49 protein-coding genes, 1 tRNA gene and 1 pseudogene (2 of these 51 only partly in view) are annotated in these 57,282 nt (G+C 63.8%); 26 read left to right on the top strand and 25 right to left on the bottom strand.

What is annotated here, in order from left to right; translation table 11 throughout:
* The 3 genes from rpsA to aroA form a co-directional block, all read right to left on the bottom strand.
* Positions 1-208, bottom strand: partial view of a 30S ribosomal protein S1 gene (gene rpsA / locus EB233_RS01565; RefSeq protein WP_027052747.1) — the beginning only. It extends 1,490 nt beyond the left edge of the window; only the first 208 of its 1,698 coding nucleotides appear in the window; it begins with the start codon at positions 206-208; its stop codon lies beyond the left edge, outside the window.
* Positions 209-418: 210 nt separating this feature from the next.
* A complete protein-coding gene (cmk, locus tag EB233_RS01560; RefSeq protein WP_064990343.1) occupies positions 419-1,069 on the bottom strand; it encodes a (d)CMP kinase in 651 nt (216 codons plus the stop codon).
* 258 nt (positions 1,070-1,327) lie between these two features.
* A complete protein-coding gene (gene aroA / locus EB233_RS01555; RefSeq protein WP_064990344.1) occupies positions 1,328-2,686 on the bottom strand; it encodes a 3-phosphoshikimate 1-carboxyvinyltransferase in 1,359 nt (452 codons plus the stop codon).
* 206 nt (positions 2,687-2,892) lie between these two features.
* On the opposite strand from aroA, the gene EB233_RS01550 reads away from it, so the two are divergent.
* Both EB233_RS01550 and EB233_RS01545 read left to right on the top strand, forming a co-directional pair.
* A complete protein-coding gene (locus EB233_RS01550; protein WP_027052744.1) occupies positions 2,893-3,288 on the top strand; it encodes a TIGR02300 family protein in 396 nt (131 codons plus the stop codon).
* Between the two features lie 172 nt (positions 3,289-3,460).
* Positions 3,461-3,536 (top strand) — tRNA-Ala (locus EB233_RS01545).
* 248 nt (positions 3,537-3,784) lie between these two features.
* On the opposite strand, the gene EB233_RS01540 is transcribed toward EB233_RS01545, so the two are convergent.
* Positions 3,785-4,459 (bottom strand): GntR family transcriptional regulator, encoded by a 675-nt coding sequence (locus EB233_RS01540; protein ID WP_064990345.1) that lies wholly within the window; start codon positions 4,457-4,459, stop codon positions 3,785-3,787.
* A gap of 318 nt (positions 4,460-4,777) precedes the next feature.
* Between EB233_RS01540 and ssuD the strand changes: the two genes are divergently transcribed.
* The 11 genes and pseudogenes from ssuD to EB233_RS01485 all read left to right on the top strand — a co-directional run bounded on the left by ssuD (position 4,778) and on the right by EB233_RS01485 (position 16,410).
* Complete coding sequence (gene ssuD / locus EB233_RS01535) at positions 4,778-5,950, top strand: FMNH2-dependent alkanesulfonate monooxygenase (protein ID WP_064990346.1); 1,173 nt, start codon at positions 4,778-4,780, stop codon at positions 5,948-5,950.
* Complete coding sequence (locus tag EB233_RS01530) at positions 5,947-7,386, top strand: FAD/NAD(P)-binding protein (RefSeq protein WP_064990347.1); 1,440 nt, start codon at positions 5,947-5,949, stop codon at positions 7,384-7,386. The genes ssuD and EB233_RS01530 overlap by 4 nt, the downstream gene beginning before the upstream one ends.
* A 164-nt stretch (positions 7,387-7,550) precedes the next feature.
* Positions 7,551-8,654, top strand: a complete 1,104-nt coding sequence (gene sfnG, locus EB233_RS01525; protein WP_064990348.1) for a dimethylsulfone monooxygenase SfnG — start codon at positions 7,551-7,553, stop codon at positions 8,652-8,654.
* 121 nt (positions 8,655-8,775) lie between these two features.
* Positions 8,776-9,726: an ABC transporter ATP-binding protein gene (locus tag EB233_RS01520; protein ID WP_064990721.1), complete on the top strand. Its 951-nt coding sequence runs from the start codon at positions 8,776-8,778 to the stop codon at positions 9,724-9,726.
* A complete protein-coding gene (locus tag EB233_RS01515; protein WP_064990349.1) occupies positions 9,723-10,622 on the top strand; it encodes a branched-chain amino acid ABC transporter permease in 900 nt (299 codons plus the stop codon). The genes EB233_RS01520 and EB233_RS01515 overlap by 4 nt, the downstream gene beginning before the upstream one ends.
* Positions 10,623-10,625: 3 nt before the next feature.
* Positions 10,626-11,666, top strand: coding sequence for a branched-chain amino acid ABC transporter permease (locus EB233_RS01510; RefSeq protein WP_064990350.1), 1,041 nt, complete (start codon positions 10,626-10,628; stop codon positions 11,664-11,666).
* Positions 11,667-11,731: 65 nt separating this feature from the next.
* Entirely contained in the window at positions 11,732-13,069 is a 1,338-nt protein-coding gene (locus EB233_RS01505) for an ABC transporter substrate-binding protein (RefSeq protein ID WP_064990351.1), read from the top strand.
* 71 nt (positions 13,070-13,140) lie between these two features.
* A pseudogene (locus EB233_RS01500) lies at positions 13,141-13,931 on the top strand (ABC transporter ATP-binding protein).
* A 23-nt stretch (positions 13,932-13,954) separates the two neighbouring features.
* On the top strand, positions 13,955-15,202 hold the full coding sequence (locus EB233_RS01495; RefSeq protein WP_064990352.1) for an SfnB family sulfur acquisition oxidoreductase: 1,248 nt from the start codon (positions 13,955-13,957) through the stop codon (positions 15,200-15,202).
* A gap of 61 nt (positions 15,203-15,263) precedes the next feature.
* Positions 15,264-15,824 (top strand): FMN reductase, encoded by a 561-nt coding sequence (msuE, locus tag EB233_RS01490; RefSeq protein ID WP_064990353.1) that lies wholly within the window; start codon positions 15,264-15,266, stop codon positions 15,822-15,824.
* Between the two features lie 100 nt (positions 15,825-15,924).
* The gene (locus EB233_RS01485) at positions 15,925-16,410 is read left to right on the top strand and encodes a hypothetical protein (protein ID WP_064990354.1); all 486 of its coding nucleotides are present in this window, start codon (positions 15,925-15,927) and stop codon (positions 16,408-16,410) included.
* Positions 16,411-16,419: 9 nt separating this feature from the next.
* Here EB233_RS01485 and EB233_RS01480 read toward each other — a convergent pair whose 3' ends face one another.
* The 6 genes from EB233_RS01480 to EB233_RS01455 all read right to left on the bottom strand — a co-directional run bounded on the left by EB233_RS01480 (position 16,420) and on the right by EB233_RS01455 (position 24,600).
* A complete protein-coding gene (locus tag EB233_RS01480) occupies positions 16,420-16,953 on the bottom strand; it encodes an aminomethyltransferase family protein (protein WP_064990355.1) in 534 nt (177 codons plus the stop codon).
* A complete protein-coding gene (locus tag EB233_RS01475) occupies positions 16,946-19,831 on the bottom strand; it encodes a sarcosine oxidase subunit alpha family protein (protein ID WP_064990356.1) in 2,886 nt (961 codons plus the stop codon). Before EB233_RS01475 ends, EB233_RS01480 begins: the two co-directional genes overlap by 8 nt.
* Complete coding sequence (locus tag EB233_RS01470; protein WP_064990357.1) at positions 19,828-20,094, bottom strand: sarcosine oxidase subunit delta; 267 nt, start codon at positions 20,092-20,094, stop codon at positions 19,828-19,830. The genes EB233_RS01475 and EB233_RS01470 overlap by 4 nt, the downstream gene beginning before the upstream one ends.
* Positions 20,095-20,102: 8 nt before the next feature.
* On the bottom strand, positions 20,103-21,356 hold the full coding sequence (locus tag EB233_RS01465) for a sarcosine oxidase subunit beta (RefSeq protein ID WP_064990358.1): 1,254 nt from the start codon (positions 21,354-21,356) through the stop codon (positions 20,103-20,105).
* A gap of 32 nt (positions 21,357-21,388) precedes the next feature.
* Positions 21,389-23,800 carry a GcvT family protein gene (locus EB233_RS01460; RefSeq protein WP_064990359.1) on the bottom strand — a complete coding sequence of 804 codons (2,412 nt, stop codon included), beginning with the start codon at positions 23,798-23,800 and terminating at the stop codon, positions 21,389-21,391.
* A 140-nt stretch (positions 23,801-23,940) separates the two neighbouring features.
* Complete coding sequence (locus tag EB233_RS01455; protein ID WP_064990360.1) at positions 23,941-24,600, bottom strand: TetR/AcrR family transcriptional regulator; 660 nt, start codon at positions 24,598-24,600, stop codon at positions 23,941-23,943.
* Positions 24,601-24,871: 271 nt separating this feature from the next.
* On the opposite strand from EB233_RS01455, the gene EB233_RS01450 reads away from it, so the two are divergent.
* The 3 genes from EB233_RS01450 to EB233_RS01440 all read left to right on the top strand — a co-directional run bounded on the left by EB233_RS01450 (position 24,872) and on the right by EB233_RS01440 (position 28,005).
* Positions 24,872-26,311 carry an aldehyde dehydrogenase family protein gene (locus EB233_RS01450; RefSeq protein WP_027052727.1) on the top strand — a complete coding sequence of 480 codons (1,440 nt, stop codon included), beginning with the start codon at positions 24,872-24,874 and terminating at the stop codon, positions 26,309-26,311.
* A gap of 65 nt (positions 26,312-26,376) precedes the next feature.
* On the top strand, positions 26,377-26,952 hold the full coding sequence (locus EB233_RS01445) for a DUF1349 domain-containing protein (RefSeq protein ID WP_064990361.1): 576 nt from the start codon (positions 26,377-26,379) through the stop codon (positions 26,950-26,952).
* A 72-nt stretch (positions 26,953-27,024) separates the two neighbouring features.
* Positions 27,025-28,005: a glycosyltransferase family 10 fucosyltransferase gene (locus tag EB233_RS01440; protein ID WP_064990362.1), complete on the top strand. Its 981-nt coding sequence runs from the start codon at positions 27,025-27,027 to the stop codon at positions 28,003-28,005.
* Positions 28,006-28,038: 33 nt separating this feature from the next.
* Here the strand turns inward: EB233_RS01440 and EB233_RS01435 are convergent, their stop codons facing one another.
* The 7 genes from EB233_RS01435 to EB233_RS01405 all read right to left on the bottom strand — a co-directional run bounded on the left by EB233_RS01435 (position 28,039) and on the right by EB233_RS01405 (position 37,150).
* The gene (locus tag EB233_RS01435) at positions 28,039-30,183 is read right to left on the bottom strand and encodes a glycosyltransferase (protein WP_244277709.1); all 2,145 of its coding nucleotides are present in this window, start codon (positions 30,181-30,183) and stop codon (positions 28,039-28,041) included.
* Positions 30,184-30,185: 2 nt separating this feature from the next.
* Complete coding sequence (locus EB233_RS01430) at positions 30,186-30,836, bottom strand: bifunctional DNA primase/polymerase (RefSeq protein WP_064990364.1); 651 nt, start codon at positions 30,834-30,836, stop codon at positions 30,186-30,188.
* 134 nt (positions 30,837-30,970) lie between these two features.
* Complete coding sequence (locus EB233_RS01425; protein ID WP_064990365.1) at positions 30,971-32,500, bottom strand: mercuric reductase; 1,530 nt, start codon at positions 32,498-32,500, stop codon at positions 30,971-30,973.
* Positions 32,490-33,845 (bottom strand): glucoamylase family protein, encoded by a 1,356-nt coding sequence (locus EB233_RS01420; RefSeq protein WP_064990366.1) that lies wholly within the window; start codon positions 33,843-33,845, stop codon positions 32,490-32,492. The genes EB233_RS01425 and EB233_RS01420 overlap by 11 nt, the downstream gene beginning before the upstream one ends.
* Positions 33,838-35,283, bottom strand: coding sequence for a GH39 family glycosyl hydrolase (locus EB233_RS01415; RefSeq protein WP_064990367.1), 1,446 nt, complete (start codon positions 35,281-35,283; stop codon positions 33,838-33,840). The genes EB233_RS01420 and EB233_RS01415 overlap by 8 nt, the downstream gene beginning before the upstream one ends.
* A gap of 102 nt (positions 35,284-35,385) precedes the next feature.
* Complete coding sequence (locus tag EB233_RS01410) at positions 35,386-36,138, bottom strand: SDR family NAD(P)-dependent oxidoreductase (RefSeq protein WP_027052720.1); 753 nt, start codon at positions 36,136-36,138, stop codon at positions 35,386-35,388.
* A 232-nt stretch (positions 36,139-36,370) separates the two neighbouring features.
* Positions 36,371-37,150 (bottom strand): helix-turn-helix transcriptional regulator, encoded by a 780-nt coding sequence (locus tag EB233_RS01405; protein WP_064990368.1) that lies wholly within the window; start codon positions 37,148-37,150, stop codon positions 36,371-36,373.
* Between the two features lie 164 nt (positions 37,151-37,314).
* Between EB233_RS01405 and EB233_RS01400 the strand changes: the two genes are divergently transcribed.
* From EB233_RS01400 to EB233_RS01380, 5 genes are all read left to right on the top strand, one after another.
* On the top strand, positions 37,315-39,402 hold the full coding sequence (locus EB233_RS01400) for a hydantoinase/oxoprolinase family protein (protein WP_244277737.1): 2,088 nt from the start codon (positions 37,315-37,317) through the stop codon (positions 39,400-39,402).
* 14 nt (positions 39,403-39,416) lie between these two features.
* Positions 39,417-41,621: a hydantoinase B/oxoprolinase family protein gene (locus EB233_RS01395; RefSeq protein ID WP_064990370.1), complete on the top strand. Its 2,205-nt coding sequence runs from the start codon at positions 39,417-39,419 to the stop codon at positions 41,619-41,621.
* Positions 41,618-42,103 (top strand): acetone carboxylase subunit gamma, encoded by a 486-nt coding sequence (locus EB233_RS01390; RefSeq protein ID WP_064990371.1) that lies wholly within the window; start codon positions 41,618-41,620, stop codon positions 42,101-42,103. Before EB233_RS01395 ends, EB233_RS01390 begins: the two co-directional genes overlap by 4 nt.
* Before the next feature lie 111 nt (positions 42,104-42,214).
* On the top strand, positions 42,215-43,042 hold the full coding sequence (locus EB233_RS01385) for an SDR family NAD(P)-dependent oxidoreductase (protein WP_064990372.1): 828 nt from the start codon (positions 42,215-42,217) through the stop codon (positions 43,040-43,042).
* Between the two features lie 336 nt (positions 43,043-43,378).
* On the top strand, positions 43,379-44,692 hold the full coding sequence (locus EB233_RS01380) for an O-antigen ligase family protein (protein WP_064990373.1): 1,314 nt from the start codon (positions 43,379-43,381) through the stop codon (positions 44,690-44,692).
* Between the two features lie 152 nt (positions 44,693-44,844).
* On the opposite strand, the gene EB233_RS01375 is transcribed toward EB233_RS01380, so the two are convergent.
* Positions 44,845-46,104 carry a polysaccharide biosynthesis/export family protein gene (locus EB233_RS01375; RefSeq protein ID WP_064990374.1) on the bottom strand — a complete coding sequence of 420 codons (1,260 nt, stop codon included), beginning with the start codon at positions 46,102-46,104 and terminating at the stop codon, positions 44,845-44,847.
* A gap of 93 nt (positions 46,105-46,197) precedes the next feature.
* Positions 46,198-46,875: a sugar transferase gene (locus EB233_RS01370; RefSeq protein WP_027052712.1), complete on the bottom strand. Its 678-nt coding sequence runs from the start codon at positions 46,873-46,875 to the stop codon at positions 46,198-46,200.
* 600 nt (positions 46,876-47,475) lie between these two features.
* Between EB233_RS01370 and EB233_RS01365 the strand changes: the two genes are divergently transcribed.
* Positions 47,476-47,751, top strand: coding sequence for a hypothetical protein (locus EB233_RS01365; protein ID WP_027052711.1), 276 nt, complete (start codon positions 47,476-47,478; stop codon positions 47,749-47,751).
* A 23-nt stretch (positions 47,752-47,774) separates the two neighbouring features.
* Here the strand turns inward: EB233_RS01365 and EB233_RS01360 are convergent, their stop codons facing one another.
* From EB233_RS01360 to EB233_RS01335, 6 genes are all read right to left on the bottom strand, one after another.
* Entirely contained in the window at positions 47,775-49,619 is a 1,845-nt protein-coding gene (locus EB233_RS01360; protein ID WP_064990375.1) for an ABC transporter ATP-binding protein, read from the bottom strand.
* 8 nt (positions 49,620-49,627) lie between these two features.
* Positions 49,628-50,644 (bottom strand): phosphoenolpyruvate carboxykinase (ATP), encoded by a 1,017-nt coding sequence (locus EB233_RS01355; protein WP_064990722.1) that lies wholly within the window; start codon positions 50,642-50,644, stop codon positions 49,628-49,630.
* Positions 50,641-52,563, bottom strand: a complete 1,923-nt coding sequence (locus tag EB233_RS01350; protein WP_064990376.1) for a lasso peptide isopeptide bond-forming cyclase — start codon at positions 52,561-52,563, stop codon at positions 50,641-50,643. The genes EB233_RS01355 and EB233_RS01350 overlap by 4 nt, the downstream gene beginning before the upstream one ends.
* Positions 52,560-52,970, bottom strand: a complete 411-nt coding sequence (locus tag EB233_RS01345) for a lasso peptide biosynthesis B2 protein (RefSeq protein ID WP_244277710.1) — start codon at positions 52,968-52,970, stop codon at positions 52,560-52,562. Before EB233_RS01345 ends, EB233_RS01350 begins: the two co-directional genes overlap by 4 nt.
* Positions 52,971-53,058: 88 nt before the next feature.
* On the bottom strand, positions 53,059-53,358 hold the full coding sequence (locus EB233_RS01340) for a PqqD family protein (RefSeq protein WP_064990378.1): 300 nt from the start codon (positions 53,356-53,358) through the stop codon (positions 53,059-53,061).
* 134 nt (positions 53,359-53,492) lie between these two features.
* Complete coding sequence (locus EB233_RS01335; RefSeq protein WP_010913078.1) at positions 53,493-53,645, bottom strand: lasso peptide; 153 nt, start codon at positions 53,643-53,645, stop codon at positions 53,493-53,495.
* Between the two features lie 516 nt (positions 53,646-54,161).
* Between EB233_RS01335 and EB233_RS01330 the strand changes: the two genes are divergently transcribed.
* The 4 genes from EB233_RS01330 to exoK all read left to right on the top strand — a co-directional run.
* Complete coding sequence (locus EB233_RS01330) at positions 54,162-55,286, top strand: nucleotidyltransferase family protein (RefSeq protein WP_064990379.1); 1,125 nt, start codon at positions 54,162-54,164, stop codon at positions 55,284-55,286.
* A 64-nt stretch (positions 55,287-55,350) separates the two neighbouring features.
* Complete coding sequence (locus tag EB233_RS01325) at positions 55,351-56,373, top strand: glycosyltransferase family 2 protein (RefSeq protein WP_027052704.1); 1,023 nt, start codon at positions 55,351-55,353, stop codon at positions 56,371-56,373.
* A gap of 286 nt (positions 56,374-56,659) precedes the next feature.
* Positions 56,660-57,058, top strand: a complete 399-nt coding sequence (locus EB233_RS01320) for a hypothetical protein (RefSeq protein WP_064990380.1) — start codon at positions 56,660-56,662, stop codon at positions 57,056-57,058.
* 150 nt (positions 57,059-57,208) lie between these two features.
* On the top strand, positions 57,209-57,282 hold the start of the coding sequence (gene exoK / locus EB233_RS01315) for an endo-1,3-1,4-beta-glycanase ExoK (RefSeq protein ID WP_081294156.1). The gene runs 808 nt beyond the window's last position; only the first 74 of its 882 coding nucleotides appear in the window; it begins with the start codon at positions 57,209-57,211; the stop codon falls past the right edge of the window.

Below are 57,282 nucleotides of genomic sequence, written 5' to 3'. Positions count from 1 at the left end.
CCTTGAGGGTGGTGTCCTTGCCCTTGACGCCGAATTCCTTCAGCGGCACGCGGCCTTCGACCTTGAGGCCGACGTCGATGATGGCCATGTCCTTTTCGATCGCGGTGATCGTACCCTTGACGACCTGACCCTCGCCGGAATGGCCGGTGGTGAATGATTCTTCGAGCAGGCTCGCGAAATCATCGCGAGTGGGATTTGCAGCTGACATATTTTCTCCTGGAGTGCCCCGCATCTCGAAGCGGGACGGGCGCCGTGGGTTAGCGTTGCGTTGGCCTGCCGGCGTTCCGGGCTTAAGAAGCCCTAGGCCGCTTCTTAAGCGGAAATTCCGGCGCTCTGTAAGAATGCTGGCAGGCTGGTTCGTGCCCGATATGGGTATTTTCTGCGCTTCCAGCAACGGAAACACGGGACAAAACCCGGATCAGGCCTTGTTTCTCCTAGCCAGCACGTCGTCAACAACAGCCATGGCCGCGAGAAACGCGGCTTCTATAGCCATTTCGCTGGTATCAAGCAAGTGCGCGTCGGCGGCCGGTTTCAAGGGCGAGTCGGCACGGCCCATGTCGCGCTCGTCGCGGCGCACGATATCGGCGAGGATTTCGGCGAAATTGGCGGTTCCACCGATGCTTTCGATTTCGGCCAGCCGGCGTCTCGCCCGCACCTCGGCGCTGGCCGTCACATAGAGTTTGATGTCCGCATCAGGACACACGACCGTGCCGATGTCGCGGCCGTCGAGCACCGCGCCCGGCGGCGTCCTGGCGAAGTCGCGTTGCTTTTCGACGAGGATGCGCCGCACGGTCGGGAAAACCGCGACCTTGGAGGCCGCCTCGCCGACGGCATGTGCCGACAGCACCGCGCGGTCGAGCTTGGCCAGGTCGACCTGGCGCGCCGCCGTCTCCGCCGCCGAGACATTGTCGAGCGGCAGGCCGACCTGCAGCAGTGCATGGGCAACGGCGCGGTAGGTGAGGCCGGTGTCGAGCAGGTTCAGCCGATAGTGGTCGGCGAGCCGCCGGGCCAGTGTGCCCTTGCCGGCGCCGGCGGGACCGTCGATGGCGATGGTGAAGGGTGAGGTCATTGGCCGCCCTTCGCGCTCGGAAGACGCAACGCGAATGACAAGCGCCGCGCCCTACGGCGCCCCCCTCTGTCCTGCCGGACATCTCCCCCACGAGGGGGGAGATTGGCAGCTTTGGAGCGTCGCTCAATCCTGCAACGTATATGATTGGCGAAAGCCGAGATGACGGCTGATCTCCCCCCTAGTGGGGGAGATGTCCGGCAGGACAGAGGGGGGCGCTGTCCCGCAAGCGTCTCAGGTCGGCTCAAGCTCATTGCCCCGTCACTCGATCTCCGCGCCCAGCCCCTTCATCAGCCCCATGAACTCCGGAAAACTTGTCGCGATCATCGCCTGGTCATCGATGGTCACCGGCTTTTCCGTCGCCAGTCCCATGACCAGAAAGCTCATGGCGATGCGATGGTCGAGATGGGTCTGCACCGTAGTCTCCAGGCCGTTCGGATGGCCGCCCAGGCCCTTGCCGCCTGGCCTGCCGCGCACGGCAAGCGTCGCCTCGCCCTCGGTGCAGTCGACGCCGTTGAGCTTCAGCCCGTTGGCGACGGCCGACAGCCGGTCGGATTCCTTCACCCGCAGTTCTTCCAGCCCCTGCATCAACGTCTCGCCTTCGGCGAAGCTCGCGGCAACGGCCAGTACCGGGTACTCGTCGATCATTGTCGGCGCCCGCTCCGGCGGCACGGCGACGCCCTTCAATTCGGAATAGCGCACGCGCAGGTCGGCGACATCCTCACCGCCTTCATTGCGCGGGTTCAATATGTCGATCTGGCCGCCCATTTCCTGCAGCGTCAGCAACAGGCCGGTGCGGGTCGGGTTCATCAGCACGTTTTCGATGGTGATGTCGGAACCCGGCACGATCAGTGCGGCGACCAAGGGAAAGCCGGCCGACGAGGGGTCGCCCGGCACGGCGATGGTCTGGCCGGTCAGCTTGCCCTGGCCCTCGATGAAGATGTGGCGCACGCCGCGTTCGTCGGTCTCGACCGACAGGTTGGCGCCGAACCCCTTGAGCATCTTTTCAGTGTGGTCACGCGTCATCACCGGTTCGATCACCGTGGTGATGCCGGGCGTGTTCAGGCCGGCGAGCAGGACGGCCGACTTCACCTGCGCCGAGGCCATCGGCACGCGGTAGGTGATCGGGGCGGCGTGCTTTGGCCCATGCAGCGTGATCGGCATGCGGTCGCCGGGCGTCGCCTTCAGCACCTGCACGCCCATCTGGCGCAAGGGTTCCAGCACGCGGCCCATCGGCCGGCCCGATAGCGAGGCGTCGCCGATGAAGGTGGTTTCCATGTCATAGGTGCCGACGAGACCCATGGTGAGGCGAGAGCCGGTGCCGGCATTGCCGAAATCGAGCGGACCCTCGGGCTGCAGCAGCGCGCCGTTGCCAGTGCCGCGGATCACCCATTCGGCGCCGTGCTTTTCGATATGCGCGCCCATCGCCTTCATCGCGGCGCCCGTGCGCATCACGTCCTCGCCCTCCAGCAGTCCGGTGATACGGGTTTCGCCGGAGGCGAGGCCGCCGAACATGAAGGAACGGTGTGAGATCGACTTGTCGCCCGGCACGCGCGCGGCGCCGGAAAGGGCTTGGGATTTGCGGGCGGTGGCCGGCTTGGCAGCGGCGGCGTGAGACATGGAATTTCCCTGGACGGAATGCCGGCGTGCCGGCGCTTTTCATTTGTTGCGGCGGTCTCGTATCACGGCGAGGCGAAATGGTCATCCCCATGGTCGTCACTTGGCGCGAGGCCTTTCAGAACTTGGTTTTGTGACGCCGGCTTTTGGCTTTGACAGCGCCGCAAACTGTGGTTAAGGGGACCACTCTTTTATTCACGAGGCTTGCCGTGGCAAAAACCGAACTTGGCACAAAGCGTGTCGACCCAGAAACGGGCCGAAAATTCTACGACCTGAACAAGGACCCGATCGTCTCGCCCTATACGGGCAAGAGCTATCCGCGTTCCTACTTCGATGAAGGCAAGATTGCCGCCGTCGAGGAGGACGAGGAAGTGGCCGAGAAGGAAGTGGACGCCGAGGACGAAGAAGGCGCCGAGGTCGTTTCGCTCGAAGAGGCCGATGACGAGGCCAAGGGCGGCGACGACCTTCCCGATCTTGGCGACGATGAGGATGATGACGTCGACCTCGGCGACGACGAGGACGACACGTTCCTCGCCGACGAAGAGGAAGAAGATGACGACGTCTCCGACATGATCGGCGTCGGCGACGACGACGACGAGGTCTGATCGGCTCGCGAGAGCAGGCTTTTGCCGGCTTTCGCGACCTGTGAAGAAAAAGCCTTTATCGAGGCTTGATATCTGGGAAAGGCGGGGTTAGAAGCCGCCTGCACTAACGGCGCGGTGTTCCAACCCGCGCTGATCTCTTCGCCGGAAACGGCGCCGGCTGACTGCCGGGAGTGGGGCCATAGCTCAGTTGGGAGAGCGCTTGAATGGCATTCAAGAGGTCGTCGGTTCGATTCCGATTGGCTCCACCAAACAGTCTCTCATCATGCACTGCAGTGAATGGGTCGCTCGGTCTACCACCGCGCCGTCTCGGGCGGCTTAGGCGGCAGCCCTAATGCATGTCGCCCAGAAGTAACCTCGGTTCTGGGAGAACGACATGCATAAAAACAAAGACCTAAAGCGCGCCGCATGAATCCGTTTCGACGCGACGCGCTTTAAGCACCGCTACATCCCTGGCCAGGGGCTGCCATGATGGTCGGAGTAGGCGGAGCCGAAGGCTTCAGCCGAGAAGCTCGGCGGCGACTTCGAGCGTGTTGCGCAACGATGTCTCGAGATGAGTTTCCATCGCCTGCGCGGCGCCATCGGCGTCGTGACGCTTCAGGGCGTCGAGAATGGCCCGATGCTGCTCGATCGTCTGTTCGCCATAGCCGGGCTTCGGGATGACGAGGGTGCGGCCCCGGTCCATCTGCGCCTTGGAGATGTCGACGGCTCGCCAGATCATCGGCATGCCGCAGATCTCGGCGATGGTGCGGTGAAAGACATCGTCGAGCTGTATCGCCGTGGCATATCTACCGCGCGCTATGGCAAGCTGGTGCGCTGCCATATTGTCTTCCAGCAACTCACTGGCGGCTGGTGTGAACTTCGCGGCCGCGCGCCTAGTGCTCTCCATCTCGAGGGCCCGCCGAATGACATAGGCTTCTTCCAGATCGGCCCGGCTGATCGGGGCGACATACGTGCCGGTCTGCGCCAGGATATCGACCAGACCCTCGTCGCTGATGCGCTTGACCGCTTCGCGCACCGGTGTGCGTGAGACGCCGAGCGCTTCGGCGATCGCCACCTCGTTGATCACTTCCCCTGGCTTCATCTGCCCGACGACGATCAGGTTGCGGATCTGGTGGTAAATCTGATCGCGCAACGGAAGCGCCCTATTGAGCGTCGAAGGATCCAAGTCCATGGCAAGCCCACGTCTTCGTTCACCGGAATTAGCCGGATTATATTGGAATGTAATTGTAATGCACCCGATGCGAACGGTGCTGACGAACTCGGCAAGGCGGCCAAGGACCGGCGACCGATACCGCTGCCCATACGAGTCGGAGAGAATTTCCAATTCCAGCGATGGATTTGGAATAAACTAACTCTACAGATTTTATAGAATAAGCAAAATACACGGGCGATCTGGTTTTCCCGGACAGGACTCCGCCATGCCCGCCCCTATGCGCCCGCTTTCAACCCTCTCAGGCACAGGCCGCCGCCGAATTGCGGGAGGCCAGCCGTGACAAAAGACATTCCCGACCGCATCAAGGTTCTCTGGTTTCTGCCGACGCATGGCGACAGCCGTTATCTCGGCACGACGGAAGGCGGCAGGGCCGTCGACCTGCCCTATCTGACACAGGTAGCCAAGGCCGCCGATACGCTGGGCTATTACGGCGTCCTGTTGCCGACCGGCCGCGCCTGTGAGGATTCCTGGGTAATAGCCTCGGCGCTGGCGCCGCTGACCGAGCGGCTACGATTCCTCGTCGCCGTGCGGCCCGGCCTGCAATCGCCGACGCTCGCCGCGCGCATGACCGCCACGCTCGACCGCATCTCCCATGGCCGCCTGCTGATCAATGTCGTCACCGGCGGCGATCCGCTGGAAAACAAGGGTGATGGCATCTTCCTTTCGCATGCCGAGCGTTACGAGGTGACTCAGGAATTCCTTCGGATCTACAAGCGCGTGCTGAGCGGTGAGAAGGTCGAGCACCAGGGCAAGCATTTCCGCATCGAGGACGGCAGGCTGCTGTTCCCGCCGGTGCAGACGCCCCATCCGCCGCTATATTTCGGCGGCTCGTCGGATGCCGGATCGGTGGTGGCGGCGCAGGAGATCGACAAATACCTGACCTGGGGCGAGCCTCCGGCCGATGTCGAACGCAAGCTCGATGCCGTGCGTGAACTGGCCGAGAAGGCCGGCCGCAAGCTCTCCTTCGGCATTCGGCTGCATGTCATCGCGCGCGAGACGACCGAGCAGGCCTGGGCGGCGGCCGACAGGCTGATCAGCCGGCTCGACGATGCGACGATCGCCTCGGCGCAGAAAGTGTTTGCCCGCATGGATTCGGTCGGCCAGGCGCGGATGAGCGCGCTGCATGGCGGCAGCCGCGACAAGCTCGAGATCGCGCCCAACCTCTGGGCCGGCGTCGGCCTGGTGCGCGGTGGCGCCGGCACGGCCCTCGTCGGCGATCCCGACACGGTTGCCGAACGCATCGACGAATACCGGCGTCTCGGCATCGACACCTTCATCCTGTCCGGCTACCCGCATCTGGAAGAAGCCTATCGTTTCGGCGAACTCGTGCTGCCGAAACTGCCGACTGACCATCCGGTCAAGGCCGCCGGCACATCGGTGAACACCGGGCCGTTCGGCGAGACCATCGCCGGCGACCACCGGCCGAAATCGCTCGCCAGCGCCTCGTGAACGCGCTGCCTCCGGCCCGCCGCTCGCGCGTCGCCATCATCGGCGGCGGCTTTTCCGGTGCGGCGGTGGCCTGGCATCTGGCGCGGGCATACCGGCCGGAAAGCCTGTCGATCTCCGTGATCGAGCCGCGCCAGGCGATCGGCGGTGGCCTTGCCTATTCCAGCGAGGAGTCATCGCACCGGGTCAATGTCCCTGCCGTAAGGATGAGCATGGCGCCTGACGATGCGCAGCATTTCGCGCGCTGGTTGGCCGCCAGCGGCGAAATAGAACGCGATACAGATGCGCTGTGGAAAAATGGCGATGTGTTTCCGCGCCGGCGCGTCTTCGGCCGCTACGCAGCCGAGCAACTCACGCCCTATCTCAACTCCGGCGCTGTCCGTCACGTCAAAGGCCAGGCCACGCGGATCTTGCGGGATCCCGATGGCGCCGGCTGGACAGTGCATACGTCCGCCGGGCCGGTCAGTGCCGACATCGTCGTGCTGGCGGCGACACATCCTCAGCCGGGAATTCCCGACGCGCTGGCCTCGCTGACGGAAGCGCCGGGCTTCGTCGCCGACCCCTACGCCGCATCGGCGCTTGCCGGGATCGGGCCGGACGCTTCGGTGCTGATCGTCGGCTCGGGGCTGACTTCGGCCGACATGGTCGCCGAACTCGATCGCCGTGGCCATCGCGGCCGCATCCTGGCGCTGTCGCGGCGCGGTTTGCGCTCGCGCGGCCATCCCGACGTGAGGGGCGAGCCTTTCGGCGACTTTGCCTCGGCGCCTGCCACGACGGCGCTTGGACTGCTGAGGACCATCCGCGCCACGCTGGCGGCGGCACGGGATGCCGGTGCCAACTGGCAGTCGGTGTTCGACCAGCTTCGCTCGCAGGGGACGGTGCTGTGGGCCGCCCTTGCGCCGCGCGAGCGGGCAAGGCTGGTCCGCCATCTGCGCGTCTTCTGGGATGTACATCGCTTCAGGATCGCGCCGCAGGTCGACGAGGTGCTCGACCGCCGCCAGGCGGCTGGCACATTCGACACCATCGCCGCCAGGCTTGTCGCATCGAACGATGAGGATGACGGCCTGGCCGTCAGCTTCCAGCGGCGCGGCCGCACAGCGATCGAGACGATGCGCTTCGACGCTGTCTTCAACACGACCGGCCCTGCCCACGGACAGGCGCTGCAGTCCAACCCGGCGCTGCGCTCCCTGGCCGGGGCCGGCCTGATCAGGGCCGATGCCTACAGGCTTGGCATCGAAACCAGCCTCGACAGCCGCGCTATCGGCCGCGACGACAAACCGGTGGCGACGCTGCTGGTCGCCGGCCCGTTGGCGCGCGGCACCTTTGGCGAGCTGATGGGCCTGCCGGAGGTCGCCCGTCACGCCCAGTCGGTCGCGGCCGAGGTCGCCAAGATGTTCGAAACGGTTCCGGCGTCCGGCGGCGACGCCGGACACCACTGATAACCGCGAGCCGGTCTGGTCGCTCAAAATTGGTATTCCCGTTCTGAAAGAGTGCCAAAAACGGAAAATCCACCTTTGTATATAAAATCCATAAACATAATAAATATTGGCGACACCCGGCTGCGGCCGGGGCAATCCAACGGCCTGAATGGGAGAGTGAGTTCATGGCACACGCAGAAAACGACGCGGTCAAATTCGCCTACTGGGTGCCCAATGTGTCGGGCGGCCTGGTGATTTCCAACATCGAGCAGCGCACCAGCCATTCGGCCGAATACAACCGCAAGCTGGCGCAGATCGCCGAGAGGGCCGGCTTCGACTATGCGCTGAGCCAGATCCGTTTCACCGCCGGCTATGGCGCCGACGAGCAGCATGAATCGGTGGCGTTCAGCCATGATCTCCTGGCCGCGACCACGACGCTCAAGGTCATCGCCGCGATCCTGCCGGGCCCGTGGACCCCGGCGCTTGCGGCCAAGCAGCTTGCCACCATCAGCTATCTGACCAATGGCCGCGTCGCCATCAACCTCGTCTCCGGCTGGTTCCGTGGCGAGTTCCATGCCATCGGCGAGCACTGGCTCGACCATGACGAGCGCTATCGCCGTTCGGAGGAATTCATCCGTGCGCTGCGTGGAATTTGGACGCAAGACAGCTTCACCTTCCGCGGCGATTTCTACCGCTTCAACGAATATTCGCTGAAGCCGAAGCCGCCGCAGCCGCTGCCGGAAATCTTCCAGGGTGGCTCGTCCCGTGCGGCGCGCGACATGGCCTCGCGGGTCTCGGACTGGTACTTCACCAATGGCAACACGCCGGCGGAAATCGCCAAGCAGGTCGACGACATCAGGGCAAAGGCGACGGCCAACGGCCACTCGGTCAAGGTCGGCGTCAACGCCTTCGCCATTGTCCGCGAGACGGAGGATGAGGCCAAGGCGGTGCTTGCCGAAATCATCGCCAAGGCCAATCCCGAAGCCGTCAACGCCTTCGGCCACGAGGTCAAGAATGCTGGCAAGGCTTCGCCGGAAGGCGAGGGCAACTGGGCGAAATCGTCCTTCGACGATCTGGTCCAGTACAATGACGGCTTCCGCTCGAACCTGATCGGTACGCCGAGGCAGGTCGCCGAGCGCATCGTCGACCTGAAGCGCGCCGGCGCCGATCTCATCCTGCTCGGCTTTCTGCATTTCCAGGAAGAGGTCGAGTATTTCGGCAAGCACGTCATCCCGCTCGTTCGCGAACTGGAAGGCGCCGATCAGGCGGCTTCACTGGCGGCGGAATAGCTCAACCGGACGAACTGGCCGGACAGAAGTCCGGCCGGCGCATCAACGCATGACCGACGCTCGAACCCTCGGGCGGCGATGAGGCTTTGCGCGCCTGCCGGCGCGGTCGGGGATGATGGAAATGCCATTGGCCAGTTATGCCTTGGGAGTGATGGAGGCCTCGGTCTATGCGCCGGAGGTGTTCGCGCGCGGTCTGCCTGCAAGCCTGCGGGTCGAAGCGCAACCGGAAGACCGCACGACGGCGGTGCCGGCCGCGGACGCCGCCGCGCCGGTGCTCTCGCTGCAGGGCATCGGCCTGTCTTTCGGCGGCGTCGTGGCGCTGGCTGAGATCGACCTGTCGGTTCGTCCCGGCGAGATCAGGGCGATCATCGGGCCGAATGGCGCCGGGAAGAGCTCGCTGATCAATGTGATCAGCGGCGTCTACCGTGCGGACCGCGGCCATGTCAGGCTCGATGGCGCGAGCTACGCCCAGGTGCCGACACAGCGCCTGGCGCATCTCGGCGTTGCCAGGACGTTCCAGAACCTTGCGCTGTTCAAGGGCCTCAGCGTCCTGGACAATGTCGCCTCGGGCCTCGCCTACAGGGTCCGCTCCAATTTCGCCGGCCAGGTGCTGGGCATCGGCCGCTCGCGCGGCGAACAGCGCGATTTCCTCAGCCGCGCCGACCAGATCCTCGAATTCCTCGACCTGACCGCCATCCGCCATCGTCTCGTAGGCACCTTGCCCTACGGGCTGCAGAAGCGGGTCGAACTGGCCCGCGCTTTGGTCGCGCGACCGCGCCTGCTTCTGCTCGACGAGCCGATGGCCGGCATGACCGCAGGCGAGAAGAGCGAGATGGCTGCCTTCGTGCGCGCCGCGCGCGACCACTTCGCCACCACCGTGGTGCTGATCGAGCACGATGTCGGCGTCGTCATGGGCCTGTCCGACCGCATCGCCGTTCTCGACTACGGCCGCAAGATCGCCGACGCCACGCCCGACGAAGTCCGCAACGACCAGCGCGTCATCGACGCCTATCTCGGCGTCGCCTCCAACGATGAGGCCCTCTCCCTCGATGAAGGAAGGGCAGGCATATGATCGCCGATTTCGACTACCAGTTCTTCATCGAAGTGCTCATCGGCGGCCTACTCTCCGGCGTCATGTATTCGCTGGTCGCGATCGGCTTCGTGCTGATCTACAAGACCTCGGGCGTGCTGAATTTCGCGCAAGGCGCGCTGCTGCTGTTCGCCGCGCTCACCTTCGTCAGCCTGGTCGAGCGTGGCGTTCCCTTCGCCCTGGCATTGGTGGCCACCTTCGCCATCATGGTGGCGATCGGCATCGCCATCGAGCGCACGGTGCTGCGGCCCCTCACCAACAAGCCGCCGATCACCCTGTTCATGGCGACGCTCGGCCTCTCCTACATCATCGAGGGCGCCGCCCAGCTGATCTGGGGCACGCAGGTCCATGGCCTCGACCTCGGCATCGAGGACGTGCCGCTGGAAGTCGGCGGCGTGCTGATCAGCCAGTTCGACATCTTCGCGGCGGTCGTCGCGGCCGGCATGGTTCTGCTGTTGTCGCTGTTCTTCCGCTACACCCGCATCGGCCTTGCCTTCCGCGCCGTCGCCGACGACCAGTTCGCCGCTCTCGCGGTCGGACTCAGGCTGCCGCTGATCTGGGGCACCGTCTGGGCGGCGGCCGGCCTCGTCGCGCTGGTGGCGGGGCTGCTGTGGGGCGCCCGCCTCGGCGTGCAGTTCTCGCTCTCGCTGGTGGTGCTCAAGGCGCTGCCTGTGCTGGTGCTCGGCGGCTTCGATTCCATCCTCGGCGCCATCGTCGGCGGGCTGCTGATCGGCGCCAGCGAGAAGCTCGCCGAGGTCTATATCGGCGACTATTTCGGTGGCGGCATCGAGAGCTGGTTCGCCTATGTCGTCGCGCTCGTCTTCCTCCTGATCCGCCCGTCCGGCCTGTTCGGCCAGAAGCTCGTGGAAAGGGTCTGAGCCATGGCCGCGATTACAGCCGAATTTTCGTCCGCGCCGGTGCTGCCGAAATGGATCGCGCCCGTTCTGCTGCTCGCCTTCGCCTATGGCGTCGTGCCGCTGATCGGCTCGAGCTATCTGTTCGAGGCCATCCTGCTGCCGTTCCTGGCGCTCAGCCTCGCCGGCGTCGGCCTGAACATCCTCACCGGCTATGCCGGTCAGGTTTCGCTCGGCAGTGCCGCCTTCATGGCCGCCGGCGCCTTCGCCGCCTATAATTTCAACCTGCGCGTCGAGGGCTTGCCGCTGGTCGGCAGCATCGTGCTCGCCGGCATCGTCGCTGCCGCGATCGGCATCGTCTTCGGCCTGCCCAGCCTGCGGCTGAGAGGCTTCTACCTCGCCGTCTCGACGCTCGCCGCCCAGTTCTTCGTGCAATGGGCGCTGACCAAGTTCAGCTGGTTCTCCAACAACTCCGCCTCCGGCGTCATCGACGCGCCAAGGCTGTCGATTGCAGGCTTTGCCCTCGAGGGTGCCGTCGGCCGCTATCTCTTCGCGCTGACCATCGTCAGCATCCTCACCTTCCTCGCCTACCGGCTGGTCTCGTCGCAAACGGGCCGCAACTTCATCGCCATCCGCGACAATGAGACGGCCGCGCGCATCATCGGCATACCGGTGCTGAAGACCAAGCTTTTGGCCTTCGCCATCTCGTCCTTCATCATCGGCGTCGCTGGCGTCATCTGGGCCTTCGCCTATCTGAGGACCGTCGAGCCGGATGGCTTCGACCTCGACCGCTCGTTTCAAATCCTGTTCATCATCATCATCGGCGGCCTGGCGTCGATCCGCGGCGCCTTCTTCGGCGCCGCCCTGATCGTCGTCTTTCCGCTCGCGCTGTCGCGCCTCGGTGGTTTCCTGCTCGGCGATGTCTTTGACTCCGGCGTGCTCGACATGAGCCAGCGCATCGTGCTCGGCGCGCTGATCATCCTGTTTCTGATCCTCGAACCGGATGGGCTGGTGGCCCTGTGGGACAGGGTCCGAAGACGGCTGCTGTTTGCCTGGCAGTCGACCTGAACAGTCCATTCGAAAATCAACCAGAGGCCGGATCAAAGACGGCCCATCTCAGGAGTTTCCAGACAATGACGTTCCTCAGCACAATCAAGGCGGCGGCGCTGTCCGCGGCGATGATCGTGTCGGTGGCCTTGCCGGCCGCCCACGCCGACGAACAGTATTTCCCGCTACAGAGCTATCGCGTTGGGCCTTATGCGGCCGGCGGCACCGGCTTCTTCGGCGGCTTCATCGACTACCTCAACCTCATCAACATCCGCGATGGCGGCGTCAACGGCGTCAAGCTGACCTGGGACGAGTGCGAGACCCAGTACGAGGTCGAGCGCGGTGTCGAATGCTACGAGCGGCAGAAGAGCCATGCCGGTGCCGCCGCCTGGAACCCGCTATCGGTAGGCATCGCCTATGCCATGATCGATCGCATCACCGCCGACAAGGTGCCGCTGATCACCGTCAACCACGGCCGCACCGATTCCACCGACGGCCGCGTCTTCCCCTACGTCTTCCCGCTGCTGCTCAACCCCTACAGCGAGACTTCCGGCATCGTGAACTACATCGCCTCCAAGGAAGGCGGCATCGACAAGCTCAAGGGCAAGAAGATCGTCGTGCTCTATCACGGCTCGCCCTACGGCAAGGAGACCATCCCGATCTATGAATTGCTGGCGCAGAAATACGGCTTCACCGTGCAGCAGATCGAGGTGCCGCATCCCGGCAACGAACAGCAGTCGCAGTGGTTGACCATCCGCCGCGCCAAGCCGGACTTCGTCGTCCTGCGCGGCTGGGGCGTGATGAACCCGGTGGCGCTGAAGACGGCGGTCAAGGTAGGCTATCCCGTCGATCACATCGTCGGCAATGTCTGGTCGAACTCGGAAGAGGATGTCATTCCCGCCGGCGACGCCGCCAAGGGCTACACCGCCATCACGACCCAGGCCTCCGGCAATTCCTATCCGGTGGTGAAGGAAATCGTGAAGACCGTCTACGACGCCGGCAAGGGCAACCTCGAGGACAAGTCCCGCATCGGCTCGGTCTACCACAATCTCGGCATCGTCAACGGCATCCTGAATGTCGAGGCGATCCGTGTCGCGCAGGAGAAGTTCGGCCACCGCACGCTGACCGGCGACGAAGTCCGCTGGGGCTTCGAGCATCTCAAGCTCGATCCGGCCAAGGTCGAGGCATTGGGCGCCAAGGACCTGTTCCACTCCATCAATGTCAGCTGGGACAATCACGAGGGCGAAGGCTACGTGACCTTCCAGCAGTGGGACGGCAAGAAGTGGAACGTCGTCTCCGACTGGATCGCCCCGGACTGGGCGCTGTTGCGGCCGATCATCGAAAAGTCAGCCGAAGCCTATGCCAAGGAGAAGGGCATCAAGCTGCGCACCGCGGATGATGCCAACGCCGTGACCACCAACTGATCGCAAGGCCGGGCGCCGCGTATTCCTGCGCAGCGCCCGGCCGTCAGTTTCGAGACATACGGAAAACAGTCATGCCCGACACCGAAATCATCCTTGCCGTCGACGCCGTGCACGCCACCTACAACCACGCCATCACGGCGTTGCACGCGTCAGTTTCGAGATCAGGCGCGGCGAGATCCTGGCGCTGCTCGGCGCCAATGGCGCGGGCAAGACCACCACGCTGAAGGCCGTCTCCAACCTGCTGCCGGCCGAGCGCGGCCAGATCAATGCCGGCACCATCCGCTTCGACGGCTCGGATGTCTCGCGCCGCAGCCCGGGCAACCTGGTGCGCGCCGGGCTGGTCCAGGTGCTGGAAGGCCGTCACTGCTTCAAGAGCCTCAGCGTCGAGGACAATCTGGTCGCCGGCGGCATTGGCCGCAGCGGCCGCCGCGCCGAGATCGCCGCCGACCTCGAACGGATATATGCCTTTTTTCCACGCCTGAAGGAAAAGCGCCGGACCTTGTCAGGCCTGACCTCCGGCGGCGAACAGCAGATGACCGCCATCGGCCGGGCGCTGATGTCGCGGCCGCGCCTGCTGGTGCTGGACGAGCCGTCGATGGGGCTCGCCCCGCTGATCGTCCAGGACATCTTCCAGACGCTGCGCAAGCTCAACCGCGAGACAGGCCTCTCGATCCTGGTCGCCGAACAGAACTCGGCGGTTGCGCTTCGCTATGCCGACCATGCCACGGTGCTCGAAAACGGCGTTTCCGTGCTTTCCGGCACCGCCGCCGACCTTCGCCAGCGCGAGGATATCCGGGCGCTCTACCTCGGCCAGCAGCCATCGCCCGCCGCCAAGCCGACCCATCTCCATGCCGTTGCCTGAACCAAATCCGAAGGAGCAGTGAAATGACCGTCTCGACCGTCAAGACCGACCAGGCTTCCGCCGCAGTCCCGCCCGTCGCAAGGCCATCAGTGCCGGCGCACATCATCAAGAGCGACGCCGAGGCGATCGCCATCGCTCATGCGCTGGCCGCCGAATTCGTCAAGGAGTCGTCGAAGCGCGACCGCGACAGGATCTGGCCGGTCGCCGAGCTCGACGCGTTCTCGCAGAGCGGCCTGTGGTCGATCAACGTGCCCAAGGTGTTCGGCGGCCCCGAACTGTCCTATGCGACGCTGGCCAAGGTGGTCGAGATCATCTCGGCGGCGGATTCCTCGATCGGCCAGGTGGCGCAGAACCATCTCGGCGTCGTCGCCGCCATCCGCACCGTGTCGGACATCGAGCAGCAGAAGCTGCTGTTTGCCGAAGCGCTGAAGGGCACGCGGTTCGGCAATGCCTTTTCCGAGTTCGGCTCCAAGCGCGCCGCCGATTTCGAAACCCGCTTCACCGACGCCGGCGACCATGTCGTCGTCAACGGCCGCAAATTCTATTCCTCCGGCGCGCTGCTTGCCCATCTGGTACCGATCGTGGCGCTCGATGACGAGGGCCGCGCCTGGTACGCCATAGCCGACCGCGGCGCGCCGGGCCTGACCGTCATCGACGACTGGTCGAGCTTCGGCCAGCGCACGACGCTCTCGGGCACGGTCATCATCGACAACGTCAAGGTGCCGAAGACGCATCTGGTGCCGGGCTACAAGGGCTACGACAAGCCGACCGCCGACGGCGCCATTTTCCAGATCATCCAGGTGGCCGTCGACACCGGCATCGCCCGGGCGGCGATCGACGAGACGGTCCACTTCGTCAGGACCAGGAGCCGCGCCTGGATCGACAGCGGCGTCGACAATGCCTGGGACGACCCCTACACCATCCAGGCGATCGGCGACCTGACGTTGCGCCTGCACGCGGCGCAGGCGCTGCTCGAGAGGGCCGGCTACGCCATCGACAAGGCGGTGGCCGAGCCGACGGCGGAAACGGTCGCGCATGCGCAGATCGTTACCGCGGAAGCCAAGATATTGTCGACCGAGATTGCCATCGCCGCCACCAACAAACTGTTCGAACTGGCCGGCACCCGCTCGACGCTGGCCGAGCACAATCTCGACCGCCATTGGCGCAATGCGCGTACCCACACGCTGCACGATCCGGTACGCTGGAAATACTCGATCCTCGGCAAGTATTTCCTCAACGGCGAGAAGCCGCCGCTGCACGCCTGGAGCTGATTTTCCGATGGCGGGCGCGATCCCGCCACAGTAACCTTTCGACCATCAAGAGGCCACCGCCATGTCAAACCCAACAGTCGTCGGCTTTTCCGGCAACATCACACGGCCATCCAAGACGCGCGCCTTCGTTGATCTCGTCACCAGGGATATCGCCGCCCTACACGGCCTGTCGGCAAGCACCTATGACATCGAGGATGTCGGCCCATCGCTCGGCACCGCACGATGGGCCCGCGATCTCGACGCGAGGGGCCTGGAAATCCTGTCGCAGGTTCTCGCCGCCGACGTCCTAGTGGTCGGCTCGCCCACCTACAAGGGCAGCTACACCGGCCTTTTCAAGCACTTCTTCGACCTGATCGATCCGGCCGCGCTGCGCGGCAAGCCGGTCCTTCTGACCGCGACCGGCGGCGGCGAGCGTCATGCCCTGATCGTCGAGCATCAGCTCAGGCCTTTGTTCGGCTTTTTCGAGGCCTTTGCATTGCCGACCGCGGTCTACGCCACCGACAAGGATTTCACCGACGGCGCGCTGCGCTCCGAGGCGATCCTTAAGCGCGCGGCGCAGGCGGTGGACGAGGTCGGTTTCGTGCTGGCCAACCGCGTGTCCGGCCGGATCGCCGCCGAGTAGTGCGCCGATCGAGATCCGCACGGCGCTTGCCGTGCTTACGCGCAATTTACGAGCGCCCGATAAAACGGTTCCTGTTTGATTCGCACTGGACAGGAACATCATGAGCAAAGCCCTCTCTTCCTTCGCCCTGGTCGCGGTGTTCACCGCTCTGCTCATGGCGCTGAGCCTTACCGTCGCCCGGCACGGCTATCCCTATGGCGTGATCGGTGCGCGGCGCCTCGACAACATTGCCGATGCCGCGACCTTCATCCCGCTGGCGGCGGTCTATTTCTTCAGCGCGATGCTGATGATGATCCTGCCGATCAGGGCGGCGAGCATCGTGCTCACCCATGCCGCCGATGCGATCTTCTGGGCGGTGATCGTGCTGTTTGCTACCATTGTCGGAGGCCTTGTCGCCAGATGGGCCTTCGGCCAGAGCGGCATGCTTTCGGCGCTGCTCAACTGGCGTTTCCTGTTCGCCGTGGCCATCGTCGGCTGCCACTTCGTCATGAACGAATTGCGCCGCAACGTGCTCCTGCGCAGCCTGTTCTTCGTGATTTTTGCCGCCGCGACGCTCGCCTGCCTGTTCTGGTCCTTCACGCTCTGATTGTGCGGGCTACTTTCCCGCCGCGATGTGGCCGGCAGCCTGCTCCATCCATGTCCAGAGATAGGCGGCAAGACCACGATCGACATGGGTGCGCAGGCTGCTTTCATGGCGATAGGCGATGGCGCTGATCCCGGCGAAGGACAGTGCCGCGCTGGCGCTTGGCTGCCTGGGGTCGAGCGTCGTCCCGCGTGCGATGAAAGCATCGAGCCCCACACCTCCGACTTCGAATACCTGCAAGCCGGCGCTGATCCCGGTCACCGCAAAACCCTGGCTGAACCATCCCGTCGCCATGCCGATGGGCGTCGTGGACACGGCAAGCAGACGGTCGCGCGCCAGGCGGACCGAATAGCGCATGCCTTCCGCCAGGCCGAATGCCCCGACGGCCATTCCATCGAAACCGGATGCCTCGGCCCATGCCGCGAGGTCGCCGCTGACCAGGCGTTGGTGCAGCCCGGCAACCGCGCCTATCTTGAGCCCCGGCACCTCGATCGTGACGTTCCTCCCGTCCGGCGCGACAGACCATTTTTCCGCGAGATCACGCATTGAGACGGTCTCCTGCCGGGTCGAAGGCGCAAGGCGGGGCGATCGTTGCCGTGCGGACCTTGCCGAGATGCTGGACTTCGATCGTCTCGCCGTGACGGGCAGCACCTCGCTCGATCAGGCCGAGCGCCACCGGCCGGCCGAGTGTCGGGCTCTGGTAGCTCGAGGTGACAAAGCCCTGGCTGTGCGGCCTGCCGCCCTCTCGCTTGATGCCATGTGCCCCGGTAGGCAACGGCATTTCGCCTTGCGGCACCCTCAGGCCGACAAGCTGCAGGCGATTGTTTCGCGAGGCCTCCTCGGTGAACAGCGAGCGGCGGCCCACATAGTCGGTCTGCCGTTTGGCGCGGGGGCCTTCGCTGCCGAGATCATGCGGCAGCGTGGTGCCGTCCGTGTCCTTGCCGATGACGATGAAGCCTTTCTCTGCGCGCAGGATCATCAGCGCTTCGAGGCCGATGGTGACGGCATCGAGAGACCGGCCTGCCTCACGCAGATGTGCCCACAAAGGCTCGGCGCGATCGGCGCGGATGGAGACCTCGTAGCTCCTGTCGCCGGTAAAGCTGACGCGGGCGACGCGGACCTCGTCGCCGCCATAGGTGCCATTGCCGATTGCCATATGCGGCAGATCCGCCTCGTCGAGCGAGACGCCCAGATTGACCGCTTCGAGCAGCTTCCTTGCGTTCGGTCCGGAGACAGTCAGCGTCGCCATGTCCGATGTGGCGTTGTGGATATAGACCGCGTCGCGGCCAAAACGGTCCTGGCGCCATTCCTCCAGCCGCGCGTGCACTGAGGCGACATGCGAGGACGAGCACGACACGACGAAACGATGCTCGTCCAGCCGCATCAGCACGCCGTCGTCAAAGACCACGCCGTTCTCCGACAGCATGAAGCCGTAGCGGCAGCGGCCGGGTTTCAGCGTCGACATGGTGTTGTAGTAGAGGAAATCGACGAATTCGGCGGCCTTCGGTCCGATCACCTCGATTTTGCCCAGCGTCGAACCATCGAACAGCGCGACCGACTGGCGGGCACGCCGCGCCTCATCCTGGACGGCCCGATCCGCGTCGGCGCCGCGACCGCCGTAATGGGCGGGCCGCAGCCAGCCGCCATATTCCTGGAAGACGGCGCCACTGGCGCGGTGCGCGTCTTCGAGTGGCAGCCGGCGCACCGGCGCCATCAGTTCCCCTAGGCGCGCGCCGGCAAAGCTCGCCAGCGGAACCGGCGTAAACGGTGGACGGTAGGTGGTGGTGCCGACTTCCGGCACCGTGCGGCCGGTAATCCCGGCCATCAGCGCCAGGCCGGGCAGGTTGGAGGTCTTGCCCTGGTCGGTCGCCATGCCGAGCGTGGTGTAACGCTTGAGGTGTTCGACCGAGACGAAGTTTTCGCGAGCCGCCAGTTCGACGTCCTTCACCGTCACGTCGTTCTGGTAGTCGATCCAGATGCGGCCCTTCGATCCCGGTGTCGGCCAGGCCGCTGTCAGGCCGGCCGTCGCGTCCGGACCGGTGCTGCGCGGCACCGCTGCTTTCGTGGTGCCGAGCGATGCAACGGCTTTCTGCGCGCCTTCGAACACTTCCGACAGGGAGACCGCGCCGGCGGCGCCGCCGGCCACGGAAATGCCATCCACCGGATCGCCGGGCAGAAAGGCGGCGCGTGCCTCGCTCCAGGCGAGCTTGCCCTTGGCCTGGCCGAACAGATGAATGGTCGGCGTCCAGCCGCCCGAAACCAGCACGCAGTCGGCATCGAGCCTGGTGCCGTCGTCCAGCGTCACGCCTTCGACGCGAAGACTGCCCTTGGCGGCGGCAAGCGCCCGCCCGGTGATCGGCCGCGCTTTGGCCGGCGCGCGTGGCATGCCATCACGCCTGATGTCGACGAGCGTAACTTCGGCGCCGGCCTCGGCCAGCGCGCCCGCAACCTCGTAAGCGCTGTCATTGTTGGTGGCGACGACGACGCGCCGGCCGACCAGCACCGCATGACGCCGGAGATAGGCGAGCGCCGCGTCCGCCGACAGGATGCCCGGCAGGTCGTTGTTGGCGAAGGGCAGCGGCCGCTCGATGGCGCCGGTCGCCAGCACGATCTGGCGCGGCCGAACCCGCCACAGCGTGTCGCGCCGGCCATCGAAATGACGCTGGTTCAGCCCGACCAGATTGTGGTCGTAAATGCCGAAGGCGGTGGTCGAAGGCAGGATCAGGTGACCACCGGAGGCAAGCTCCGCAACCGTTTCTTCGATCCAGGTCGCTGCCGGCTTGTCGTCGATCTCGCATGCGCGATGACCGAGCGATCCGCCCAATCTCTGTTGCTCGTCGACCAACGTGACGGCGAGACCCGCACCGGCCGCTAGCCTGGCCGCCGCCAGTCCGGCCGGTCCGGCGCCGACCACCAACACGTCGCAGTGATGGTTGATCTGGTCCGCGATGCCCGGCGACGTCCAGTCCGTGTCGACCTTGCCTAGTCCGGCCATGGCGCGGATGCGCGGCTCGAACATATGCCAGTCCGGCCACATGAAGGTCTTGTAGTAGAATGCGGCCGGGATGAAGCGCGAGAAGCGGTCGAGGAAGGCATTGCGGTCGGTCAGCGCATTGGGCGTCGCGTTGACGCTTTTCGCCACCAGCCCGTCGCGCGCGGGCTCGGTCGTGGCGCGCGTGTTCGGTGTAGATTGGGGGCCGCCGACATCGACCAGTGCGTTCGGCTCCTCGACGCCGGCACCCCAGATGCCGCGCGGCCGGTGATATTTGAAACTGCGGCCGACAATCGCGACATCGTTGGCAAGCAGGGCGGAGGCGATGGTGTCGCCGGCAAAACCGTTGACGGTTCTGCCATCGAAGCTGAACCGGATCGCAAGCGACCGGTCGATGGCGCTGCCGCCGGTGGCGAGACGCGAGGCGGTCACGCCGCGTGCTCCCCGCCAAGGGCGGTCGAGGACAGCACCTTGTGCGTGACGGTGTCGCGTTCCATGACGAAAAACTCGCCGCAGTTCATATGCACCCAGATCCCGCGCGCCGTGCCTTTCGGATTGCCGCGCAGGTAGAGATATCCGGCCCAGCGGTCGATCGGCACGCCGGCGCCGTCGGGCCTGACATTGCCGGCATCGCCGCCATAGTGGAATTCGGTTTCGTCGCGCGGTCCACAGAATGGGCAAGGGAAAAGCTGCATAAGGACCTCTAATGCGCGATGCCGGAGCCGGCCGCTTCGTCGATAAGCCGTCCGCTGGCAAAGCGGTCGAGATCGAAGGGTCGGCTGACGTCGTTGTGCTTGCCGGTCGCCAGCAGATTGGCCAGCAGCGTGCCGCCGGCGGGAATGGCCTTGAAGCCGCCGGTGCCCCAGCCGCAGTTGAGGAAGAGATTGGGCAGCGGCGAGGGACCGATGATCGGCGAGGAGTCCGGCACGACGTCGACGATGCCCGCCCATTGCCGCATCAGCTTGAGCTGGCCGAAAATCGGGAACATCTCCAACACGCCGGCGATCACGGCCTCCAATGTCGGCAGATTGCCGCGCTGCGCATAGGAGGGGATGCGGTCGAGCCCACCGCCGATGACGATCTCGCCCTTGTCGGACTGGCTGACATAGACGCCGCAGCCGGGCGACAGCACCACCGTGTCGAGGATCGGCTTGACCGGCTCGGAAACGCAGGCCTGCAGCGCATAGGAATTGATCGGCAGCCGGAAGCCGGCCTTGGCCGCCAACACGGAAGAGTGCCCGGCCACCGCCATGCCGGCGCGCTCGGCGCGGATGGCGCCGCGCGTCGTCTGCACGCCGCGGCAGCGTCCGCCTTCGATGATGAAATCGGTGATTTCGCAATTCTGGATGATGTCGACGCCGAGCCGGCTCGCCGCCCGCGCATAGCCCCAGGCGACGGCATCGTGGCGGGCCGTTCCGGCGCGGCCTTGCCAGATGCCGCCGAACACCGGGAAGCGCGCATCCGGGGAGAAGTTGTAGATCGGCGCCACGCGGCGCACATCCTCGGGTGAAAACAGCTCGGCATCGATGCCGTTGATCTGCATGGCGTTGACGGTGCGCGCGCCGATCTCCATCTCGGCGGTCGAGTGACACAGATTGATCATGCCGCGCTGCGACAGCATGACGTTGTAGTTCAAATCCTTTGACAGGCCCTCATAGAGCCGGTGCGCCAACCCATAGAGCTCGACGCTTTCCGGATAATAATAGTTGGAGCGCACCACGGTGGTGTTGCGGCCGGTGTTGCCGCCGCCGATCCAGCCCTTCTCCAGCACGGCAACCCTGGAGATGTTGTGGTTCTTGGCCAGGTAATAGGCCGTCGCCAGCCCGTGGCCGCCGCCGCCGATGACGATAGCGTCGTAGGATGGCTTCGGCTCGGGCGAGCGCCACGCCTGTTTCCAGCCGGTCTGGCCGGCCAGGCCTTCCTTGAACAGCGACAGACCGGAATAGCGACGGGTCATGGCGTGGTTTTCTGCACGGATCGCTCGTTCGGTTAGGCCCGCATCGCCTTGCCCAGCGGATCGTAAGGCGAAGATGCGATGACGCGCGCACCTCTTTCGACGCCGACGATATGGGTTGTCAACTCGGTATCGACGCCGGCCGCTTCGCGATCGACGAGCGCCATGGCAAGGCTCTTGCCGACGGTGTGGCCATAGCCGCCGGAGGTGACGAAGCCGGCAAGTTTTCCTCGGCTCCAGATCGGTTCGTAGCCGCTGGCGTCGGCGTCGTCAGCGTCGATTTGGAGCGTTACCAGCGTGCGCCTCGATCCGGCCTCCTGCTCTTTCAGCGCCGCCTCGCGGCCGATGAAGTCGCTCTTGTCGAAGGCGGTCCAGCGGTCCATGCCGGTCTCGGCAGGCGTATAGTCCTGCGTGAACTCGCGCGACCATATGCCAAAACTCTTTTCGAGCCGCAGCGAATTGACCGCGCCGAAGCCATATTCGGCAATGCCGAGGTCGCGGCCCGCCGCCAGCAGCGCGCGGCGCAGTCCAGCGTGCTCATTGGCCTGGCAATGGATTTCGTAACCGAGCTCGCCGATGACCGAGAGCCGGCCGACCTTGGCTCGAATCAGGCCGACATCCAGCGTTTTGCAGGCAAGGAAGCCGAAGGCTTCGTGCGAGACATCCTGGTGCGTTAGCCGCTCGAGCAGACGCCGCGCATTGGGGCCGGCGAGCGAGAAGCCGACCACCGCGTCCGAAATGTCGCGCACGGCGGCGCCCTCAGCGAGATGCTGTTCGAACCAGCGCATATGCCATTGCCGCAGATAATAGGACCCCATGATCCACCAGAAGCCATCGCCCCAGTTGAAGACGGTGAGGTCGCCCTTGAGCTTGCCGTTCTCGCCCAGCATCGGCGCGAGCTTCGCACGGCCGGGCTTCGGCAGCGCGCATGCAAGCAACCGGTCGAGCCAGGCCTCGGCCTGTGGCCCGCTCACCTCGTAGCGCGAGAAGGCGGAGATATCGAGCAGGCCGACGCCGTCGCGCACCTTGCGGCATTCCCGGGCGACGATGTCGAAGGCGTTGGAGCGCTTCAGCGTCGGTGTCTCGACGAAGCCTTGCGAGGCGAAATAGAGCGGCACTTCCATGCCCCAGGAATTGCCCCAGCGCGCGCCGGCCGCATCCATGGCGTCATGCGCGCCGGCCGTCTTCAACGGCCGTCCCGCCGGCAATTGCTCATTGGGATAGCTCATGACGAAGCGGCGCGAATAGAACTGCCCGGTCGTCTGCTTGATGTATTCGCGGTTGGAGGCGAAGTCGCCGTAACGGGCAATGTCCATGCCGAAGACGTCGGCTTCCGGCTCGCCATGGATCATCCATTCGGCGAGCGACTTGCCGACGCCGCCGCCCTGCAGGAAGCCGGCCATGACGCCGCAGGCCACCCAGTAGTTGGGAACGCCCCGCACCGGGCCGACCAGCGGATTGCCGTCCGGTGAGAAGGTGAAGGCGCCGTTGACCCAGCGCTTGATGCCGGCCGTCTCCAGGCAGGGATAGCGGCTGAAGCCGAGCGCTAGCTCGTTGGCGATGCGGTCGGTGTCCTCCTGGATCAGCTCGATGCCGTAGTCCCACGGGGCGCCGTCCATGTTCCAGTGCTTGTGGTTGATCTCATAGATGCCGAGCAGCAGGCCCTTCTGCTCCTGGCGCATGTAGGTGAAGCCTTCGAGGTCGACGATCAGCGGCAGTTCCCGATCGAGCGCCTGGATCTCCGGCAGCGCCTCGGTGACCAGGTAGTGATGCTCCATCGGCGACACCGGCAGGTCGATGCCGGCCATCCGGCCGACCTGCTTGGCCCACAGCCCGCCGGCGTTGACGACATGCTCGGCGGTAACAGTGCCTTTCTCGGTGACCACGTCCCAGCTGCCATCCGCGCGGCGGTTGAGCTCCAGCACGCGGTTGTGCTCGATGATGTCGGCGCCGCGTTTTTTCGCCGCCTTGGCATAGGCGTGGACGACGCCCGACGGGTCGATATGGCCCTCGCGCGCGGCATAGAGGCCGCCCAGCATGTCGTCGGTGTTGAGGATCGGGCAGCGCTGCCGGATCTCGTCGACGCCGACCAGATGGACGTCATCGATGCCCATGGTCTGGAAGATGCGGTAGGAAGCCTTCAGCCATTCCCAGCGCTCAGGCGCCGACGCAACCGAGATGCCGCCGGTCATGTGCATGCCGATGTTCTGGCCGGATTCCTTTTCGACCTCCGACAAAAGATCGATCGTGTAGGCCTGCAGCGCGGCGATGTTGGGATCGGCGTTGAGCGCATGGAAGCCGCCGGCCGCGTGCCAGCTCGACCCGGCGGTCAGCACCTCGCGCTCGATCAGCGCGACATCGCTCCAGCCGAATTTTGCCAGGTGATAGAGCACCGAGGCCCCAACCACACCGCCGCCAATGACGATCGCCCTGTATTGCGATTTCATCCTGCCGCACTCCGCCCGATTATGGTGCTGCACCTTACCGGCATTGTACACTAGTGTCTAGTAAGTTGCGAAGGCAGCCCGGAGCAGGCTGGCTGCGGGTTTAAGAATAGCGGAGGCGCGGAGACAGCCGACGGCTGCGTCTACCGTTTTCCGGAAAGCGTCTTCTCGACATAGCGCGCGAAATCCTCGACATCCTCCGCCGGAGGCTCCTGGCCGGTGAAGCTGCGCAGATAAGCGGCGACGTGCGTGAGGCGGGTGCTCATCGGTTCGTTGAGCTCGAGCGAGTAATAGCCGATCTGCATGAAATAGAGCACGCGCGCCCGCACGAACGCATCTTCTTCCTCATAGCCGTGGCGCATGAACATGTCGCGTATGGCATTGACGCGCTCTTCGTCGGCCTGATCGAGCGCGCGCCTCGTCGCGGGGGAGCGGCGGGCCCAGGCCCTTATCGCGAAATCCAGCCGGGGATCGAACAGCTTCTCGTCCACCCAGCATTCGAAAATGCCCATCACGCCGCGGATGACGGTCGCGGAAGGCCGTGCGGCGTGCTCGACGATGAACCTGGTGTTGGTCTGCCGCCAATAGTCCAGCAGCTGGTCGAGCAGGTCCTGGCGGCTCTTGAAGTACCAGTAGAAGCTCGAGCGCGAGACGTCGAGCTGCTGGCCCAGCGTCAGCACGCGGACGCGTTCGACGCCATCCGAGATCAATGTCTCAAGCGCAAGCTTCAGCCAGTCTTCACGCGTGGCCTTGATGTTGCCGGTGGCGCCGGCGCGCTGGATCGTCGTTTCGAGTGCAGCCATCGACACGACGCATGACACGCCGGATCAGGCAAATCAAGGCTATGGACATATATGTACAGTGCAATTCGCTCTCGCCTGGAGGGCGCCCCGCGGATATTAGCCGGGTTGTCATCGACGGGCGCTGACGCTGCCAAACGACCGGCGCAAAGGCAGCTCGGGGACTTTTGTCGCGGCTGTTCGGTCAGTGCGTGCTTTCCCGCAAGGCATTTGTCTGGCAAATACCAAGTCAGACAGATGCCGCCGCGCGGCCAACCAGCAGGAAAGACCAGATATGGCGCAGTTTCGAAAGAACCTCATCGATGGCGAATGGGTCGGTGATGCCGGCTCCCGCAACATCAACCCCTCGGACACTGGCGACGTCGTCGGTGAATATGCCTCGGCAGGTGTCGACCAGGCCAGGCAGGCCATCGCGGCAGCCAAGGCGGCGTTTCCGGCTTGGTCGCGTTCCGGTCCGCTGGCGCGCCACGCGGTGCTGAAAAAGGCGTCGGACGAGATCATGGCGCGCAAGGATGAGATCGGCCGCAATCTGGCGCGCGAGGAGGGCAAGACGCTGGCCGAAGGCATCGGCGAAACCATTCGCGCCGCCCAGATATTCGATTTCTTTGCCGGCGAAACATTGCGCCTGTCCGGAGAAGTCGTGCCGAGCGTACGCCCCGGCGTCGGCGTCGAGATCACACGCGAAGCGGTCGGCGTGGTCGGCATCATCACGCCATGGAATTTCCCCATCGCCATTCCCGCCTGGAAGATCGCCCCGGCGCTGGCCCATGGCAACACCATCGTCTTCAAGCCAGCCGAACTCGTCCCCGAAAGCGCCTGGTCGATCGTCGACATCCTGCATCGCGCCGGCCTGCCCAAGGGCGTCCTCAACCTCGTCATGGGCAAGGGCTCGGTGGTCGGCCAGGCGATGCTGGACAGCCCCGACGTCAATGCCATCTCATTCACCGGCTCGGTCGGCACGGGAAAACGCGTCGCCGCTGCAAGCGTCGAGCACATGCGCAAGTTCCAGCTCGAAATGGGTGGCAAGAACCCGCTGGTCGTGCTTGACGACGCCGATCTCGCTGTCGCCGTCGATTGCGCGCTCAACGGCGCTTTCTTCTCGACCGGTCAGCGCTGCACGGCCTCGTCCAGGCTGATCGTGACCGACGCTATCCACGACCGGTTCGTCGACGCGCTCAAGGAGCGGATGGACAAGCTGGTGATCGGCGATGCGCTCGACGCGCAGACCCAGATCGGGCCGGTGGTCGACGCCACCCAACTGAAGCAGGACGAGGATTATATCGCCATCGGCGTCAGGGAAGGCGCCACGCTGGCCTTCGGCGGCGAGCGGCTCGACCGCAAGACACCGGGCTTCTATCTCAAGCCGGCACTGCTGACCGGGGCCACCAACGCCATGCGCAGTTCGCGCGAGGAGATCTTTGGCCCGGTCGCCAGCGTCATCCGCGTCAAGGATTACGACGAGGCGCTTGCCGTCGCCAATGACACGCCGTTCGGGCTGACCTCGGGCATCTGCACGTCGAGCCTGAAGCACGCCACCCACTTCAAGCGCAATTCGGAGGCCGGCATGGTGATGGTCAACCTGCCGACGGCTGGCGTCGACTTCCATGTTCCCTTCGGCGGCCGCAAGGGCTCGAGCTACGGTCCGCGCGAGCAGGGCCGCTATGCGATGGAATTCTACACCACGGTGAAGACCGCCTACACGTTCGCAGGCTGATCGGCCGCCGGCTACAGAGCCGGCGAGCCCTCACGCATCTCGAGCAACCGGACCGGCGCAACGCGATGACAACGCAGGATCTGACCTGGCTCAATCCGCCGCCATACTACACGACAGAGGGGAATGTCGTCCGTGTGCGCACCGGCAAGGAGACCGATTTCTGGCGCGAGACCTTCTATGGTTTCTGGCGGGACAACGGCCACTTCCTGCATCGACCGGTCGAGGGCGATTTCACCGCCGAAGTCACCGTCAAGGGCGACTACAAGGTCCTCTATGACCAGGCGGGACTGATGGTCCGGCTGAGCGAGACGCACTGGATCAAGGCCGGCATCGAATACACGGATGGCCTTGCCTATTTCTCCGTCGTCGTCACCGACGACACGTCGGACTGGTCGCTGGTGGCCATTCATGCCGGTCCGAATGGCGTCAGCATCCGCCTGACCCGTCACGGCGAGGCGATCCGCGTCCAGTATCTCGATGCTGCGGACGGCCACTGGAAGCCGGTGCGTCTCGCCTATTTCCCGATCTCGAAAACGGTCGATGTCGGCATGATCTGCTGCTCGCCACAGCGCGAGGGTTTTGAGGTCACGTTCTCCGGATTTTCCATCGGTCCGCCGATTTCGCGCGACCTGCACGGTTAGAACACAGATCAACCGTACTTTTGCATCGGAAAAGACCGGCGTAGAACTGCGTTGTCAGAATCCTGGAGCGCCATGCGGTCGACCAGTCCCATCATCCTTTTCTACACGTCCTACTTTGGCAAGCCGGTGGACATCGCGGCCATCCCGGAATGCGGCTCGCCGGTCGAATGGACCAACGATCGCCGCCGCCTCTCCGAGGCCACGGCTGTGGTTTTCCACCTTCCTGATTTTCGTGAGATCGCAGACGCCCGCAAATATGGCGGCCAGGATTGGGTCGCCTGGTCGATGGAAAGCCGGCGCAACTACCCGCTTATGGCCGATCCGCGTTTCATGAGGCATTTCGACATCACCATGACCTATGAAACCGGGTCGGATGTCTGGGCCCCCTATCTTCCGCCGCACGCCTTTTGGCAGAAAGCGCGCGCCAGTCCGATCGCCCGCAAGACGGAGACTGCCTTGGCCGTGCATTTCCAGTCGTCGAAATTCGATGACAGCCGTCGGGGCGCATTGGTCGCCGAACTCTCCCATCATGTCGGCGTCGATCGTTACGGCCGGCACCAGCCCAACCGGCACGTCGAAGGTCCCGACCTTGGCCGGCAGACCAAGCTCGAGATCATCAGCCGATACCCCTTCTGCCTTGCCTTGGAAAATTCGATCGCGCCGGACTACGTCACCGAAAAAATGTTCGATCCGCTGGCCGCCGGCACGGTGCCGGTCTATCTCGGCGCACCCAATGCCGCCCGGTTCGTCCCCGAAAACAGCTACATAGACGCGGCGTCCTTCGGCAGTCCGGCCCAGCTTGCCGCCTATCTCAGGCATCTGGTCGAGACCCCGGCGGAGTATCAGGCCTATTTTGCCTGGCGGGATAGGCCTCTGCCCGAGCGCCTCGCCGACTGGATCACTCAGTCCGAGGTGGCGCCGACATGTCGCCTGGCGGCGCTGGTGCATCGGCGATTGGCAGAACGGCAGCCAGGGCTGTCGCGACGGTCCTCCTTACCGTTCGGCCCCTTGCCTTTCCTGCGCGCACGGCTGCGTCGCTGGCGCAAGGGCTAACCGCTTCGCGGACGGAACCCTGACGGCTGGTGGTCATTCGCCATCATGAGACAGGCCCAACCCGGCGCGGACCGCAGCGCGGATCGCCTGCGGGCCAAACCTCGCCCATACGGTTTCATGTGCGCGCATGCGCAGCCTTGTCCTGCGCTCGGCATCCCTGCAGAGCCCGATCGCCATGTCGGCAAGCCCTTCATCCGAAGCCGACAGCAAGACCTCGTCGTTCTCGACCAGATCGAGCCCCTCGGCCGCCAGTGGCGTCGCGATCACCGGCACGCCCCAGGCCATCGCTTCCAGGATCTTGATGCGCGTGCCCCCGCCTGTTTTGAGTGGAATGATGGTAATGTGCGCGGCCGAGAGAAGCGGCGCCAGGCTTTGCGGGTTTTCGACCAGCTGTACCCCACTCAGGCTGGCCAGTGCCCGCACCCGCTGTTTTGGGCTGCGCCCGGCCAGAACAAGCCTGGCGCCAGGCAATGCCTGCCGGATGCGCGGCAATATCGAGGCGGCAAGTCGTTCGGCTGCGTCGACATTGGGCGGGTAGCCGAGATGACCGACAAACAGGATCGTTGGAAAGCCGCTATCCGTTTGGGCCTCGGCAGGCAGCGTCTTGGGGATGTCGGCCGCATGCGGAATGCCGTTCGGCACGATGTCGATCGGCACCTTGTGCCGGGAAAGGCCGCTCAGCCTGTTGCGGTCCTGGTTCGAGCAAACCCAGACCTTGTCGACGATGCCCAACGCCTTTCTTTCAAGCCGAGCGAGGCCGGACGCAGCGAGCATTCCGGCTAGACTCGGTCGGACTCTATCGGCGTGCTGGATTTGGGCAGCCAGGGCGGACTCGACATTGTGCATGTCGAGAATGAGCTGGTTCGCCATCGGCCGCAAATGTCGCAGCAGCTTGAACAGGCCGATACCCTCGACGATGATGGTGTCCGGCTTGAAGGCTTGCACCAGGGTCCGCAGCCGCACGAATGCCGATCGCGGAATGCGCATCTCTCCGTCTATCCTGCGCCAGCCGAGCGAGGCTGTGCGCCGTTCCCCTTCGATGGTCAGCCCAACCGCATTCACGCAATCGCCGGACTGGTTTGACGCATGGACGAGCGGCCTGATCGAGGCTAGCCGGACCGGGCCGTAGCCCGCCGCCGTGTCTGCATTGCTGTAATTGCGCAGGTCCGCCCCCGAGACCGGCGGATAGGCCGGATCGTAGGACACGATCAGCGTGCGTCTTTGCTGGTCCTTGCCGGCGCTCGCCGGACGGTCAGGCTTTTCCAGCATGGCTCCGCCGCGAATGCGGAAGCGATATTGTAGGGCTTTCCAGCTTCGGCCGAGCATCTTGTGGGCGCTCACGGCGCGCATCATGCGCCCGGCGTCTCTGTATCGCTTGTGCTTGATGAGCTGCCTTGCGATGCGCTGCGCGATCCACGCTTTTCGCCACTGCAGAAGCTCCCTTGGGATCCCAAAACCGCCGAGCTTGTTCAGTTCGAGTGCGATTGACAGAAAACTGGCCCGTGGCTTCCGCACGAACCGGCGCGCCATCCTCTGCTCGCCGTAATGATAGACAAACACCGTAGCGGGTATCATCGCGACGTGGGCGCGCGTCAGCAGTGCGGCCCAGTAGCATGTGTCTTCGTCGAAACCGATGGCTTCAGGGAAGCGGATGGCGGCTGTTGCCGAAGCGACGACCAGCGCGCTGCCCATCGCGATCGGCCATAAGTCGTTGAAAAGGTAGCGCCGGACGTTCATGGCCCGGTCACTTGTGTATCCATGCGGAACCTTGAGCTTGTCCTCCCGGCCCTCTGTGCGGCGGATGCTGGCCCCGACCGAAAGGCCGGCCTCTGGATTGCGCAGCAGCGCATCGCGCAAAAGCCGCAGGCCGCCCGCCACCACCTCGTCGTCGGCGTCGAGGAAGAACAGGAACCTGCCGCTGGCACGCGCCATTCCGGCGTTGCGAGCAGCCCCGGCGCTTCCCAGGTCAACCGCCACAATCTGAAGCGGCAGCTGGTATCGTCGGGCGGCTTCGATCGAGACGGCCGAGGTCTGATCATCCGAGCGATCGTCGACCAGAATGATCTCGCCGATCAGATCCCGGTCGGACCCGAGGCTGCGCAAGGTCGCGTCGACCGTCGCGGCCGCGTTCCTGGCCGGGATGATGACGCTTATGTCCTGCCGGTCGGTGTCGGTCATGCTCATCGCGGCGCGAAGAAGCCGCGGCCTAGCAGGCGGTCATAGTGGAATTTGAACGGCGACACGGCGCGCAGCGAAAGGCTGGCGAGGCTCTCGATCGCCTGCGGATCGACGTCGAATGGCGACTGGCCCTCAACCCAGTTGTAGGAACTGCCGTCGCTTAGCACCGACGGGCTGCCGACGACATAGCCGCCAAGCGCCTTGACGTGGCCGACCCGCCGCATGCCGCAATAGAGGCTGGATGAAACCGCCGGCTCATGCGTCCTCAGATAGACGTGAAATCCTCTCGGCGATTTCGCAACCGGCGTGCCACGCGAGAGGGGCAGGTGCAGATCGGCCCAGCCTCGGTAGCCGGCAACGTCGTCGAAATCCAGGATGAGCAGATTGGCGAAGCCGCCGATGATCCCGACATTGCCGGCAAACCGCCAGAACCAGCGCTCTATGTCGTCGCCGGTCGGTGGTTTCTGCGCCAATTGAAAGGCGATCGATCGGAACGCTAGTTCCTTCATGTCCTTGCGACGGCTCTGCAGGTGCAGGGGATGATACTCCATCGTCTGAAGATCGAGATGCTTGCCCCCGGCCCGCAACGGCACGCAGATGTAACCCTTGCCCAGGAGCTGGATCGCATGGTCCGTTTCAATGACAGGCTGCATCCCCGAATGTTCCGCAGGTCGCAAGACGCGATGTTAATCTTCGTTAGCCTCACAGGGTTCCGTCAAGCTCGGCTTGTGAGATTGGGCAGGCTATTTGCAGGAATTTCATCGAATGTTGCTGTTCTTGTGCGGCCTTACCGCCTGGACCAAGCCAGCCAGCGCGCCGCCAGACGCCGGCGCAAGGAGGTGAGCCGCGTACGCCTGTAGGCGTCGCCTGCCATCTTGATGCCTTGTGCCTGCGTCGGGAACGGATGGATGACATCGGCGAGCGCATGCAATCCCATGCCCGACCTGATGGCGAGCGTCACCGCATTGATCATCTCGCCGGCATGGCTGGCGACGACCGTCGCGCCAAGGATGCGGTCGGATCCCTCCCGGACATGGATCTTGACGAACCCTTCCTCCTCGCCGTCCATCACGGCCCGGGCGACATCGTGCATCAGTACCGTATAGGTCTTGACCGGAATGCCGTCCCGGCGCGCCTCGATCGGATAGAGCCCGACATGGGCGATCTCCGGATCGGTATAGGTACACCAGGGTACGACGAGTTCACTGAGCCTTTCGCGGCCGCGAAACAGCGCATTGCGCACAACGATGCGGGCTGTCGCCTCGGCGGTATGGGTGAACTTGTATTCCAGGCACACATCGCCTGCCGCGTAGATGTGCGGATTGGTGGTTCTCAGGTGATCGTCCACCTTGATGCCGTCGGCGTCATACGCCACCCCGGCCTCTTCTAGGCCGAGACCTCCGACGTTGGGCGAACGACCGACGCCGGTGATGATCTCGTCGACGGAAATCGTCGTCGTATCGCCCTCCCGCGTCAGGTCGGCGAGCTTCTTGCCGCCCTCCCTGCGCACCGCCACCACCTCGGTATTCAGCCGCACCTCGACCCCCTCGCGCGCCAGAGCATCAGAAAGGATCTGTGCGGCGTCGCGTTCCTCGCCGGGCAGGAACATCGGATCATTCTGCGCCAGGATGACCTTCGCGCCGAGCAGGCAGAAGGCCTGCGCCGTCTCGCAGCCGAGCGGCCCACCGCCGATGACCAGCAGCCGTTCAGGGCATTGCGTAAGGTCGAACATGCTCTCATTGTCGAGATAGCCGGCCTCGGCAAGTCCCGGAATTGCCGGCGCGCTTGGATGCGCCCCCGTCGCCACCAGTGCCTTCCTGAAGTGCAGCGTCCTGCCGGCGACCTCAACCGTATCAGCTCCGCCAAAGTGCGCTTCGCCGAAATAGAGGTCGATGCCTTCCGAAGCGATGGCAACGGCTGAATCGGCGCGGCTGAGCCGCTGCCGGATCTGCCGCATCCGCATCATGGCCCGCTCGAAGTCGGCGTGAAGACGCTCGGGCACGTCGCCGCCGAAATTCTCGGCATCGCGCATGTCGGCATAGAGCCTCGCCGTGCGGATGATCGACTTCGACGGGACGCCGCCGACATTGACGCAGGCCCCCCCGATCAGTCCGCGCTCCACCAGAGCCACCTTGGCGCCAAGGCTTGCGGCGTCACGCGCCGCGGTCAACCCGGCCGGCCCGGCACCGATGACGACGAGATTGTAGCGGCCATCGGGGGTAGGGTTCATCCAGTGCGGCGGATGCGCGGCCCGCATCAGGTCGACGTCGTTGCGGTCTACAGGGAAAGCGGCGGCCTTTGTCCGTTCACGCGACATCGCGGTCCCCTGATACCACAGGCCCTGCCGGCTGCGTCAGCCAGCCACCGGTGAAGCCCGCTCTGCCGAGGCCGCGGCGGATATGCTGGTTGGAGCGCATCAACTCCCAGAGCAGGCCTGAGCGGTGGTTCTCGATCATCATCACCACGATACCCTGGTCCAGCCCGTATTGACCTTCCGACACCCAGCCGTCGCGACCGAATTTTCGCCGGTTGGCCAAGGTCGGATTGAAGCCGCTCGGCAGCCGGTAGTTGTCGATCACCTGGGGATATCGCTCCCCGAGATGGCGCAAGGCGGCCAGGCAAATGTCGGGCGCGAAAGGCAGCGACGCGGGATAGGACCATGGCGCGATGGTCCCGTCATCCGGCCCGAATGGCGCGCCGCGCGCGGCATAGCCGGAGAACCGGTGCCGCCGTCGCTCGACGCTGGCGCGGAAGCCGCCCGGCCCATCTCCCGCCGAAAGCCCCCAAAGGTTCTCGCCATAGCCGTCGAAGCCATACGGATTGTGGCGGGCATAATCGCGGTGAAGGTAGGTCGAGCGACGGCTGTTTTCGAAATAGTCAGAGTTCTTCTCGCGCATGAAGGCGTCGCGGATGCCGGCGAAGTCGATCCAGGCATGCGAAAACTGGTGCATGAACAGCGGCCCGCCATAGAGCACGTCATGGCCGTAGATGTTTTCCCACTGGTAGGTCGCCGTCCAGGCCTCGTAGCTGTCGTCGGAGGTCGGGCTGTCGGGCGAGGCCATCGACAGCACGTAGAGGATGGTCGCCTCGTTGTAGCCTTCCCAGCCATAGTGCAGGAAGCCGCTCTTCGGTTTCCAGCCTTGCCGCAAGGTGGGGCTGCTGCCTTGCGCCCAGCGCCAGTCGATGCGCCGGTAGAGCGCTTCGGCCAGTTGCCGGATTTCGGCCTCCTTCTCGCCCGCGCCGGAGAAATAGGCGCCCGCCACCAGGACGCCGGCCATCAGCAAGGCAGTGTCCACCATGGACAGTTCGCAGCGCCAGACGCGCAGCCCTGTCCGCATGTCGAGGAAATGGTAGTAGAAACCCTTGTGGCCGGTGACGTCGTCGCCACCGCCTTGCGGGCTGGCTGAGAAGAAACGCAGCGCGGCGAGTGTCAGCTCGACTGCCGCCTCCCGCGTCATCCAGCCGCGCTCGACGCCGATCGGATAGCACGACAGGGCAAAGCCGACGACGGCGATGCTGGCCGGCGAGTTCGGCCGTGACGTATCTGCGACCAGCCCGTTGTCGGGGTTCACGGTCTCCAGGAAATAGCCGAAGGCGGCGCGCTGGTAGCGGTCCAGAAGCTCCTCGTCGGACAGCGCGTCGTCAGGTTCTGTTTTAGGCAAACGGTGCAAACTCCAGCCTGATGGAAGCGACTCCCAACGGTGGAATGGTCACCTCGATTCCAAGGGTACGGTCGCGCCAGGTGACCGTTTGTTCCTGCTCCGGCATTGCCGAAGCCGAATGCAATCGCTCGACCATTGCCGGGTTCAGATACTCGGGGCTACCCATCCCGACCCATAGGGCCTTGGCGTTGGCATTTTCGGTGTCGACTCGCTGGATGCTTGCCGTGGCGGGCCGCGGCGCATTCTTGAGTTCGATATGGACCGTTTCGCTCGTGATCGGATGCCGGGGCAGGGCGAAATTGGAGATCAGCACAGTCAACACATTTCCGTGGCGGACGCACCAGCTATCGACGGTTGGGTGGTCGCCTTGCATGAACAGGATTTCGGTTCCAAGTCGGTGCAGCATTTCGAAGGCACGGTAAGCCGGTTTGGCAATGCCGTGAAGGTTCATCAGGCCGAAACCACCGTGAAAGGGTTCGGAAGGAAAATAGTTCTCCTCGAAGATATCCGAGAAGGTCCAGTAGCTGTAGCCCTGGACCAGCCCTCTCGCCTCCATAACCGTCTTGACGATGAAGGCGGCGGCGTACGGCTCGTCATGCAAGGGATCACGCGGGTTCGAAGAGGTGCACCATTCGGTGTAGTAGAGGGGGCGGTCGCCGGCCTGCTGGCGTGCTGTGCGTGCCTCCTCGCGCAGCACGCTTCTTGTGCTTTCCGAAAGCTGGGTTTCGGTGTCGTCGCCAGTTTTGCCGAAGGCATCTGTCGGATAATGATGCGTGCTGATGAAATCGGCTGGAAGGCTGTTCTGGCTGCAATAGGCGATGAATTCCTCGATCCAGGCATTGGCGGCGGTGGCCGGCCCACCGACTTTCAATTGTATGTCGACGGATTTGATCGCCTTTGCCGTAGCGGCATAGAGTTGGAAATAGTCCTCCTGCTTGCCGCTGCCAAACGCCTCGAGATTGGGTTCGTTCCAGACCTCGAAGAACCATTGACGCACCTCCTCCAGTCCGTAGCGGTCGACCCAATGACCGACGAGTTTCGAAATCAGGGTCGACCATTGGCCGGAATCCTTCGGCGCGCTGACATTGGCACGGTAGTGGAAAATGATCTGCCCATTGGATGAGAGCATGGTCGGCATGAAGCTCAGTTCGACAAAGGGCCGCATGCCGATCGACAGCAGGAAATCGAAAATTTGGTCGGCATTGAAGAACGAATAGAGCGGCTGGTTGTCCTGGTCGATGAGCGTGCCCATGTCGTCATCGAGCAGCCCATGAAAACGGACATGGCGAAAGCCGAGCTCGTCATGCGCGCGGCGCATCTGCGCCTGCCAGTCGGCGCGCAATGCCAGCGTTGCGTGGCCACTGCCGACTGTATGCTCCCAAAAGTGCGGGAAGTCCTCGCCCCGAACGCCGAGATCGCAGCGAAAGGTCACGTCCATGGAACTGTTTGAAGGGATATTCGCCGGTCGTATGCTCTGCATCGCCGACTATACGCAGGCAGGCAGCATTCGTTGCCTGCTCACGCGGATTTGTAGTTGCCATCAATAGGTGGCACGGCCGCCGGAAACGTCGAAGACGGCGGCGGTCGTGAACGAGCATTCCTCCGAAGCGATCCAGCAGATCAGTGCCGCCACTTCCTCGACCTCGCCGAAGCGCGCCATCGGTATCTTGGACAGCATGAAGTCGATGTGCTCCTGCTTCATCTGTTTGAAGATCGCGGTGCGCACGGCGGCCGGCGTCACGCAATTTACCGTCACCTTGGTCTTGGCCAGTTCCTTGCCGAGCGACTTGGTCAGGCCGATCACCGCCGCCTTCGAGGTGCTGTAGGCGGAAGCGTTGGGATTGCCTTCCTTGCCGGCGATCGAGGCGATGTTGACGATGCGGCCATAGTCGCGCTCGAGCATGTGCGGCACCAGCGCCCTGTTGCAGTAGAAGACGCCGTTGATGTTGATGTCGATGACCTTCTGCCAATCCTCGACCGAATAAGCCCAGGTCGTCATGTTCGGCCCGGTGATGGCGGCGCTGGTGACCAGGATATCGACGCCACCGAGTGCCTCGATCGTCGACCGGGCAGCGCTTTCGACGGTTGCTGCGTCGGCAACGTCCATCGTCACCCCATGCAGGCCGGGAACAACGGCTTTCGCCTGTTCGATCTGGCCCGGGTCGCGATCCCAGACGCTGACACGCCCGCCTTCCTCGACGATCCTTTGCGCAACCGCCAGGCCGATGCCCGAGGCGCCGCCCGTGATGACAGCCGACCGGCCGGCGAAGCGTCCCGCGAAGTTCATCGGCATGTGATTCTCCTCCTGGTGGCTGAAGGCGCCATTGGGGAGACTGTGGGGTGGCGGTCGGCCGAGTTCAAGCCGGCATGCGAGCCGATCGTCTGGGCCAATGCTCGTGCCCGCCTCCGAAATTCCCTCAAGCCGTCGCGCGGGCGGAACGGCACGCCGACCGCATGGATGTAGCTGTGCCAGCCGCCAAACGAAGTGACCCGGGAGGCCCCTTGATACAGGCATTGGAGACCGGCTACCGATCCACTTGATGCTGGAAAAACTGCAGGAACAATTCCCGCTCGGTGGTGATGTCGAGCTTTTCGTAGATGCGCCGGCGATGGTTCTTGACGGTGCCGACGGTGATGCCGAGGCGCTCGGCGATGTTGGCCGTCGGGTGACCGGCGAGGATCAACTGCACCAGTTCGCGCTCGCGCAGCGACAGTTCCGGCCATAGGCTCGTCGGAATGGTCGGCTCCTGTCGCGGTGAGGCACCGGGTCCGGTCGGTGCCGACGTGCGGAAGAATTCGCGTCCGCGCGCCTTGATGTCGAGCGCATGCAGCGCTTCGAACACCGGCAGCCGCTCGTCGAGAAGGGCGATTTCGCTGTCCTTGAACGAACTGGTCGAGCGATCGAGGAAGATGCCGAGGCACCAGTCGCCGCCATCGGCGAGCATGATGCCGACCTCGTCGCAGATTTCCGACTGGGCCAGGAAGCCGGCTATGTACTGGCCGCGCTTGGCCTCCTCGTCGGCAAGCCGCTTCAGCGGCATGATGCCCAGCCGGCGCTCACGCCGCCACGATGCGTAGAACGGGTCGAAGACGTAATAGCTGGCGAGATAGCGCTGCACCATCTCGTCGGAGAAGCGCCGGTGCTTGACGAATTCCGGGGTCTGCGTGGTCGAATAACGCGTTACAGTCACGAGGTCGTGGTCGATGTCGGCGCCGATCAGGTCGATCAGGCAGTCGACATGCCGGTCGGTGCCGGTGGCCGCGATCGCTTTGGCCAGCGGCGCCCAGATATTGCTCATGCGCATGTCCTCTTCTCGGCGAACCGCGCCTGCCCGTCATTGTGTCTTTAGGCATATGGCGCGATCCGGCCTTACGAATCTAGCCTGCGACCATTCTCGAAGAGGGAAGGCGACCCGTGGACCAGATTACTACCAATCCCATCGTCATCGGCATCGACGCCGGCGGCACCATGACCGACACGATCCTTGTCGATCAGGATGGCCACTTCAAGATCGGCAAGTCGGCGACGACACCCAGGAACGAGGCCGAGGGCTTCCTCGCCTCCGCCGAGGATGCCGCTGACGCCTGGGGCATCTCGCTGGAAACGCTGTTTTCGGGCGTCAACGTCGTGCTCTATTCCGGCACCGGCATGCTCAACACGCTGTTGTCGCGCACCGGCCGCCGGCTCGGCCTGATCACCACCAAGGGCCTCGAGGACATGATCCTGATGGGCCGTGGCCTGCAGGCCTGGGCCGACTATTCCTATGCCGATCGCCTGCACGCGGTGACGCATGCCCACCCGGAGCCCCTCGTTCCGCGCAGGCGCACCCACGGTGTCACCGAGCGCATCGACCAGTTCGGCGACATCATCCTGCCGCTCTACGAGCATGAGGTCGCCGCCGCCGCCAGGAAGCTGATCGCCGACAAGGTCGAGGGCATCTGCATCATGACGATCTTCTCGCACGTCAACCCCGTGCACGAGAAGCGCATTGCCGAGATCTGCCGCGACGAGATCGCCAAGGCCGGCGTCGACATCCTCGTCTACACGAGTCACGAGGTCCGCCCGGTCATCCGCGAACAGTCGCGCCTGAACTCGGTGCTGATCGAGGCTTACGCCACCTCGCGTGGCCGCAAGCAGCTCAAAGGCATCGAGGACGTCTCGAAGAAGTACGGCTTCAAATACGGCGTGCAGACGCTGCTCTCCTTCGGCGGCCTGACCTCGATCAACCATCCGCGCCTGCATGAAACCATGATCTCCGGCCCGATCGGCGGCATCCTCGGCGCGGCCTATGTCGGCAAGCTGATCGGCAACGACTCGCTGATCTGCTCGGATATGGGCGGCACCTCCTTCGACATGGGCGTCATCACGCGCGGCCAGACATGGATCGAGAACGAGCCGCTGATGGACCGCTTCAAGCTCAACGTGCCGACGCTGCATCTCGATACGATCGGCGCTGGCGCCGGCATGATCCTCAAGGTCGATCCGCTGACCAGGAAGGTCTCGCTCGGACCGGAAAGCGCCGGCTCCGATCCCGGACCGATCTGCTTTGCCAAGGGCGGCACCGAGCCGACCATCGCCGATTGCGATGCCATCCTCGGCCGCCTCAACCCGCACTATTTCCTCGGCGGCAAGGTCGTGCTGCATGTCGAGAAGGCGAGGGCCGCTTTCGAGGAGAAGTGCTCGCGCCTGCTCGGCGTCGGTGTCGAGGAAGCCGCCGAAGGCATGATCGATATGCTGGAGGCCGACGCCAACAACGCATTGCGCCGCGTCATTTCCGGCCAGGGCATCCATCCTTCGGAATTCACGCTGCTCTCCTATGGCGGCTCCGGCCCGCTGCACCTCGCCGGCTGCTCCCGGGGCATCGGCTTCAAGGATATCATCACCTTCCAGTTCGCGGCTGCTTTCTCGGCCTTCGGCTGCACCACCGCCGATTTCATGCGCCGCCATTCGGTGTCGACGCAGCACGACATCGGCGCTCGCGCGGGCGATGACGAACTGGCGGCTTTCGGCAACAAGGTCACCAATGTCTGGGACGACCTCACCAAGGCGGCGGTCGACGAGATGATCGAAGACGGCCATGCGCGCGAAAAGATCAAGACCGTGCCGTTCCTGATGATGCGCTACACCGGCCAGCTCGAGGACGTCGAGGTGATGGCGCCGCTATCGGCCATCCATTCGGCCGACGACATGCGCAGGGTTATCGATGAATTCGAGGCGGTCTATGCCAAGGTCAACCACCGCGTCTCGCGCTATGGCGAGGCCGGCTTCTCGATCACCGAGCTTGGCCTGATCGCCACCGCCGACAAGGTCAAGCCGGTGCTGCTCAAGCGCCCGCTCGGCAAATCGGATCCCGCCTCCGCCCACAAGGGCGTGCGCGAGGCCTATATCGGTGGCCGCTGGCACAAGGCCAATCTCTACGAGATGGACCTTCTTCAGCCCGGTCACGAGGTCATCGGCCCGGCCATCATCGAACATCCCGCCACCACGCTCGTCGTTCATCCGCAGGACCGTGTCCATGTCGATGAATGGACGCTGCTGCACTACACCCACGCTTGAGAAGGGCTGTTACCATGCTGGACAAACCCGCCTCCGCGCTGCGCATCCGTGAACGGCTGATCGAATCCGAAAGGCTGATGGAAGAGACCGGCTGCTATGACGGCATCACCGAACTCCAACTGCGCAACCAGGATCCGCTGAAATTCGAGACGCTGCACACAAAATTGCGCGCCTATTGCGTCTCGGCGCGCGAAATGGCCCGCCGCATCTCCGCCTCGCCCGGCGTGCGCGAGGTCGGCGAGATGGTCGTCGCCATCTACACGCCGGAGGGCGACGCGATCGCGCTCTCCAACGGCATCATGGTGCATGTGCACACGATGAGCCGTTTCATCAAATGGATGATCCGCAACGGCTACGAAGAGAACCCGCAAATCCTCGACGGCGATATCTTCGCCAACAACGACGCCTTCATCGGTACCGTGCAGGTTCCCGATGTGATGGACGTGGTGCCGATCTTCCACTCGGGCAAGCTGGTCGGTTGGGCGGGCGCGGTGTGCCACGAACTCGAGGCCGGCGGTATCACCCCCGGCGGCGACGTCGCGTTGGCGCAGGAGCGCTTCACCGAAGGCCTGTTCGTCTGCGCCGAGAAGGTCGGCCAGAACGACGAGTTGCGTCGCGACTACGTCGTCCGCTGCGAGCGCAATCTCAGGATGCCGATCTACTGGGTGCTGGACGAGAAGGCCAAGGTGGCGTCGTGCATCGACATGCGCGAAAGCGTCAAGGCGCTGATCGACGAGATCGGCCTCGACTACTGGATGCAGGTGTCGAAGGAGTTCATCGAGGAGGGCCGCCGCGCACAGCTTGCCCGCACGCGCCAGCTGACCGTGCCCGGCATCTATCGCGGCCACACCTTCTACGGCCACGTCACCAAGGGCAAGCCTGGCTACCAGCCGCTCGGCGATCCCGACTGGCTCTACAATATGCCGATCGAAATGGAGATCACCACGGACGGCAAGATCATCATGGACTTCGAGGGCACGCAGCCCTGGGGCTACCATTCGATGAACTGCACGCCGGCCGGCATGGATGGCGGCATGTTCGTGACGCTGACCCAGCACATGAACTTCGAGGGCCTGGTCAATGACGGCGCCTGGATGGCGACCGAGCTGAAACTGCCGCACGGCACCTGGACCAATCCCGACAATGAGATGGTGGCGACCGCTACCTCATGGGCGCTGCTGCTGCCGGCCTATGGCGTCTTCCAGCGCCTGCTATCGCGCTCCTTCATCGGGCGCGGCTTTGTCGAGGAGGCCTTTGTCGGCCAGGTCAACAGCCCGATGATCGAGATGGGCGGCACCAGCCAGTATGGCAAGCTGTTCGGCATGGCGCATTTCGAATGCGCGGCCGCCGGTTCCGGTGCGCTGGCGATCAAGGATGGGCTGGACACTGCCTATGTCGGCTGGAACCCGGAATCCGACATGGGCAATATCGAGATCTGGGAACAGAACATGCCGATGCTGTATATCGGCCGCTCCATCGTTCCCAATTCCGGCGGCGCCGGCAAATACCGCGGCGGCTGCGCCTTCCTGTCGACCTGGCTGGTCTCGAAGACCGATCACCTGAGGCTGGTCACGTCGGAGCATTCGTCCCGCGTGTTCGACAATGGCGGCATGTGCGGCGGCTATCCGGCGCCGACCTGCCAGAAGCATCGCGCGGTGCGGGATTCCAATATCTTCGAACTCGCCGAAAAGCGGGCGCCGCTGGCGCATCACACCGGCACCAACCCGCACCGCTCGGAACTCGAAGTCCGCCTGCAGGGCGAGCACGTGACCATGGAAGGTCCCTACATCACCGCGCCGCACAAGACCGGCGACGTCTTCACCCATTCCTACAATGGCGGCGGCGGCTATGGCGACGTGCTGGAGCGCGACCCGCTCAAGACGGCGTGGGATGTCGAGAACGGCTTCCTCACCAGGGAAGTAGCAGAGGGCATCTTCGGCATCATGCTGGATGAGGACGAGGACGGTTATCCCGTCGCCAACCTCGATGCCACCAAGCGTCACCGCTCGGAAATGCGGGCGGCCCGGCTGGCCAAGGCAAGGCCGGTTTCGGAGTGGATCGCAGCCGAACGCGGCCGTGTCGAAAAGGCCGACTTCGCCCCCGAAGTGAAGAAGATGTATGCCAGCGCGATCAAGCTATCGTCGCGCTTCACCAGGGAATTCAGCGATTTCTGGAACGTCGACGCCAAATCGATCTTCATGCCGGGAGCAAAGCCATGACCTCGTACAGCAAGGAAGTCATCGCCGATCTGGTCGCGGGCACTTTGCCCTGGCCGCAGACGCGCCGCGTCATGAGCGCGTACAAGGATGACGACCGATTTTTCAAATATGTCGCGGTGTTGCAGGACCGTGTCGGCTGGAAAGACCCGATCCTGCTGCCGGTCTCGGATCATCTCTTCATCTGCCAGAGCGGCGACGAGCGGGTGACGAAATGCGAGTGCGGCCATTCTTTCGGCGACTATCGCAAGAACTGGAAGCTGAAGGCCGCGATCATCGTACGCAACACCGAGGAATCGCTGCGCGAAATCTATCCCAACAGCGATATTCCCGATCCGCAATGGATGGAGATCCGTGAGTTCATCTGCCCGCAATGCGGCACCATGCACGAGGTCGAGGCCGCGGCCCCTGGCTATCCGATCGTGCATGACTTTCAGCCCGACCTCGAAAGCTTTTACCGTGAATGGCTGGGCAAACCGCTTTAGGCTCCGACGATCACGCGTCGCGAGTGGGCGTTCGTCAGGTTCGCCCATGGATGATCGACAAGAGCCGTCTGGGCTGGTTGTCTGTCGCGAATTGATTGGAGAATGCGAGCGATGACAGACCTTTCCGGCCGCAGCGCGATCGTCACTGGCGGGTTTTCCGGCATGGGCTTTGCCATCGCGACGGCGTTGGCTGAGGCCGGCGCCGATGTCGCCGTCGGCTCCTACATCGCGCCCGCCGGCGCCGCCAGATCCGACGCCGCCTATTATCCCGGAGCCGACGAGATCGAACGCGTGCGCTCGGCCCTGTCGGCCCATGGCACCAGGGTGCATGCCGCGCATCTCGATGTCCGCGACAGCGATATCGTCAACCGGTTTGCGGCTGACGCGCAAGCCGCCATCGGCCCCGTCGACATCCTGGTCAATGCCGCTGGCACCACGGCCGAGCAGCCGGTCGTTGGTCATTCCGACGCGCTGTGGGACAAGATCGTTGACACCAATCTCACCGGCGCCTTCCGCGCCACCCGCGCTGTGCTGCCCGGCATGATCGAGCGCGGCTGGGGCCGCATCGTCAACATCGGCTCGACCGCCGCGTCCGTTGGCTGGAAGGACAATCCGGCCTACTGCGCCTCCAAGGCGGGGCTGCTCGGGCTGACCCGTTGCGTGGCGCTCGAAGGTGCAGCGCATGGCGTCACCTGCGTCATGATCAGTCCGACCTGGGTCGAGACCGAACTGATGCGCCGCAACGTGGCGCAGGTCGTCGAGCGCGAAGGCAAGGGCCGCTCGGTTGGGGAAGCGATTGCGGAGATCGCCAAAGGCAATCCGCAGCAGCGCATGCTGCAGCCGTCGGAGATCGCGGCCTTAGCCGTCTTCCTGTGCTCGGACCTCGCCAAGGGCATCACCATGGAGAACATACAGGTCACCGGCGGAGCGCTGTGGTAGCGTTGCCGCGGGCGGGCAGAGCAATTCCCGGAAAAGTGTGTAGCGGTTTTACCGGCAGAAGCGCATAGCGCTTCCCCTTGGGAATTGCGTAAAAACAAAGAGTTAGAGCGGTTCGGCGATTTCATCAAGCGCTGAACCGCTCTAGCGCCCGATCTCTCCCCGTTCGCCGGTGTAAGACAAGGTGACCGGATTGCCCGGATTTGCCATTGAGCATGCGGTGCGATAGGTTATATTGCACTGCACAATGGAGATGCCGTTTATTGCACGCCCCTGTTTGCGCATATGCCGGCCGGCTTGCGGTCAGCCCGGATTGGGTCGCGTCGACGGGACTCTGAGATGAAGATTCCAAAGTCCCTGCTGGTCGATCCCGAGAAGAATTCGGTCTATGGCGCCTTTGCCGTGGCCGTCTCGATCTGGGCGTTCTCCTATTCCGTCATTTTCGGCCAAGTGCTGATCCTGGCCTATTATGCCGTCTGGCTTCCGCTCATCCTGGTCGAATACCGGCGCTTCCTGCGGCAATTGTCCGGCGCCTGGCTGCCGCTTTTGTTCGCGGCCTATGTCTGCTTCTCCATCTTCTGGTCGCAGGCGCCCGGCGTCACCGCCAGAACGGCAGTCCAGTACCTTTCCCACATTGCCTGTGCCTATGTTGCGGCTCGCACTGTCAGCGTGCGGACCCTGACGCTCGGCGCCCTGGTCGGGATATTCTTCGTCCTCGTTTATTCGCTCAAGGTCGGGGCCTATTCCGAGGACGTGCTTGACGGCACCTACAATTTCGTTGGCGCCTTTGCCTCCAAGAACCAGATCGGCTTCATCGGCTCGCTCGGCATCTATTTCTCCGTCGTGTTTCTTGCTTTTCTGCGACGCGGCCGGCTGAGTTTCATCCTGACGGTGCCGGTCGTGCTGCTGTCGGCCTATGTGTTGATCGCCTCGCATTCCGCCACCTCCATGGCCTCGATACCGGCGGTCCTGGCGCTGATCGCGCTTCTTGCCATGACCAAGCTTTTATCGCGGCGCTATCGCCGCGTAATCTTCCTGGTCGGCGCCGGCCTCGTCGTCGTGGTGGCCGTTGTTTCTCTCAATCTCGGGCTGATGGACTTCGTCCTCGGCATCTTCGGCAAGGATTCGACGCTCACCGGGCGGACCTATCTGTGGGAGCAGGGCTGGAACGCCGCGCAGCGCTCGCCGATCCTCGGTGTCGGCTATGCCGCGTATTGGGTGCAAGGTTTCGCCGAGGCCGAGCGACTGTGGAACGAATTCTACATCACCACCCGCACCGGCTTCCATTTCCACAACACCTATGTCGAGGCGCTGGTCGAGCTCGGCTTCACCGGGGCGGTGATGGTCGCGCTGATCATGCTGCGCACGCTCTACGGCCATGTCTCGACGGTGATCTTCAAGGCTTGGCAGGCCGAATCGGTTGTGCTCTTCGGTGTGATGGTGCTGCTGCTCATCCGCTCCTTCGTCGAGGTCGAAATCCTCAACCCCTACATTATGGGCTCCTTCCTGATGTATTTCAGCTACTTCAAGCTGGCGCGGCTGCCTGTTACCCGTACGCGCTGGGCGCCGACGTTTGAACAGGCGGATGCGGCCAGGAGCGAGCCGGCCTGGCCCCGGCATCATGGTCGTTCGGCGGCTGCCGATCAGGCATGAGCCCATGCCTGTCGCCCGGGAACGGCGCGGCGGCGGTGCGCTCTATAATTTCGCGGCTGAAATCGCAAAAACCTCCGCCAGGCAGGGCTGACGGAGGTTGGAATTTTTACGCTATGGATCGAAAGCGCGGGATCGCCCCGTAAGCCAGACACTTACTGGCTGGCCAGTGGCGCCAGCTTGATCTTGATCACGTCGCCGGGCAGCACCAGCGTGTCTTCCTTGGCGGCGATCTCGCTGGTCTTGCCATCGACATTGCGCACCAGCGAATAGAGCAGGGTGGGCTGCTGGCCGTTGGTGATGGCGGCTGTCGTCGCGGGATCGCTGGCCTGGGCGATCAGGCCTTTCTGCATATTCACCTTCAGCGCCGCCTCGTTCAGGTCGGCTTCGGTCTGCTGCCGGTCGGCGGCGAGGCTCGAGCTCAACGTGTTCTGGGCATCGATGGCGTCCTGCTTCGCCTTGCTGATCGCCTGCTTGGCTGTGAGGATGGCCGTCTCGTAATCGAGGATCTTGCCTTGCAGGTCGGTGACGGACTGCTGCGAATCCAGGAGCCGCGCATTGGCGACCAGGCCCTTCTGCGCCAGCGGACCGATGCTGGCGAGCTGCTGCTGCGCCAGGTCGACCTGCTTCTGCTGATTGACGATCTTCTTCTGCAGCGATTCGATTTCCGCCTGCAAAACCCCCTTGAGATCGTCGAGCGCCTCGAGCTTCAGCTTCAGCGCTTTTTGATCCGCCGTCAGGATCGTCATTTCGTCGGCGATGATGGTCGGCAGCCTCGGGTCGCCCTCGACCTCCTGCGGCGGCTCGAAGCTCGCCTTGCCGGCCAGATCGGCATCGATGCGGGCGCGCCTGACGAGCAGCCGGACACGCTGGTCGTCGGAGATATCGAAATTGCCCTTGGCCGTAACCAGGTCCTTACCGAGCTGCGGCCCGTAGTCCGAGTTGCGCCGGATGCCGCCGGCGACGCTGATCGCTTTCAGCACGGTCAGATCGGGCACGTAGGGAAACTGGCCGGGGTTCTGCACTTCGCCCGAAATATAGAAGGGCCGGAATTGCGCCATCTCGACCGAGGCCTCGGGCTTGTCCGATAAAGCGAGCTTGTGCTGCAGCGCCTCGCCAATGGCCGCCGCGACCTCCGCCGTGGTCTTGCCGGCGGCCGGCAACTCGCCGACGAAAGGCACCGACAGCGTTCCGCCCGGGCCTACCGTGTATTCGCCGTTCACCGCCGACCAGTCGCGGAACGTGCCTTCGACGGTCTGCCATTCGGCAATGCGGATAGTAAGCTTGTCCTGCGAGCCGAGATGGTATTCGTCAGCCGCGGCGATCTGGGGAAGAAAAGCGAGCGACGCCGCAAGGCATGTGGCCATGAGCCGAGAGCGGCCGGGAAAGCGGCCGCTGCCAAAGGCTTCGAACATGTCTGTTTTCAACTGAACGTTCCGATCCGTTTTAGCCCCATCGCCCGATGAGCTTGCCGCCCGGATGCCTGATAACTTGGAGCCGGCGGCCGGTCAGTAAGAACCGCGTGACATCCACACGGCCGGCACGGTCTTGATGATGATGCGAACGTCGCCGAACAGCGACCAGTTCTCGACATAATGGCGGTCGAAAGCGACACGGCTGTCATAGGAGACGTCGTTGCGGCCGCTGACCTGCCACAAGCCGGTCAGGCCGGGGCGGGACTTCAGGTAATACACAGCGGCGCTGCCGTAGATTTCCAACTCGTCGCGCACCACCGGGCGAGGCCCGACAAGGCTCATGTCGCCCTGCAGGATGTTGATGATTTGCGGCAGTTCATCGAGGCTGAGCTTCCGCAACACCGCGCCGACGCGGGTGACGCGCGGATCGTTCTTCAGCTTGCGGGTCGCGATCCATTCCGCGTTGGCTTCCGGATTGGTGGCGAGGTAGGCGGCCAGCACCTTGTCGCCGTCCGGAACCATGGTGCGGAATTTCAGGCACGGAAAAATCCGTCCGCCGCGACCGATTCGCCGGTGACCGTAGAAAATCGATCCACCGTCGGAAAATTTGACCAGCAGCGCTATCATGACGAACAGCGGGCTGAGAGCGATCAGACCAGCCAGTGAACCGACAATGTCGAAGCTGCGCTTGATGAGGCCGCCGATCGGCGGCGGAAAGTCGGTGTCAGCCTGCGAAAAGCCTGCCGTGGCCGACTTGGCGATATCCCTCATGCGAAAACTCCATGCGTGGAACGAATGGTTTACCGCAAGATATCAAAAAAATGTTGCAGCGCAACACACAATTTCCCAGCCCCTTGAAATAGTCACGTCATGAATTGACTAAATAATAAGCTCGTGGTGCACATTTTTCAGGATGCTTAGCAAATTTGTGACAACAAATGGGCAAGAGGAAAAAAATCGGGGCCTTTTTGGGGCGCTTTCCGGGCAAGGCGTTCTCTCAGGCCTGTGATGGGGCATATTAGAGCTTTAGGAAGACGCTGTGTTCGCAACTATTAACATAAAATACTACATAATATTGTAGATTGTACTGAAGAAACCTGGTAGCCACAGGTTGTGTCCAATGCGGTTAGGTGCGTTGCAGCATGGCAGAGTCGATCGTGCTAGCTCAATCAAAAATATGTGCGGTTGCCCTTGCTGCCTTCTGCTCGCCTTAATAGAATTGCAAATTATACCTGTCAGAGTGGCGACAGGTTGAAAGGCCGGAAGCAACCGGTCGACAGCGGGTGGTTTAACAAGCCCGCATCACAAGGGACGGCGCTCGGGTGGGGCTATCGTTGGATATAACCCGAGCCGGTTTATGGGCTGTTGGGTATGTCGCTTCCAAAATTCATCGTTGGGATGGTTTTCGCACTGGCGATCGTGGTCGCCTGGTCCTGGCTTGGCGGGGCTTCGCTGGGCACGACGCTGTTGCGCGTCATCATCTGTGCCGTGGTCATCCAGGCCGGCTATTTCATCCTCGTCTATGCCATGATCGCCAGGAGCGCGCCTACGCCGGCCGACAGGCTGCGTGAAGCCGAGAGAAAGCTGAACTCGACCGACGTGGCCGAAGGCGAGAAGCTGGGCAACGCCCGGCGGAGCCTGCATTAGGTCCTTGTCCGAAGGAATCGGCCTCAACCCACATTGGCGGGCTCGGTCTCCGACTGCTCTCCCGAAAGCATCCGGGATAGCCGGCTCGCCGGCTTCGCCTTCAGCCGCTGATATTGTCCGACTTCCACGACACGGCCGTCCTCCATCGCCACCACCCAGTCGGCGAAGGCGATCATCGATGGCCGGTGGGCGATGGTCAGGATGGTCATCGCGCCGCGCAATCCGTCGATTGACCTGGCGATCAGCGACTGGTTCTGCCAGTCGAGCGCACTGGTTGCCTCATCGAGGATGAGCAGTGACGGCTTGCGCAGCAGCGCGCGCGCCAGTGCGATGCGCTGACGCTCGCCGCCGGAGAGTCGCACGCCGCGATCGCCGACGATCGTGTCGAGCCGCTGGTCGAGCCGTTCGACGAATTCGCCGGCATGCGCGGCGCGCAGCGCGGCCCATAGCGCGTCGTCGCTGGCCTGCGGAGCGGCCAGACGCAGATTCGCCGCGATCGTGTCATGCAACAGGAACACGTCCTGCGGGACATAGGCCACCTGATCGCGCCAGCGCCGACGATTGCTGGCGTCGATCTCGACGCCGTCGACGAGGATTTTCCCATCGGTCGGCTCGAGCAGGCCGAGCAGCATGTCGGCGATCGTGCTCTTGCCCGATCCCGAGGGGCCGATCAGGGCAGTGACCTTGCCGGCCGGCAGCCCGAAGGTGATGTCGCTCACCACTGCCTTGCCTGTGCCGTCCTCGTAGCCGAAAGAGACGCCGCGAATGTTCAGCCCGGTATCGAGCGGCAGTTTTCCGGCATCCCCGGCTTCGGCATGGCCCGGCTCGCGCTCCGCGTCGAAGCGGGCCTGCAGGCTGCGCATGGCCGTATAGGCGGGCAGGTTGATCAGCACCTGCTGGGCCTGCGTCTGCATGTCCATGAAACGCGGCGCGATGCGCATGAAAACCAGCAGCAGCACGACGATTTCCGCCAGCAACAGGTTGAAGCGGACCAACGCCACGTAGATGAACAGGCTGAGACCCACGACACTCGCCACCTGGAATACCGCGGTGCCGATCGAACTGTTGCGCACATAGTCGATGTTGTCGGCCTTCATCTTTTCCAGCGTCGCCTGCAACTGCGCGAAATAGCTGGCCTCGACATTCAGGCTCTTGGCCACCTTGATGCCGCCGAGGAATTCCGAAACCGTGCGGTACTGATCTTGCCGGTTGCTGGTCAGGACGCGCCCGAAGGCGGTGGCGCGCGCCCGAAACGGCTGCAGCGCTATGAACATCACGATGCCGATGACGATGGCAAACACCGTCATCACCGGCGAGATGAACATCGAAATCACGAGATAGCCAACCAACAGCACGGCGATCTGCACCAGCATCAGCAGCGAGAAGGCGGCGCCCTGGACGCGATCGATGTCGCCGGTCAGGGCATGGTCGAGATCGGAACTGCGCATGCGCGAGAACACGCCCCAGCGCGCCTTGCCGATGCTCTCGAACAGGTTGATGCGCAAGCGGTTGATGAAATCGAAGAGAAGCCTGGCCATGTAGACCGACTTGAACCGGTTGAACGCGGCCTGCACGGCAACCAGCCCGACCAGCGCGCACAGCACCGTCGTCAGTTGCAGCGTTCCATCGGGCACCAGCCAGCGTATGAAATCATTGTTCGGCAACCGCACCGCGAAATCCTGGTCGGCGCGCCCGACCAGATGCAGCAGCGGCACCAGCAGCAGGATAGAGATGCCCTCCGTCAGGCTGCCGAGGATCAGGAACAGCAGCGCCGTCCAGGTCCGCCGTCCGCCGATCTGGGCGATGACGGCGCCGAATGCGGCGACATCGCGAAACAGCGACAGGCGAAGGATGGAGGACTTCGACATGATTGCGCTCACCGCTGCCGACGGCCAGTAGCCAGGTCCCCGGTCGCCAGGTTCCCGGTCGCCAGATCGGTCTCGATCAGCTCCGCGGCCTCGCCAATCCTGTCCAGGCCGGTTGGAACTTCCAGTCGGAACACGCCGACATGGTTAGCGATTGCTGAACATTGGCGAAAATGCAGTGCCGCGAAATCGCCGGACAGCGCCGCGCGACCGAAACGCGTCACGTAGGAGAATTTGATGATCGCCGGCAGGGCGGCGATGCCGGGCAAGGCCGTGATCCCTGCCTTTTGACCGCGTTGAAGGACGTAGATCCTGGTCGCCGGCACCATGCTGCCGGAGAAGTTGCCGTGCAGGCGATGCTGCATCTTCTCGATCGCCGGATGCGCTTGCGGGCGCGCCTCGGCTCGGCCGAGCGAAATCGCCGCCGCGGCATCGGCGGCGAGCTTGATCTGCGGAAATCCCGGAACGATCATCGGCGCGTCCGGGCCGGTCAGATCGAGCGCTACGACATCGTCGGTAAGCAGATCGTGACCGGCCCGGATCAGCGCGCTTGCCGTTGTCGATTTGCCAGCCCCCTTGTCGCCCATGAAGATGGCGCCGTTACCGGCCACCGCGATGGCGCTGGCATGCAGCACGAGCAGGCCACGCTGGTGCAGCAACAGCGCCATGACCGGTCCGAGCAGCGGGAAGGCGAGCAGCGCATCGTCGACCCCGGGCGCCGGCTCGATGTCGATGCGGCTGCAATCGCTGATCAGAAAGGCGCCGACGGCATGCCATGCGAGATATTGCCGGTCCGGCTCGAAGCGAAAGACGGTCGCGACTTCGGGCGAAGGCTTCGGCATGTCGATCGTGCCGATGGCGATCAAGATATCGGGGCAAGCCGGCTCCGCCGGTTCCAGCTCTGGCAATGCCACGTCGGATGCGACGGTCAGGCCATAAGCCCTGTAGTAACGCCGTTCGCGCATCATCCCGCCATGGGGATGCAGATCGTCAAGGTGCATGGCGAGCGGCTGGTTGCGAGGGATCATGCGGGGCTCCTGCTGTGCTGGACCTGCCGCAGCCACAGCGACAGCGAGGCAGAACGCCAGACATACTGGACATCGAGGGGCGCTGCCCGGTCGGGCTGGCGCAGCAGCCGCGCATAGGCGGCACTCACCTGCGGCAGGTTGACGTAGGGCGCGATGCGGCCGGCATCCGAGACCAGCAATTGCTCCAGGAGGTCGCGGTGGTTGCGCACCATGCCGTTGACGAGATTGGCGGTGAAATCGATCTTGGTGCGCCGCCACTGCACCGCCGCCGGCAGGGTGCCCTCCATGGCGCGGCGCAGCACATAGCGGCCGAAGCCGTGGCTGAGTTTTTCCTCGCCCGGCAGCGCCAGGCAGAACTCGACCAGCGGCTTGTCCCAGAAGGGATAGCGCGGCTCGACACCGAAATTGGCGGCCGCCTTGTCGAGCACCTCGAAAGAGTGCGGCACATAGCCGTTGGTCAGGATCCAGCGATGGCTGAGCGCGTCGCTGGCCTGGATGCCGGGCGGCATGTAACCAGCCCGGTGGAAGCGGTCGAGGATTTCGGTCCGCCTGGCCAGGTCCGGATTGATCAGGTCGCGCCAGCCGCGCCCGCGCTGCATTTGCGTGGGCTTGCGTATCTTGTTCAGCGCTCGGTTCGCCAGCTGTCTCAGCCTGGCGATCCGCCAGGCCGGCCCGTAAAGGGTCAGGAACAGGAAATAAAGGCCGAGCGTGCTGTCGCCATAGGTGTTGGAGGCGCTGCGGACCTCGCGCCAAAGCTCCAGCCACCTGCCGCCATTGGCGAGCTCGTGCAAATGGCCATGTCCCTGTGAAACGACCTCGTCGCCGCCATGGCCGTCGAGCAGCACCTTGATGCCCTTGGCGCCGGCCGTCCGGTAGATGCCGCGGGTCAGCGTCAGTCCTGGCGCCAGGAAGGTCCCTTCCTGCTCCTCCAGCACCCGTTCGAATTCAGCAAAGGGCGCATAATTGCCTACAGGGATCAGCGTCGGATCGGTCTTCTGCTGATCGAGCACCGCATCGATGAACGGCCGCTCGTCCATCGACGAGCCCTTCTCGAAGATCAGCGAGAAGGTCGGCAGCCTGGGCTTCCGCTCGGCGGCGTTCTGCAGGCCGGCGACACAGGCGATCGAGGAAGAATCGAGGCCGCCGCTCAGCATCGCTCCGATCGACTGACTTCCGCGCATGCGGTTGCGCACCGATTGCGAAAACAGATGGGCGAATTCCTCCGCCGCATCCGACCGCAGCGGCCGCGCCGACGGCTCGATCTGCCAGTATCGGCGCAGCACCACCTGTTGCGCGCTGACCGTGAGGCTGTGACGCGCCGGCAGGCTGAAGATATCGCTGTAGGGCGTGGATTGCGGGTCGTCGGGAAGACCGGCCAGGAATCCCGAAATGCGGCGCTCGCTGATGCGTGCTCCGACCCCATCGAGGCCAAGCATCGGCCCGATCTCGGAGGCAAAGGCAAAACGCCGGTCGGCGGCGTGGTAGTAGAATGGCTTGACCCCGAAATGGTCGCGCGCGCAAAACAACAGCTGCCGCTCGGCGTCCCAGATCGCAAAGGCGAAATCGCCTTGCAGATGCACAGGGCTGGCTTCGCCCCAGCGCAGATAGGCCCGCATCAGCAACGTCGCGTCCGCCACCGTCCTGTCGCGTATGCCGAGCCGTGCCATCAGCTCGTCGCGATTGTCCAGCCGGCAATCGGCGGTGATGGCGAGCTTGCCGCCGGCCATGGTCAGCGGGCCGGGGCCGGCTTCATCCGTGGTGTTGAGCCAGGCGTGGCCAAGCGCTATGCCGGCACCCAGCCACCATGAACTTCCGTCGGGGCCGCGATGGCGCATGCGGGCCAGCATCTGCTGGATGTCGGCCGCCGCATCGGCAGGCGGGGGGCCTTGTCGCAGCAGGATTCCGGCCACGCCGCTCATCGGCTGCCGTGGTCGACCAGATGCGCGAACCCATCGACGGAGCCGCCAAGCACGACATGGTTGTCGCTGACCAGCCAGGCATGCGCCTTCAACTGCTCGCCCGTGCCGCGTTCGATACCGATGCGGATCTTGGAGGCATTGCCCTGGCGCGCCAGAATGTATTGGCCCGAAAGCGCTTGGGTAAGACAGGTGGCGCGCGGCACCAACCGTGCAGCCGCGGCGACCCCCCAGGCGACGAGCCGTAGCTCGCCCATACTGGCGCACTGGCGGGCGTTGAGCCGGGTCACCATGCCACGAACGCGATTGTACGAGAACAATGTCAGTCCCAACCGGACAGTCGCGACCACCAGCAGGCACTGGCAGAGGAAAAGGGCTTCCGAGCCGCTCAGGGACAAAACCCTGGTCAAGCCCTGGCCAGGCCGGCGTTTCGCAGGCCCCTTTTTTTGGTCCGTCGCATATTTCTGCTGCGAGATCATGGCCTTTTGCGGAGCCTGCCTAGACGAGTGCCTCATGCTGCAGCCTTGCTAGTCCGTTTTCGGCCATGCCTTTCAGCAAGGCGTCGACGTCGGCCTTGCAGCGCTCGGCGTCGACATTGTAGCGCTCGAGCACGGCGCCGCGGATATCGCCGATCGTCTTCGGCTCCTGGATCAACTCCCAGATGAACGCACCGACGCCGTTGAGGCTGTAATAAATATTGGATTTCAGGTTGAGAAGCGCGAGGCCGTCACCGAATTGGCAAGCCACGGCGTCCTTGATGGCACTTACGGTATCGTGCTCGGATGGGTTCCAGTTCATGCCAAAACCTCTTGCAACACACGGTCTACGCATCGCCATTTCAAAAAGGGAAAGTCGGGGATTTTCATCCCCGGCTCCATTCACGGTCTTCAATCCTGGAGGCCCAACGTCACTCCCCCAGAACCAGGCTAGTCTCAGGAGAACGTCAGATCGCCAATCGGGGTATGCGCCGGAAAGGACGCGTCGATTGCCGTGCTGCCGCCACCGCCCTGGGTGATGGTCTCGATCGAACCATGTACCGTCAGGCTGGGCGTTTCGTACTCGTGCTTTTCAACATTCTGTTCCATTTTACTCTCCAATGAGGACTGGAAACGGCCTGTCGAGTGCCGTCAGCACTTTCATGCTGCGCTGCAATAGCTGCATGGCAACATTTATGAGTCAAGCCTGATTTACCTCTGGTTAATCAATTGTGGGTTGCGGACGTCACCATGCGTGTGCGGATTGCTCACAATTTCGCCTCTTTCGGGCTGAAACCACGTACGGACGGGCCTTGCGTTGCTGATTCTTTAAACAATTGACTTTGCCTGCGTAAAAACTGCGTGGAGCTGATGCTTCTTTAGGCATCCCTAAGAAGACGGGTTTACTTTAGCCGACCCGTGGTGATGGACGGACTAAACGTCTCGATAGGACCTGAAATCCAATAGTTCATTGCGCGATCGTCGGAAAGGTCGACAAACGCTCTGGTTGCAAAATCTCGCACTGCGAAAGGAAAGGCTTTACGGCGCCGAGGTTTTTGAGGATGCTTTGCTTCGCACTTGCAGCATACGCGCCGCGCAAACCGTATTTTGGAGATTATGCGCTCAATGGCCTTGCCGGAAAGTTCCTATGAACGACTGCGGGCGGCGGACTGCGCCGACGAGATTGCCTATGTTCAGGCCTGCCTGCGGTTGTATTTCGCGGGTCGAACCGCCTCGGCGGGCGACGTGTCGACGCCGAACCTTTCCGATGCCGTCGTCGCCGACATCGCTAGGCTGAATAAAGTCGCCATCTTCGTTCTGAAGGCGCTGTCGCGCGCCCCGGCGGGCGACAGGCCGGCAGAGCTTTTCCGCTGGCTCGACACCTATCGCCGGCGGACGGTTTCGATGAACGCCGCCTGCCTCATGGATTCGATGGCGATCCACCAGGCGCTGCGCGATAGGCGGATCGATTTCGTCTTTCTCAAAGGTCCCTTCCAGCAGCATCTGCTCTACGACGACCATTTCATGAAGCCTTCGGGGGATGTCGACATACTGGTTTCCCCGGCCGGCTTCTCAAGAGCCCGCGATGCGCTGCGTTCGATCGGCTATGAGGTTGCCGGCAAGTCGCGCTCGGTCTGGTGGGTCCGCTTCCTTGGAGAACAACACATGGTCCGTGGCAACGGGCTCTCGACGGTCGACCTTCACTATCGGCTCCAGCAGCCTGGCTCGCCCAGCCCGCGCGATGCCGACGGCTTCCTGCGGCGCAAGCGGCTGGTCGAGATCACAGGCACCGAAGTGCCGTTCACCTCGGTCGCCGATACGCTGATGCTGTCCTGCATCAGTGTTGCCAAGGCACTGTTCAACCGCGAACCTTGCGCCGGCTATGTCTGCGATATCAGGGCCAGCGCCAACCGTCTCGACGAGGCCGATCAGCAGCGTGTGCTCGATGCGGCGGTGAGCCAGGGGCTGGACGATACGCTGCTGCTCGGCCTGCGCGCCGCTGATGTGCTGCTGGGCGGCACCGGCACGCTGCTGTCGGAGCGGGCCAAGCCGATCCTGTCGCGCATCGGCAATGAGGACCTGCTCAACATGGTCATCGCGCCGTGGCTGTCATCCTTGCGGTGGCCGCAGCGGCGAACGGTGTTGTGGGAATTGTGCGGCCGGGCTCCCGTCCGCTATCTGGCCGAAGCTGGCTGGGCGGCGTCGGCGGACATCAGCCGCCGTATCTTCGAGCGACCCGCCAGTCCGTGATGGCGGTGGCGTCGCAATACGTACAGGGCGAGGGCAGATCGGAACCTGTGCAAGAGGCAAACCCATGTCGATGACGAAATCAGAGGTCTGCGTGATTATCGCGGCCAAAAATGCGGCACCCACGATCGCGGTCGCTATCGCGTCCGCGTTGCGCGAGCCGGAAGTGACGGAGGTCGTCGTCGTCGACGACGGCTCGACCGACGACACGGCCGAGGTCGCCCGGTCCGCCGACGACGGCAGCGGCCGGCTCGCGGTCATGCGCCTCGGGGTCAATCGTGGCCCGTCCTTCGCCCGCAATGCCGCGATCGCCGGCTCGAAAGCGCCATTCATCAGCATTCTGGACGCCGACGACTTCTTCCTCGAGGGCCGATTCCGCAACCTGTTTGCCGCCTCGGATTGGGATTTCGCGGCCGACAACATCATGCTCATCAGGGATGATGCCACAGGCGACGCAACCAAGATCGTCGCCCCCGATTTTGCCGCCGATCCGGAATTCCTCGACTTCGAGCGCTTCGTGGAAGGCAACATCTCCAGGCGCCGCGTGCAAAGGGGTGAGCTTGGCTTCCTGAAGCCGGTGATCAGCCGCGCCTTCCTCGACCGGCACCGACTGCGCTACGACGAGAGCCTGCGGCTGGGCGAGGATTATGAACTCTACGCCCGGGCAGTCGCCCATGGAGCGCGATTCAAGGTCATTCGCTCCTGCGGTTACGGCGCCATCGTGCGCGCTGATTCGCTCAGTGGCCGCCACAAGACGCAGGACCTCAAGCGGCTCGCCGATGCGGATCTGGCGCTGTTGGCGATCGACAGCCTGCCGGAAGGTTCCAAGGCGGTGCTGCGGCGGCACGAGAGGCATGTGCGCGACAAATACCGGCTGCGCAATTTCCTCGACGTGAAGGCCGAGCGCGGGCTGGCTTCGGCAGCGGCGTATGCTCTCGCCAGTCAATCCAATCTGGTCCCCATCGTCCAGGGCGTGGCGTCCGACAAGCTCGAGGCGCTGTTTCGGCGCGTTGGCCTCGTATCCGGGCAAAAGCGCGTGCCGCCGCTGCGTTTCCTGATGGCCGGCACCAGCGCGGGCAAGGAACGGTAGGACTCTGGCGATGCCCGGTTTCCCGCCAACGGCACGCGCCCCGCGCAAACCATTTCCACCGGATTTATGAGTTTACGAATTGGGTGGTTGCCTCACGGCTCTGACGATGGCAGTCTATGTTGCGGTGCAGCAAATAGAACGACCAGCCGAACTGGCCCCCGATCGGATTGGTCCCAAGTCTCTCCCGTCCGTGGAGTTGGATGATGCGGTACGCGTTTTTCAGCCCCGCTTGCGGGGATCGGCCAGCAGCCCGGACTTAAGCCGGCGATGACAGGAATTTAAGCCCATGGCCTCGATATTCGGCTTCAGATCCAGGGATCCGGCCCGCGACCGGCAGGTCGACATTGCGCGCCTCGACCGGCTGGCGAAGCTGTTCGAGCAGATCGCCGTCGAGATCGAGGCCGAGAAAACCGGCCTGGAGAGCCGCTATCGCAAGACGGCGACCAACGCCGCCTTTCTCGTCGAAGCCATGGAGAACGGCTCCGCTTCCGACAGGCGCTCATCCGAAGTCAGCGCGCTGACGGAATCGATCCTGAATAGCGAACGCCGCATCGCGGCGCTGTCGCGGCAGAACGGCATGATGAAGGAGCTCCGCCATTCGCTGGATTTGGTCTTCGACGAGGGTGCTGCGTCCGATCCGGCCGGGGTCGATTCCGCCAGGCCCGCGGGCGCCGGCCGCGCGTGACGATGAAGGTGTGGGACGCCTTCGAAGGTGTGATGCAAAGCAGGAGAGGGAATTCGGGAGAGGTCAAGCAAGAGGCCAAGGTTGGCCCGTTTGGAAGCGGTTCAAACGTCGACTTTGGGTCGGGGACGCACAGCACAAAGGTGAGTTGGTATGAGTTCGGATTCGAAAACCACGTCCACGACGGCAATTGATGCATCGCCCATTGCGCGGCTGGCCGGGAAAGC

The sequence above is a fragment of the Mesorhizobium erdmanii genome, assembly GCF_013170725.1.
Classification (GTDB): domain Bacteria; phylum Pseudomonadota; class Alphaproteobacteria; order Rhizobiales; family Rhizobiaceae; genus Mesorhizobium; species Mesorhizobium erdmanii.
This window is presented reverse-complemented; position numbering and strand designations above follow the sequence as displayed.

What these genes read in the sequence shown, in the direction of transcription:
- EB233_RS01465 (WP_064990358.1), bottom strand. Translation starts at nt 21,356, where the DNA reads ATGACCCGTCGCTATTCCGGTCTGTCGCTGTTCAAGGAAGGCCTGGCC.
- EB233_RS01340 (WP_064990378.1), bottom strand. Translation starts at nt 53,358, where the DNA reads ATGAACTGGAACCCATCCGAGCACGATACCGTAAGTGCCATCAAGGAC.
- EB233_RS01330 (WP_064990379.1), top strand. Translation starts at nt 54,162, where the DNA reads ATGGCCTTGCCGGAAAGTTCCTATGAACGACTGCGGGCGGCGGACTGC.
- aroA (WP_064990344.1), bottom strand. Translation starts at nt 2,686, where the DNA reads ATGTCTCACGCCGCCGCTGCCAAGCCGGCCACCGCCCGCAAATCCCAA.
- EB233_RS01400 (WP_244277737.1), top strand. Translation starts at nt 37,315, where the DNA reads ATGACCGACACGATCCTTGTCGATCAGGATGGCCACTTCAAGATCGGC.
- EB233_RS01520 (WP_064990721.1), top strand. Translation starts at nt 8,776, where the DNA reads ATGCCATTGGCCAGTTATGCCTTGGGAGTGATGGAGGCCTCGGTCTAT.
- EB233_RS01350 (WP_064990376.1), bottom strand. Translation starts at nt 52,563, where the DNA reads ATGAGCGGCGTGGCCGGAATCCTGCTGCGACAAGGCCCCCCGCCTGCC.
- sfnG (WP_064990348.1), top strand. Translation starts at nt 7,551, where the DNA reads ATGGCACACGCAGAAAACGACGCGGTCAAATTCGCCTACTGGGTGCCC.
- EB233_RS01325 (WP_027052704.1), top strand. Translation starts at nt 55,351, where the DNA reads ATGTCGATGACGAAATCAGAGGTCTGCGTGATTATCGCGGCCAAAAAT.
- msuE (WP_064990353.1), top strand. Translation starts at nt 15,264, where the DNA reads ATGTCAAACCCAACAGTCGTCGGCTTTTCCGGCAACATCACACGGCCA.
- EB233_RS01380 (WP_064990373.1), top strand. Translation starts at nt 43,379, where the DNA reads ATGAAGATTCCAAAGTCCCTGCTGGTCGATCCCGAGAAGAATTCGGTC.
- EB233_RS01435 (WP_244277709.1), bottom strand. Translation starts at nt 30,183, where the DNA reads ATGACCGACACCGACCGGCAGGACATAAGCGTCATCATCCCGGCCAGG.
- EB233_RS01460 (WP_064990359.1), bottom strand. Translation starts at nt 23,800, where the DNA reads ATGAAATCGCAATACAGGGCGATCGTCATTGGCGGCGGTGTGGTTGGG.
- EB233_RS01355 (WP_064990722.1), bottom strand. Translation starts at nt 50,644, where the DNA reads ATGATCCCTCGCAACCAGCCGCTCGCCATGCACCTTGACGATCTGCAT.
- EB233_RS01395 (WP_064990370.1), top strand. Translation starts at nt 39,417, where the DNA reads ATGCTGGACAAACCCGCCTCCGCGCTGCGCATCCGTGAACGGCTGATC.
- EB233_RS01335 (WP_010913078.1), bottom strand. Translation starts at nt 53,645, where the DNA reads ATGGAACAGAATGTTGAAAAGCACGAGTACGAAACGCCCAGCCTGACG.
- EB233_RS01385 (WP_064990372.1), top strand. Translation starts at nt 42,215, where the DNA reads ATGACAGACCTTTCCGGCCGCAGCGCGATCGTCACTGGCGGGTTTTCC.
- EB233_RS01360 (WP_064990375.1), bottom strand. Translation starts at nt 49,619, where the DNA reads ATGTCGAAGTCCTCCATCCTTCGCCTGTCGCTGTTTCGCGATGTCGCC.
- EB233_RS01445 (WP_064990361.1), top strand. Translation starts at nt 26,377, where the DNA reads ATGACAACGCAGGATCTGACCTGGCTCAATCCGCCGCCATACTACACG.
- EB233_RS01405 (WP_064990368.1), bottom strand. Translation starts at nt 37,150, where the DNA reads ATGCGCATGAGCAATATCTGGGCGCCGCTGGCCAAAGCGATCGCGGCC.
- EB233_RS01450 (WP_027052727.1), top strand. Translation starts at nt 24,872, where the DNA reads ATGGCGCAGTTTCGAAAGAACCTCATCGATGGCGAATGGGTCGGTGAT.
- EB233_RS01440 (WP_064990362.1), top strand. Translation starts at nt 27,025, where the DNA reads ATGCGGTCGACCAGTCCCATCATCCTTTTCTACACGTCCTACTTTGGC.
- EB233_RS01415 (WP_064990367.1), bottom strand. Translation starts at nt 35,283, where the DNA reads ATGGACGTGACCTTTCGCTGCGATCTCGGCGTTCGGGGCGAGGACTTC.
- EB233_RS01370 (WP_027052712.1), bottom strand. Translation starts at nt 46,875, where the DNA reads ATGAGGGATATCGCCAAGTCGGCCACGGCAGGCTTTTCGCAGGCTGAC.
- EB233_RS01365 (WP_027052711.1), top strand. Translation starts at nt 47,476, where the DNA reads ATGTCGCTTCCAAAATTCATCGTTGGGATGGTTTTCGCACTGGCGATC.
- EB233_RS01485 (WP_064990354.1), top strand. Translation starts at nt 15,925, where the DNA reads ATGAGCAAAGCCCTCTCTTCCTTCGCCCTGGTCGCGGTGTTCACCGCT.
- EB233_RS01470 (WP_064990357.1), bottom strand. Translation starts at nt 20,094, where the DNA reads ATGCAGCTTTTCCCTTGCCCATTCTGTGGACCGCGCGACGAAACCGAA.
- EB233_RS01480 (WP_064990355.1), bottom strand. Translation starts at nt 16,953, where the DNA reads ATGCGTGATCTCGCGGAAAAATGGTCTGTCGCGCCGGACGGGAGGAAC.
- EB233_RS01505 (WP_064990351.1), top strand. Translation starts at nt 11,732, where the DNA reads ATGACGTTCCTCAGCACAATCAAGGCGGCGGCGCTGTCCGCGGCGATG.
- EB233_RS01455 (WP_064990360.1), bottom strand. Translation starts at nt 24,600, where the DNA reads ATGGCTGCACTCGAAACGACGATCCAGCGCGCCGGCGCCACCGGCAAC.
- EB233_RS01410 (WP_027052720.1), bottom strand. Translation starts at nt 36,138, where the DNA reads ATGCCGATGAACTTCGCGGGACGCTTCGCCGGCCGGTCGGCTGTCATC.
- EB233_RS01540 (WP_064990345.1), bottom strand. Translation starts at nt 4,459, where the DNA reads ATGGACTTGGATCCTTCGACGCTCAATAGGGCGCTTCCGTTGCGCGAT.
- EB233_RS01510 (WP_064990350.1), top strand. Translation starts at nt 10,626, where the DNA reads ATGGCCGCGATTACAGCCGAATTTTCGTCCGCGCCGGTGCTGCCGAAA.
- EB233_RS01515 (WP_064990349.1), top strand. Translation starts at nt 9,723, where the DNA reads ATGATCGCCGATTTCGACTACCAGTTCTTCATCGAAGTGCTCATCGGC.
- EB233_RS01375 (WP_064990374.1), bottom strand. Translation starts at nt 46,104, where the DNA reads ATGTTCGAAGCCTTTGGCAGCGGCCGCTTTCCCGGCCGCTCTCGGCTC.
- EB233_RS01320 (WP_064990380.1), top strand. Translation starts at nt 56,660, where the DNA reads ATGGCCTCGATATTCGGCTTCAGATCCAGGGATCCGGCCCGCGACCGG.
- EB233_RS01390 (WP_064990371.1), top strand. Translation starts at nt 41,618, where the DNA reads ATGACCTCGTACAGCAAGGAAGTCATCGCCGATCTGGTCGCGGGCACT.
- EB233_RS01430 (WP_064990364.1), bottom strand. Translation starts at nt 30,836, where the DNA reads ATGCAGCCTGTCATTGAAACGGACCATGCGATCCAGCTCCTGGGCAAG.
- cmk (WP_064990343.1), bottom strand. Translation starts at nt 1,069, where the DNA reads ATGACCTCACCCTTCACCATCGCCATCGACGGTCCCGCCGGCGCCGGC.
- EB233_RS01425 (WP_064990365.1), bottom strand. Translation starts at nt 32,500, where the DNA reads ATGTCGCGTGAACGGACAAAGGCCGCCGCTTTCCCTGTAGACCGCAAC.
- EB233_RS01495 (WP_064990352.1), top strand. Translation starts at nt 13,955, where the DNA reads ATGACCGTCTCGACCGTCAAGACCGACCAGGCTTCCGCCGCAGTCCCG.